Origin of the sequence: Enterococcus sp. DIV1726a (genome assembly GCF_051710985.1) — a bacterium.
In the GTDB taxonomy this organism is placed as follows: Bacteria; Bacillota; Bacilli; order Lactobacillales; family Enterococcaceae; genus Enterococcus_B; species Enterococcus_B hirae.
In genome coordinates this window covers 1618772-1676442 of record NZ_JBIOLS010000001.1, presented here as the reverse complement: position 1 = coordinate 1676442, position 57671 = coordinate 1618772, and the positions used below count along the sequence as shown (strand labels likewise).

Below are 57671 nucleotides of genomic sequence, written 5' to 3'. Positions count from 1 at the left end.
GAGAGGTTGGTTAGTAGATAGAGTTAATGTAGAAAATAGAATTGATATCTACCAGACGGCAAATGAAACTATTGAGCTAGAGTAAAAAACATTTCTCTGGAATATTCTATAATACTATTTTAGTTACGAATGTAATAGGAAAATTTTATTGCCTTAATTTGATAAACTTATTAAGCAAATGTTCACGAAAGAAGGTACAATAATGGAATCATATTTGAATTTAAACAGTAATGCATATTTTTATTCGTTAGAAAAAGCTTTGAGTAAGAGAGCAGTAACACAAATTGCTGGAGAAGTATCTCAAGGAAAAAAAGGAAATTTCAAATGTTCAACTAAGAGAAAAACAGTAGAAATAAATAATACGATATTAAATTACTCACTATTTATATTTGAATTAATAAAGAAACCAAACTTCCTTTTAACTAGTAGATATGAAGAAAAAAAATATGGTTATTTGTTGCTAATCGAATATGATAATTACCTTATAGTAAATTCTAAATATGCAAATGGATTAAAAAAAGTATTAGAAAATTATGCAGATCCTCTAGAATATGATAAAATTTCTAGATTTTTATTAAATGAAACTACAGAATATAAAAAGCTTTTGACGCAGAACACAAATATTTCTTCTTATGTTAGCTCAATAAGGAGACGAGCAGTCGAAGCAAACAATTTAGTTAATTCTTTTTCTCCAGTAAATGCTGGAAAACAATTAGTCAAATCGATGGCAATAAAGACTGAAGGAAAAAATTATTCCTTATCAATGGGAACATCGAAGATAAACGAAAAGCAGCCAAAAATAATGTTTTCAGATTTTTGTTTATGGGCAGTTCAAATAGTAGATAAACTGAAAAACTATAATCCGACGGAAAACTACTTAGAAAATTTTGCTCAACCAACTAATAAAGAACTTCTTTTACTTTTAAAACCAACGACAATCCTATTTAGTTTTGTAGATATTTTGGAAATAGTAAGTAAAGCAAATAAGGCTACTTATATTTCTAATTCTGGTAATGTAATTAATATAAAGTTAGAAAAATTTGTTAATATTTTTAAAGAAGACAAGAATAGTTCATTTTCATTAATACCTTCAGATGGCGAAGAAAATCTATATAAAATAAAAAATAATGTAGTAAATGATTTAGTAGTAAAAAAAAATAAAAAAAGTATGAAAATTCATTCAAAGAAATTGCAACGTATATTAATAGATATAAATGAGGAAAGCATTAATTTTTGTGATATATTGAATTTATATAGTCACTTTATTATAAATTTTGAAGATTTAAAATACGCTTATTCTGATAATGAACTTTTTTATGATCATCAAATGGAAAAAAACATGTCTTCTTTTCTGTCAATCTTTGAGCCGTATCCTAATTTAGAAAATATAGTCAGTGAAAAGGGGAAGACAAAGAAGGATGATGTTAATTTCCCACAAAAAACTTTATTTAATTTTATTGAAAATACTTTTTCAGAGGCAGAATATTTAATATGTGATGATCTTGGTAATGAAATCGCCGATTATATATCTTTTAGCGAAGATATAGATATCAATTTATATCATGCGAAAAGTGATTATAAAAAGAAATTTTCAGCTTCTTCTTTTCATATTGTAGTTAGCCAAGCACTAAAAAATTTAGGTGGTATTATAGATGTAAATAAAATGAATTTAAGTAATAAAAAGAAAGTTTGGGGCGGTAATTACGCAAACACAAAAATAAGTAGATTGCATACTAAATTGCCTCATAGAAATGTAGATACGGCTATTGAGGTTTTAAAAAAAAATAATACAAACCCACTTGTTACAAAAAGTGTTTGGTTGGTTGTGGATTTTATCTCAAAGAAAGAATTAGAGAAACAAATAAAAAATGGACCAGATAAAATAGCAATTCAACTAATTTGGTTACTTTCCTGTTTTGTTGCTGAATGTTCAGAAGTTGGTGTAAAACCTAGAATTGCCTGTAAGCCTTGAATGGATGCCTAAAATAGAATTAAAAAATGAAGAGTAATAGAATGATTTGGGAGGGGGATCTATATGACAAAATCCAAACAGGCACAACAACAAGAATTATTAAAAAAGATTCTACGAGAAATTAGATTTTTCAGATCGTTTTCGTAAATTGGATTATTTGCTGTTGAATTTGTATTACTTAAAGAACAATAAATATGATGAAAAAATTCAAAATGTAATTTTAAAAGTTTATACGCACTTACTTGAATTAAGAAATAAGCAAGTCTGAATAGTTATATTATAAATTTTGTTTGATTATGATTGAAATTAAAAAAACTATAGATATTTAGAGTAGATAAATAAGATATTCCTTACTTAAAAATTAAATTAGTTTTTTTTAGTTATCAGTAACTCTCGTCCATTTGTATAATAATATTTTTTTAAATAACCTATACGCTTCTTCTGAAGTATATCCTCCAGTAAATTCCAAATACTGGAGGATTCTTTTTCTAAGCGCTGATTTACTCATAAAAAAGTAGTTGGCTACTTCGTCAAAGTTTCTAAATTTTCTTAGTGCATAGGAAAGCGCTTGATCGTTCGCCATAAGAATACTGACGCCTATATTGGCTCTAAGTTCTTTTTCATAGTCTTCTGGTAAACAGGTGTCTTCTAAATTCATATCAAAAAATGCATGAGATTCTCCAAGATAGGGTATATCCCTATAGTAATGGATTATCTCATGCATTTTTGTAAAGTTTTGGCGTTCAAGCATTATATTTTGATTGGTGGTGATGATGATCTCACCATATACTTTCGTAATTGATCCAAGCATTTTCTTACTTAAATTATTTTGAATAGTAATAAATCACTTCATCTGGGCGTTCATTATAAATAAAGTAGAGAATTAAAAAAATTACTTAAAACAGGAAATGTCCAAACGTCGCTATATGTATTTGTAGATATCTTATTCTTTGCTGTTACTACTTTTTTTAATAAACAATGGGAATGGGAAATTTGCGGTAATTGATATTAAAGAGTAGGAAGAATACGAAAATTATAAAATAGCGAAACAAGTTTCTCAAGAATTAATGAAAGCGGAGCAAAGTGGTAGTGTGCAATAAAGAGATGGTGGAAGAGGTTGGATTATAGTTGATAGTTTTTCAAATTAGAGTGACAGATAGATTACAATATAATTCTTTATAAGATTGAGGTAGAAAAACAATTGTTGATTTTGAGAATTTACTCAAATCGAGAAGATCTTGTCAAAAAATGTCTGCTCTTTGTGGAAGGTTAAATGTAGAATGATGAAACAATTGAACAAAAGAGAAAGGATATGCTATAATGAACATGAAAAAAGGAACTGCGCTAACAGTTCCCTTTTGACAGCACCGTTTAAGACGGTGGCTCAGTTTAATAATAGTTACAAAAAATAACCGTTCAAACTGCCTAAGTTTAAATTGCGGTTATTTTTTGTCGTTTTTGTGATTGCTGATTGTCAGAACTAACGTTGCAAAAGCTATCGCAAACATTAGCGCTTCAAAAACAGACAAGCTTATTCCTTTCTAGGGATCAAGCCACAAATCAACATAGGCATCACCCCATTTCTATTGGGATTAGCCACCGCATAAACTTTACTGTCTCAACTATTATAGCATATAGACCTAGTTATTTCCTTGGAAATCCAAGCATAACTAGGTCTATTTTTTTTGCCTAAAATAAGAAACCAGGAGGAACTATGAATTTAAAAAAGATCAAGAAAAAGGAGAAAAAAGAGAAACGTCCGAAATTGAAAAAATTGTCACAACAAAAAGCGAATAAAGTGGTTTTTACTGGCGTTTGTTTGCTAGTGATTGGCTTCAACTATTGAAGTAATTCGAGCAAATGTTGTGACAACTAATTTTGATCAACTATCCAAACAGGTGGATCAATTAGCTAAGTACAAAAATAAAGAAGAAATCTAAGAAGAAGGTTTTATCAAATTATCTTTATAGATATGTAAACGGAAATTCCTATAGAAAATCCAGAAAATCGTTCATTGGCAGAATCAGATGAGCTAACTCTCGAACAAGAGCTATCACTAGATGAGAAAGAGGCGAAAGAGGAGTTTGATGAACCACAGAATCCTGAAGAGATGGATAATCTAAATGTGACCGTGGATAACTTGGAAGAACTTGCATTAACCCAAGCAGGAAAAGCTTATTTTGATCAAGAACAAGATCAAGAATTACTAACGAAGTATGTGCTACCTATGAATCGAATGGAACAATTAGAACCAGATTTTAGAAGTTTGGAAGAATCAGAAAAACTTTTATTTAGTTCAATCGCAGAACAAGAAAATGAGAAAGAGAACACAAAAAATTCCTTCAATTGATATATGCCCTGGTTTAAGCTATACTGTATATACGGTATAACTTAAGGAGGCATTTAAGATGGAAATCAAGGAAAGAAAAATTAGAAAAAGTGGAAATTCAATCGTTTTGACTTTGTCAAAAGAAGTATTGGAAAAAATTGGTGTAAAAGAAAATGATTTTGTTTATGTAGATGAAGAAAAGTTAATTGAAGCCATCAGTAAAAAAGAGCCAAAATCTTCACACGACTTAAAAATAGACCAATTGATTAATGATTCATTTCATGACTATGAACAGATGTACAAGGAGTTGGCAAACCATTGATCAACTACCTGACAGAAAAAGATATCATTAAAATGAATGTCCACTTAATCAGCTGGCAAACACCAGGTGAAATGACCGGTGTAAGAGATGCAAGTGCATTAGCTATGGCTGTAAACCAGCCGCGTCAGGAAATATTTGGTCAAGAGTTGTACGAAACGATTGAAGAAAAAGCAGCCATCTTAGGAATCAATCTTATAAAGAAACACCCCTTTCAAAATGCAAATAAACGTACCGCTTTTATGGCGATGGATGTCTTTTTACGGTTAAATCAGGTCAAAGTATCCTTTAAACAAAACGAAGCCATTGATTTTGTTGTCAAGATAGCTACGCATGATTCAGAAGATTTTGATCAATTAAAAAGAAGTGTTGTCGACACAATTAATGATCATATGATGAACTAAAAATTTATAATTAAGTGTTTTATAAAAAAGAAAGAAGATTGATGAGGAAAGCAGCCTTCTTTTTTTGCGTAACAGAGGTGAAAAATGAAAAAAATTGCGTATTTAATTATAGCTACTTCTTTTCTCATGTTATTTCCATTTCATTTATTCTAATAAACATGTAACTACGCATACTTTTCGCTACACACATATTTCTCTCTTGGCAGAAGCAGGCGTTCCAATTAAAGCGATCATGGAGCGAGTGGGTCATTCCAACATGAAAACAACTTTAGAGATTTATAACCAAGTAACCAATACAACCAAAGAAAAACTAGTCCAAGAAGTCGATTCTTGGATTTTTTAGTGGATTTGTTTGGAAAATACGGTTAGTATGCGTATATGAGAGGTTGTGAAAGCGATGGTTTGCTTCAAGAATTAAGAGCGAAAAATCGAAAATAGCTTTCCATATTTTTGAATTTTTTGAACTTAATTCCGCAGAAGCAATCGCTTGAACACCGTTTAAAGAAGGTCGAAAACAGGTACGACTTTTCGACGTAAGGAGAATTTAGTTTAATGAATGAAACAACCAATCTCGCAGAACAAAAGGTTTCTGCGTATATCCATATCCCGTTTTGTGAGCATATCTGTTATTACTGTGACTTTAATAAAGTATTTTTAGAAGGTCAACCCGTAGATGAATATGTCGAGATGCTTCTAAAAGAAATGGAAATCACACTTGAACAACATCCTGTAAAAGAATTAGAAACACTGTATGTTGGTGGTGGGACACCTACGTCTTTGACTGCAGTGCAATTGGATCGTTTGTTAGCAGGCGCTAGGGAAATATTGCCTTTTAAAGAAGGAAAAGAATTTACGGTTGAAGCGAATCCTGGAGACCTAACGAAAGAAAAGCTTCAGGTCATGAAAAATTATGGAGTGAATCGTTTATCAATGGGGGTGCAAACTTTTGATAATCGGTTGCTGAAAAAAATTGGGCGGAAACATACCGCAGAGGATGTTTACCAAACAATGCGTTTTTTAGAAGAAGAAAACTTTACGAATGTGAGTATTGATCTGATTTATGCGTTACCTGGACAAACGTTAGAGGGCTACCGAGAGACATTGAATCAAGCACTTGCACTTGATTTGCCCCATTATTCATTGTATTCATTGATTTTAGAAAATAAAACGATGTTTATGAATTGGGTGCGGCAAGGGCGTTTAGAACTGCCTGATCAAGAAACCGAAACGCGGATGTTTGAAGAAACCATACAAGCAATGGAAAAAAAGGGACGTCATCAATATGAGATCAGTAATTTTGGGTTGGAGGGGCATGAATCAAAACACAATTTGATGTACTGGAACAATGATCATTATTTCGGCTTTGGCGCAGGTGCAAGTGGATATCTTGGGAATAAACGATACCGTAATAAGGGACCGATTCAACATTATTTACGTCCATTAAGAGCAGGAGAACTCCCTGTTTTGGAAACTGAAGTACTTTTAAGAGAAAATCAAATCGAGGAAGAAATGTTTCTTGGGTTAAGGAAAAAGATAGGAATTTCCAAACAACATTTTTACGAACGTTATCAGCAAACAATCGAATCGCTTTATTCAAAGGTTTTGACAGATTTAGAAAAAGAAGGATTATTGGTCAATGAATCCGATCGAATTTATTTAACGCCAAAAGGAACTTTTCTAGGAAATGAAGTATTTGAACGTTTCTTGCTTGAAAAATAGTTTTGAGAGGTCAATAAAACCTTTAAATTTCTCTATAGATCGATTAAATAATGGAAGGTATTAAGAAACCTATTTATCTTTCGTGTTGATCTATCAATGTATTTATCAGAGAATGCCGCATTTAGCACTCGTTAAATGAGAGTGCTAAAAGTGGTGTTCTTTTTCTTGACACACTATGCGCTTCTTGCTATATTAGTAAGTGGGTTAGCACTTAGAAGATATGAGTGCTAATGAGAGGTGAAGAAGATGTTAACACAAAGACAAAGTGAGATTTTACGTCTGATCATCCAAAACTATACGAGTAGCGGTATACCCGTCGGCTCCAAAACCTTAATGGAAGATGGAGTCAAGGCGAGCTCAGCAACGATCCGTAATGACATGAAAGCCTTAGAAGACGCTGGGTTGTTACTTAAAACTCATTCTTCATCAGGAAGGATTCCTTCAGCATTAGGTTATCGGCATTATGTGGACCATTTGCTAAAACCTGCTCGTGTAACCAATGATGATCTGCAGCAGATTCGGCTGTCTTTAAGCAAAGAATTTCATGAAATTAACGAGATTATTCAACAATCTGCTGAGATTTTATCCGAGCTGACTAGTTACACAACCTTCTCGTTAGGCCCAGAAATTAAAGACCGCCGTTTGACTGGTTTTCGTATCGTTCCTTTAAATAGTCGTCAAGTGATTGCGATTGTAGTAACCGATAAAGGAAATGTAGAAAGCCAAGTTTTTACACTTCCTGAAAATCTAGGAAGCCAAGATTTAGAAAAAATTGTTCGCATTGTCAATGAACGATTGGTGGGAGATCCATTGATGACTGTCTATCATAAATTGCGGACAGAGATTCCAATGATTTTGCATAGATATTTTCAGACAACTGAAGGGATATCAAATCTTTTTGATACGATACTCGGACATGCGTTTGAAGACAAAATTTATGTAAGTGGACAAATGAATCTACTAGATTATGAACTCCACCAAGATCTGGAGCAATTCAAATCGATGTTTTCGTTTATGACAGATACTTATGAATTAACCCAAATGATCGTCCCAACGGATAGTAACATCCACATCAAAATTGGATCTGAATTAGGAAATGAGCTTTTACAAAATATGAGCATGATCCAAGCAAGTTACGAGATTGCTGGACACGGTCGAGGTACAATAGCCTTGTTGGGACCAACCAGTATGCCTTATTCAAAAATGCTGGGTCTGGTAGATGTCTATCGTCAAGAATTAGCGAACAAGCTTGCTGATTATTATCGATCAATTGATTTGACTGGATCTTAGCATGAAAACGAATCACTGACTGATTAACGAAAAGGAGTGTGTCTTGTGAAAGAAAAAAAAGAAGAGTTAGAAAAAGACGTAGCGGATATTCAAGAAGATACGGAAATCGATACGGAAGCGACGGAAGACTCAGGTGTCTCTGACGTAGAAGCTGAAGAATTTGAGCGTTTAAATTTAAAGGCTGAAATGGAAGAGTTGGAAGATAAATATTTACGTGCTCGAGCTGAGATTGCAAATATTGCAAATCGAAGTAAAAATGAGCGTGAACAATTACAAAAATATCGTTCACAAGATCTTGCTAAAAAATTATTACCTTCAATTGATAACTTAGAGCGTGCTTTGGCTACAGATGTGGCTGATGATCAGGGTGCAAGTTTGAAAAAAGGTGTCGAAATGGTACTAGAAAGCTTGAAACAAGCACTTAAAGAAGAAGGAATCGAAAAAATCCCAGCAAAAGGAGAGGCTTTTGATCCGAACCTCCATCAAGCTGTACAAACCGTGCCAGCGACTGAGGAACTTCCAGCTGACACAATCGTCGAAGTACTACAAGAAGGTTACAAATTACATGACCGCGTATTAAGACCAACAATGGTTATTGTTGCGCAATAATGTCATGATATAAAATTAACTAAGATAAGGAGACGTTAATTATGAGTAAAATTATCGGTATTGACTTAGGTACAACCAATTCAGCAGTAGCTGTTTTAGAAGGAAACGAAGCAAAAATTATTGCAAATCCAGAAGGTAACCGTACAACTCCTTCTGTTGTCTCATTTAAAAATGGGGAAATTCAAGTGGGTGAAGTTGCTAAACGTCAAGCAGTAACGAATCCAAATACGATTTCATCGATCAAACGCCATATCGGTGAACCAGGCTATAAAGTAGAAGTAGAAGGAAAATCATATACACCACAAGAAATCTCTGCAATGATCCTTCAATATATCAAAGGATTCGCTGAAGACTATCTAGGTGAAAAAGTTGAAAAAGCAGTTATTACTGTGCCTGCTTACTTCAATGATGCACAACGTCAAGCAACAAAAGATGCTGGTAAAATTGCTGGCTTAGAAGTTGAACGTATTGTAAATGAACCAACTGCTGCAGCGCTTGCTTATGGCTTGGATAAAACAGACCGCGATGAAAAAATCCTAGTATTTGACCTTGGTGGTGGTACGTTCGACGTATCTATCCTTGAATTAGGTGATGGCGTATTTGACGTACTATCAACAGCTGGAGATAACCATCTAGGTGGGGATGACTTCGATAACAAAATCATTGATCACATGGTAGCTGAGTTCAAAAAAGAAAACGGCATTGATTTATCACAAGATAAAATGGCATTGCAACGTTTGAAAGATGCTGCAGAAAAAGCGAAAAAAGATTTATCTGGAGTATCAAGCACACAAATCAGCTTACCGTTCATCACAGCTGGCGAAGCAGGTCCTCTTCACTTAGAAATGACATTGACTCGTGCGAAATTTGATGAATTAACCGCTGATTTAGTAGAGCGTACAAAAATTCCAGTACGACAAGCCTTGAAAGATGCTGGTTTATCACAATCTGAAATTGATGAAGTTATCTTAGTTGGTGGTTCAACACGTATTCCTGCAGTTGTTGAAGCAGTAAGAAAAGAAACTGGAAAAGAACCAAACAAATCTGTAAACCCAGATGAAGTAGTAGCGATGGGTGCTGCTATCCAAGGTGGGGTTATCACAGGTGATGTCAAAGACGTTGTGTTACTTGATGTTACTCCGTTATCATTAGGTATTGAAACAATGGGTGGCGTCTTTACTAAATTAATTGATCGAAACACAACGATCCCTACAAGTAAATCACAAGTGTTCTCAACGGCTGCAGATAATCAACCTGCTGTAGATATCCATGTCTTGCAAGGTGAACGTCCGATGGCTGCTGACAACAAAACGTTAGGAAGATTCCAATTAACAGATATTCCTGCAGCACCACGTGGTGTGCCACAAATCGAAGTTACTTTTGACATTGATAAAAATGGTATCGTGAATGTTTCTGCTAAAGACCTAGGTACACAAAAAGAACAAAAAATCACGATTAAATCTTCTTCAGGTCTAACTGATGATGAAATCGAACGCATGGTAAAAGATGCAGAAGCGAATGCAGAAGCAGATAAAGCACGTAAAGAAGAAGTGGATTTACGTAACGATATTGATGCTTTACTATTCTCAGTTGACAAAACACTAAAAGAATTAGAAGGTAAAGTTGACGCAGAAGAAGTGAAAAAAGCGGAAGAAGCTCGCGATGAATTGAAAGCTGCTGTTGAAGCAAACAATATCGAAGAAATGAAAACAAAACGTGATGCATTGAATGAAATCGTGCAAAATTTGACAGTTAAATTGTATGAACAAGCTGCGCAACAACAAGCACAAGAAAATCCAGAAGCAGCGCAAACAGGTGCAGATGATGTAGTAGACGCTGACTTTGAAGAAGTCGACGGAGACGACAAAAAATAATCTCATTAAATAATCGTTAGCTGTTTAGTAGAAATGACAAGTTTCAGTAGAGAAGGTTTTCCCCTTCTCTAGTTGGGACTGTTATCATACAATACAACCTTTTGAATACGTTGTTAAACAATATTAAGCAGGATCTAAAAGACGAGTGAATCGAAGTTTATACAACAATTTACTTTACCATTCGTTTTTAGTGTTAATGCTTGAAAGAAGGTTTAGCAAAAGAGATCAGCTCTAAGAAATAATCCGAAGAATGCGAAAATAGATTCTCATATTTTCGAGATTCTTCGGATTATTTTCCGATAGTGCTACATTTAGAGTGGTCTAAAAGGTTAGTAGGCGTTCACTTTCAAGAATGATGCGCAAAATAGAGACCTTATTGTTTGGAGATTTGATGTGCATGATTATGCCTGTTGAATAACAGAAGTCATAAGAACAATGGGAGAATTTCTTGGACAATAGCTGTTGCTTTGAGGTAGTTCGATCTGGTCATAAGATAAGATTTGAGGAACATTCTTTCTTCAATTTGGAAAACTTGACTTAGGTATGAGCCTTAAACTAGCTTCCTTTTTTAAATACTTGAAAGTAGCAGTTTTTGTTTTCGTAAAAGTATGATATGATAACAAGCGACGTGGAAATGATGAGAACCAATAGGAGGAAAGCCTATGGCAACAAAACGTGATTATTATGAAGTCTTAGGGCTCTCAAAAGGAGCTTCTGAAGATGAAATTAAAAAAGCTTATCGAAAGCTATCAAAAAAATATCATCCAGATATCAATAAAGAAGCTGATGCAGAAGAAAAATTCAAAGAAGTATCAGAAGCTTATGAAATTTTAAGTGACCCGCAAAAACGGGCAGCTTATGATCAATATGGACACGCTGGTACCGATCCAAACTATGGCGCTGGTGGAGCCGGTGGCGGCTTTGGTGGTTTTGGCGGCTTTTCAGGTGGCGGTTTTGGTGGCTTCGAAGATATCTTTGATTCATTCTTTGGCGGTGGCGGTCGTACGGTAGACCCTAATGCGCCAAGACAGGGTGCGGATTTACAGTATACGATCGATCTTTCTTTTGAAGAAGCGATTTTTGGCGTAGAAAAAGAAATCAAGTATAACCGAGAAGAAATTTGTCATACTTGCCATGGAAATGGTGCGAAACCTGGAACACAACCAACAACTTGTCATAAGTGTCATGGATCAGGGACAATCAATGTGGAACGTCAAACGCCACTTGGCCGTGTGATGAGTCGTCAAACTTGTGACGTTTGTCATGGTACTGGTAAAGAAATCAAAGATCCTTGTCCAACTTGTCATGGTTCTGGTCACGAAAAGAAAGCACATTCTGTTAAGGTGAATGTACCAGCGGGTGTAGAAGAAGGACAACAAATGCGTCTGGCTGGTCAAGGTGAAGCTGGAGAAAACGGCGGACCATTTGGTGATCTATATGTTGTATTCCGTGTGGAAGAAAGTGATATTTTCGATCGTGATGGTTCAGAGATCTATTACGAATTGCCATTGAGTTTTGTACAAGCTGCTTTAGGTGATGAAGTAAAAGTGCCAACCGTTCATGGAGATGTCAAACTTAAAATTCCGGCAGGTACGCAAACAGGAACGAATTTCCGTTTACGTGGCAAAGGAGCGCCTAAACTTCGTGGAGGAGCTACTGGGGATCAACATGTGAAAGTGAAGTTGATCACGCCGAAGAACTTAAATGAACAGCAACGTGAAGCATTGCGTGCTTTTGCTGAAGCTGGCGGCATCAAAGTAGAAGAACAACAAGAAGATGGCTTCTTTGATAAAGTGAAAGATGCCTTTGGCGGCAAGAAAAGAAAATAAAAGAAAAGCAAATCAATAAATTCAGCTAGCATCTCTGGCAGTTAGACCAACATCTAATTGCTGGAGAATCGCCAGCCTCTTATTGATTTGCTTTTTTTTATTTAGACAGGAGAAAGTGGCAAACAAATAATTAAAGCAGGGACGAAAGAAGAGGACAAAAAGGAATCAAGTGTTTTTTTGTCAATTTTATAAATGCCTTTAAAATAAAGACCGTTGCAAGGGATAGGCATCTTTTTGCAACGGTCTTTAACAATTTCATCATCTTAAGGTTAAATATCTAGTACTTTATCTAGGAAATCTTTTGTTCGTTCATTTTGTGGATTTTCAAAGATTTGTTGTGGTGTGCCATCTTCTAGGAAATTCCCTCCATCAATAAACATGACACGATTGGCAACTTCTTTAGCAAAGCCCATTTCGTGTGTAACGATAACCATCGTCATCCCTTGCTTAGCTAATTTTTTCATGACGTTCAAGACATCTCCGACCATTTCCGGGTCTAGTGCAGAAGTTGGTTCGTCGAAGAGCATGATATCAGGATTCATCGCTAGAGCACGAGCGATAGCGACCCGTTGCTTTTGTCCACCAGAAAGCATTTCTGGATACATGTCTTTTTTATCTTCTAGGCCGACGGTTTGTAGCAATTTGATTGCTTTCTTTTCAGCGGCTTCTTTTGATTCTTTTTTCAAATCCATTGGTGCTAATGTAATGTTTTCTAGCACTGAAAGATGTGGGAATAAATTAAAATGTTGGAATACCATTCCGATGTGTTGTCTTACCAAATTGATATCGGTGTTTTTGTCCATTAAGTGGGCCCCATCAATGATGATTTCGCCGTCTGAAGGCTCTTCTAAACGGTTTAAACAACGTAGGAAGGTACTTTTTCCTGAACCGGAAGGACCGATGATACAAACAACGTCACCTTCGTTGATTGAAACATTGATATCATTTAAAACGGTATTTTCACCGTATTTTTTTACAAGATGTTCAACTAGAATTTTTTCAGCCATCTTATTTCACCTTCTTTTCTAAAACTTTTGCTAATTTTGTCAGAATAGTAATGAGGATCAAATACATGATAGCAATAATTAGATAGACGTACGTACTTTGTGTCGTACGTGCAACGATAATTTTACCAGTTTGCAGTAACTCTACCACACCGATCGCTGAGATGATTGTTGTATCTTTCAATGAAATAACGAATTGGTTCACGAAAGATGGCAACATGATCTTGATTGCTTGTGGTAAGATGATTTTTTGCATGGTTCGATTATATGAAAGTCCTAAACTGCGAGAAGCTTCCATCTGACCAACTGGCACAGCTTTGATCCCACCACGAACGATTTCTGCGATATAAGCGCTGGCGTTCAAAGTTAGTGTGATAATCCCGGCAATGAAGTCGGGAATAGTAAATCCGACGATACCTGGTAATCCAAAGAAGATGAAGAATGCAAGAACCATCATTGGAATACCGCGGATGACATCGACATAAATACTTGCAATTGTTCGTAGGGCTCTGATTGGCGCTACGCTGAATAAACCAAAGATAACACCAACAACTAATGCCAAGGCGAATGAAATTAAAGTTAATAAGATCGTTTGCCATAAACCTTTTAGTAAAACTTTGTAGTTGTTTTGTAATAGACCAGTTAGTGTAGATTCATCTTTGCTGGCTTTAGTAGGCGTATTATCTGTTGAGATATATTTGTTGATGATTTTATCGTATTCGCCAGTTCGTTTTAATTCTTTTAGACCTTCGTTGAACATTTGTAATAGTTCAGGATTTTGGCCTTTTTTCACAGCAAAAGCGTATTTACCACCAGATTCTTTAGCAATCGGTGTTTCTAATTGTTGATTGTTTTTAATTGCATAGCCGATAACAGGGTAGTCGTCCATCATGGCGTCAATTGCGCCAACTCTTAATCCGTCATATAACTGATCTGCAGAATCGAAGTACTTGATGGTATAGCCGTACTGGTCTTCGTGGGCATTTAAAAAATCAGCACTTTCAGTTCCAACTTTGGCACCTACTGTTTTTCCTTTTAGGTCTTCATAGGACTTGATTGAATTGTCTCCTTTTTTGACAGCGATTTGAATCCCGCTTTCAAAATAAGGATCTGAGAAATCATAGCTTTTTTTTCGTTCATCGGTCACAGTCATTCCTGCGATCATTCCATCTGCTTGACCAGATTCTAACGCTTGTAGCGCAGCAGAGAAACCACGATAATCCATACGTAGGTTAAATCCTTGAAGTTTGGAGATTGCCTCCATTAATCCAACATCAATTCCCTCGTATTTGCCTTCAGCGTTTTGAAACTCGAAAGGTGCAAAAGCTGAATCGCTGGCAATGACATACGTCTCTTTCTTAGGTTCTATTTTTTGCATCGTCTCGCTCGTACTTGAGTCAGCAGTAGTTTTATCGTCAGCTTGTACAGGATTGCTAAGCGCAAATGTGACAAGTCCTGTCATTATGAAAATAATCGTATGAAGCAAATGCTTTTTTTTCATAATTAACCTCCTAAAATTTCAATAACTTTTCATATTTTCCTATTATATGCGAAAACTAATAATAGATACAAGCTGAGTTGCTGAAAAAAATAAAAAAAATGTCATTTTGTAACAATCTATGTTATAAAATGTAACATAATAAATGTAGAGAGGAATCTGACGTAAGATAAATAATTACTTAAGGGACATTATTGATATATAATTTTGCTGCCTAATTTACTACATAATACATGTATGAATTTATATAATATAGTAGAAAAGAAAAAACTCAAAAGTAGCGAAAGTATGTTCGGTGTGGTATAATAAATCAACAAGGAATGCCTTTGCTTTCCTTTTCTTTTTTGTGGTCGTAAAATGAAGAGGAAAGAATGAAAAGGAGGATGAAATATGATAGAAAGAGATACCTCCCGACACTTTGAGTTGGTGTCAAAATATCAACCAGCAGGAGATCAACCCGAAGCCATTACACAGTTAGTTGATGGGGTAGTTGGTGGAAAAAAAGCTCAGATACTTTTAGGAGCAACTGGTACAGGGAAGACGTACACCGTTTCGAATTTGATTGAAAAAGTGAATAAGCCAACATTGATTATTGCCCACAATAAAACATTAGCTGGACAATTATATGGGGAGTTCAAAGAATTTTTCCCCAATAATGCAGTTGAATATTTTGTATCTTATTACGATTATTATCAACCTGAAGCTTATGTCCCTTCAAGTGATACTTATATTGAAAAGGATTCTAGTGTCAATGATGAAATTGATAAATTACGACATTCGGCAACCAGTTCGTTATTAGAACGAAATGACGTGATCGTGATTGCTTCTGTTTCTTGCATCTTTGGTTTGGGTTCACCTTTTGAGTATCAAAAACAAGTCGTTTCAATTAGACAAGGAGCTGAGCTTGATCGTAATCAATTGATTCGTGATTTAGTTAGTATCCAATTTGAGCGCAACGATATTGATTTTCAACGTGGTCGTTTTCGAGTACGTGGGGACGTTGTGGAGATTTTCCCAGCCAGTCGGGATGAACGTGCGTTGCGTGTTGAATTTTTTGGGGATGAGGTCGAAAGGATTCGTGAAGTCAATGCGTTGACTGGTGAGGTCTTGGGAGAAACTGAGCATGTGGCGATATTTCCAGCGACTCACTTTGTTACAAATGATGAACACATGGAACATGCGGTTGCAAATATCAAAGCGGAACTGGAACAACGTTTGACAGTTTTGCGGAATGAGAATAAATTGTTAGAGGCTCAACGGCTAGAACAACGAACGAACTATGATATTGAAATGATGTTAGAGATGGGTTATACATCTGGAATCGAAAATTATTCGCGACACATGGATGGTCGAAAAGAAGGTGAGCCACCATACACATTACTTGATTTCTTTCCCGAAGATTCATTAATGATTATTGATGAATCGCATGTGACAATGCCGCAAATTCGGGGAATGTACAATGGTGACCGCGCAAGAAAACAGATGTTAGTCGATTATGGTTTTCGTTTACCATCGGCATTAGACAATCGTCCGTTACGATTAGAAGAGTTTGAAAAGCACGTGAATCAAATCGTTTATGTATCTGCTACGCCTGGTCCATATGAGTATGAACAAACGGATACAGTGATTCAACAGATCATCCGACCAACTGGGTTACTAGATCCAATCATCGAAGTGCGGCCGATCATGGGGCAAATTGATGATCTGGTAGGAGAAATCAATGAACGAGTTGAAAAAGATCAGCGCGTGTTTGTAACTACATTGACAAAGAAAATGTCTGAAGATTTGACTGATTATTTTAAAGAATTAGGAATCAAAGTCAAATATCTGCATAGTGATATCAAAACATTAGAACGTACCGAAATCATTCGTGATCTTCGTTTAGGTGAATTCGATGTACTTGTAGGAATCAACTTGTTACGTGAAGGACTTGATGTACCGGAAGTTTCGCTAGTAGCGATTTTGGATGCAGATAAAGAAGGCTTTTTACGGAGCGAACGTTCTTTAGTACAGACGATTGGACGTGCAGCACGGAATGCAGAAGGAAAAGTGATTATGTATGCGGACAAAGTGACTGATTCGATGCGCAAGGCTATCGATGAAACTGCTAGACGACGTAGTATCCAAGAACAATATAATCAAGAGCATGGTATCGTGCCGAAAACGATCATCAAAGAGATCCGTGATTTGATTTCCATCACGAAAGAATCCGAAGATGATGCAAAAGAAACGGTTCAAGTATCCTATGAAGAAATGACTAGAGAAGAAAAAGCTACATTATTAATGAAATTAGAAAAAGAAATGAAAGATGCTGCTAAAGCATTAGATTTCGAGACAGCCGCAAATGTACGGGATATGATTCTTGAACTAAAGGCGTCAGAGTAGGGGGATTATATGGCAAATGATAAAATAATTATCCATGGTGCAAGAGCCCACAATTTAAAAAACATCAATGTGACAATTCCGCGAGATAAATTTGTGGTGGTCACTGGATTATCTGGTTCTGGGAAAAGTTCGTTAGCATTCGATACATTATATGCAGAAGGACAAAGAAGATATGTCGAAAGTCTTTCTGCTTATGCACGGCAATTTTTAGGGCAAATGGATAAACCGGATGTTGATAGTATTGATGGGCTAAGTCCAGCAATTTCAATTGATCAAAAAACAACTAGTAAAAACCCTCGTTCAACAGTAGGAACTGTCACAGAAATCAATGATTATCTCCGATTGCTGTTTGCACGTGTGGGGCATCCTATCTGTCCGAATGATCACATTGAGATCACCAGCCAATCGATTGATCAAATGGCTGATAAAGTTTTAGAATTACCTGAACGAACTAAAATTCAAGTTCTTGCGCCGATCATTGTCAAGAAAAAAGGCCAACATAAAAAAGTTTTTGAACGTATTCAAAAAGAAGGATACGTACGTGTTCGAGTGGATGGAGAAATCTATGACTTAAGTGAAGTACCAGAATTAGAAAAAAATAAAAAGCATGATATCGCAATTGTCATAGACCGTGTCATCATAAAAGAAGGAATCCGTTCACGTTTGTTTGATTCAATCGAAGCTGCCTTGCGTTTAGCAGAAGGCTATGTTTTGATTGATGTCATCGGAGAAGAGGAAATGCTGTTTAGCGAGCATTACGCTTGTCCTTATTGTGGCTTTACTGTTGGTGAATTGGAACCAAGACTGTTTTCTTTCAATGCGCCATTTGGTGCTTGTCCTGATTGTGATGGTCTTGGTGTCAAATTAGAAGTGGACCAAGATTTAGTGATACCTGATCGTACGAAGACGTTGAGTCAAGGAGCGATCGTCCCTTGGAATCCAATCAGTTCACAATACTATCCACAGATGCTGGCTCAAGCCTGTGAAAGTTATGGGATTGATATGGAGACGCCTTTTGAAGAGTTGCCACTTGAACATCAAGAAATCGTGCTCAATGGGACAGACGAGCTGTTCCATTTCCACTATGAGAATGATTTCGGTGGTGTTCGTGATGTTGAAACAACTTTTGAAGGGGTATTGAAAAACATTAAGCGTCGGTATCATGATACAAACAGTGATTTCACAAGAGAGCAAATGAGACAATATATGACTGAATTGACTTGCCAAACTTGTCATGGGTATCGTTTGAATCCTCAAGCTTTATCCGTTCAAATCAATGGGACGAATATTGGACAAACGAACGAGTTGTCTATCCAAAAAGCGGTCAACTTCTTTTCAAATTTGACCCTTTCAGACCAAGAAAAAGTAATAGCTAAACCGATTTTAAAAGAAGTGAATGATCGACTTTCATTTTTAGAAAATGTTGGTCTCGATTATTTAACGCTGAGTCGTGCATCAGGAACTCTTTCAGGAGGAGAAGCACAGCGGATCCGTTTGGCCACTCAAATTGGCTCGAATCTCTCAGGGGTTCTTTATATTTTAGATGAGCCTTCTATCGGACTCCATCAAAGAGATAACGACCGTTTGATCGGTTCATTGAAGAAAATGCGTGATCTAGGGAACACCCTGGTTGTGGTCGAGCATGATGAAGATACGATGCGTGCGGCAGATTATTTGATTGATGTAGGCCCTGGTGCGGGGCATCAAGGAGGAGAAATCGTTTCAGCTGGCACGCCAGCGGAAGTTGCTGCTGATGAAGACTCTTTGACTGGACAATATCTATCCGGTAAAAAGAGTATTCCAGTTCCAACTAAACGCCGAAAAGGGAATGGAAAAGCCATCAAAATCACTGGGGCAACGGAAAATAATTTGAAAAATATTTCAGTGGAATTTCCTTTAGGTGAATTTGTTGCGGTGACTGGTGTGTCCGGTTCAGGTAAGAGTACATTGGTCAATAGTATCCTAAAACGAGCTCTTGCACAAAAAATCAATCGTAATTCAGCAAAACCTGGTAAATTCAAATCAATTTCCGGTTATGAAAGTATTGAAAAAATCATTGATATCGATCAAAGTCCGATTGGGCGCACACCACGAAGCAATCCTGCGACATATACTAGTGTATTTGATGATATCAGAGATTTATTTGCACAAACAAATGAAGCTAAAATGCGTGGGTATAAAAAAGGCCGTTTTAGTTTCAACGTTAAAGGTGGACGTTGTGAAGCCTGCCGTGGCGATGGAATTATTAAGATTGAAATGCACTTTCTACCTGATGTTTACGTTCCTTGTGAAGTTTGTCATGGGAAGCGATATAATTCTGAAACGCTAGAAGTTCATTATAAAGGAAAAAGTATTGCAGATATTTTAGAAATGACGGTTGAAGATGCCGTTGAATTTTTCCAACCAATCCCTAAGATTCATCGAAAACTTCAAACCATTGTCGATGTTGGTCTAGGCTACGTTACGATGGGGCAACCAGCTACAACATTATCTGGTGGGGAAGCACAGCGGATGAAACTCGCTAGTGAATTACACAAAATAGCGAATGGTAAGAACTTTTATATTTTGGATGAACCAACGACTGGTTTGCATACAGATGATATTGCCCGGCTACTTGATGTCTTGCAACGTTTAGTAGATGCAGGGAATACGGTATTAGTGATCGAGCATAACCTTGATGTTATTAAAACCGCTGATCATATTATTGATCTTGGACCAGAAGGCGGGGAAGGTGGCGGTACGATTTTAGCCACTGGTACACCTGAAGAAATCATTGAGGTGAAAGAGAGTTATACTGGTCGATACTTAAAAAAAATCATGAATGGTGAAAACCAACTGGATAGTTAAAAAAAAATTAAAATCAAGTATCTATTCTTGTTTTATTGACCAGTATAGACTAAAATACGAAACATGGTAGTTCTTTCTACACTAATTGGTATAGATAAAAACTTCCTATAAGTTCAATCCGTTCAAAAAAGAATTGAGCAATCGGAGGAGATTCCTTTGATTGCTTTTTTCTTTATGGTATGATATTCCTTGTGTAGTTGAAAAAGAAAACTAGAGATTATGAGTAAGTGAGAGATAATGATGAACAGTAATGTAAACGAAGAATTTATTCCTATTTTATTGGGTAGCGACATGAATGTCTATGGAATGGCACGTTCATTTCATGAAGCGTATGGCAAAGTTTGCCAGGCGTATGCATCAAATCAGTTGGCACCAACTCGCTATAGCAAAATTGTCAAAGTAGACGTAATTCCTGGTTTTGATAAAGATCCGGTCTTTATTGAGTCCATGTTACGTTTAGCAAAAGAGAAATATTCAGATCAAACGAAGAAGTATCTCTTGATTGCATGTGGAGATGGCTATGCAGAACTGATTTCTCAGCATAAAGAAGAACTCTCAAAGTATTTTATTTGTCCTTACATCGATTATTCGTTATTTAAACGTCTGATTAATAAGGTTAGTTTTTATGAAGTTTGCGAGGAATACCAGTTACCTTATCCCAAAACGTTGATTGTTAGAAAAGAAATGTTAGTTGATGGGCATTTGAATCAAGAGTTACCATTTGACTTTCCAGTGGCATTAAAGCCGGCAAACAGCGTAGAATACTTATCTGTCCAATTTGAAGGTCGAAAAAAAGCCTTTATTATCGATAATCGTGAAGAATTTGACTTGATCTTAGGTCGTATTTACGAAGCAGGTTATACAAGTGAAATGATCGTCCAAGATTTCATTCCTGGGGATGATAGTAATATGCGTGTGTTAAATGCTTATGTCGATGAAAACCATCAAGTAAGAATGATGTGTTTAGGTCACCCATTACTAGAAGATCCAACACCAGCTTCGATTGGTAATTATGTGGTGATCATGCCAGATTATAATGAAAAGATCTATCAAACGATTAAACGATTTTTAGAAGATATTTCCTATACTGGTTTTGCGAATTTTGATATGAAATACGATCCAAGAGATGGTGAATACAAACTTTTTGAAATCAACCTTCGTCAGGGAAGAAGCAGTTTCTTTGTCACTCTTAATGGCTTGAATTTAGCAAAATTTGTGACAGAAGACCGTGTATTTGAAGTTCCATTCACAGGGACTACCTATGGGACGAGCCAATCGGATCAAGCAAAATTATGGATGGGTGTACCTAACAAGGTCTTTTTAACTTATGCAAAAGCAAATGAAGACAAAAAAGTTGCAGAAAAAATGATTAAAGAAAATCGTTATGGAACGACTGTTTTTTATGAGAAAGATCGTTCGCTCAAACGCTGGTTATTGATGAAGTATATGTTTAGAAATTACATTCCTCGATTTAAAAAATACTTTCATGTGAAAGAAGGTTGATTCATGGAAAACTTTTTTAGTATTTTGGGCGGAATGGGAACGATGGCCACAGAGAGTTTTGTCCGTCTAATCAATCATCGAACCAAAGCCTCAAAAGATCAGGAATATTTAAATTATGTATTATTTAATCATGCGACAGTTCCTGATCGAACGGCTTATATTTTAGATAGGGAACAAGAAAGTCCAATGCCTCACCTACTAGATGATGTTGAAAAACAAAATTTACTCAAACCAAACTTTATCGTTTTAACGTGTAATACAGCTCATTATTTCTTTGATGAACTTCAAGCAGCCACTGAGATTCCGATTCTTCATATGCCACGAGAAGCGGCAAATGAGCTTGTCAGACAAAATACAACTGGTAAAGTAGCCATCCTAGGTACGGAAGGTAGCATGAAAGCTGGAATTTATGAAAAGGAAGTGAGACAGCTAGGCTTTGAGGCTGTCATTCCTGATGCTCAACTTCAGGCGAAAATCAACCATTTGATTTATCATGATATCAAAGAATCAGATTATTTAAACAAAGAACTATACTACGAAATTTTGGCAGAAGCGGTGGCGCGATTTGATTGCGAAAAAATTATTTTAGGCTGTACAGAATTATCGTTGATGCAAGAGTATGTAGGGGAAAATGAATATCCCGTCATTGACGCACAGTCAATCTTAGCTGATCAAACGATCGCCCGTGCCTTACAACACCGACAAGCTACCATATCAAGTTGAAAACTTTTATGAGCAAAGATTAGGGGCGGATACCTACAGTGGTATTTGTCCCTATTTTTATCGACAACTTCATTTTTAAGAATGTTTAACTGGTAATGATACGCCCGGAAGTGATATAATTTTAGGAAGAGATATGAGAGGGGGCCGTTTGATATGGCTGATAATTTACAACTAGTAATCATCACAGGGATGAGTGGCGCTGGGAAGACGGTCGCTATTCAAAGTTTTGAAGATATGGGGTATTTCTGTATTGATAATATGCCACCAAATCTAATTCCAAAGTTTTGGGAATTGATCAAAGAATCGGGTAAAGTGACGAAAATGGCATTAGTGGTAGACTTGCGTTCACGCTCGTTTTTTGAAGAAATCCAAAATATGTTAGTCGAAATTGAGAATACGGATTTTATCGATACGTCGATTTTATTTTTAGATGCATCCGATGAAGAATTAGTCGCACGATACAAGGAAACAAGACGTACCCATCCAATGGCAATGAACGGTTTAGTCACGGAAGGAATTCGTAAAGAACGTGCGATATTGAATGATCTAAAGATGCAGGCCTCGGTCATTATAGACACGACGACTTTAACACCACGTCAGTTAAGGGAAAAAATCAATCAAACGTTTAAGACCAAAGGCGATCAAGGCTTTCGAATCGAATTTGTTTCCTTTGGATTCAAATATGGCTTGCCAATTGATTCAGATATCGTGATGGATGTACGCTTTTTACCAAATCCCCACTATATTCCTGAATTAAGACCTTTGACAGGAAAAGATCAACCAGTTTATGACTATGTGATGTCATTTGATGAAACTGAGCTGTTTTATAATAAGTTTTTAGATTTATTACAGACGGTTTTACCAGGATATATCAAAGAAGGTAAAAGCAGCTTGACGATTGCTATTGGCTGTACCGGAGGGCAACACCGTTCAGTTGCGTTAACAGAACGTTTATCAGGTGCTTTGAAAGAAAATTATAAAGTCAATGTGACTCACCGTGACAAAGATAAACGGAAAGAGACGGTGAATCGCTCGTGAAGATGAAAACTTACCGTATAAGAAAGCCCAAAATCGTTGTCGTTGGGGGTGGCACAGGCTTACCGGTTATTTTAAAAAGCTTGCGTAACCAAGGGGCTGATATTACAGCAATCGTAACTGTCGCAGATGACGGGGGCAGTAGCGGTGCAATCAGAGAATCAATTGCGATGGCGCCCCCTGGCGATTTGAGGAATGTGTTGGTTTCATTGTCGGATATGCCACAATTTTATGAAGATATCTTTCAGTATCGTTTTAAAAAAGAAGATCAATTTTTAGCCAATCATACGATCGGTAATTTGATCATTGCCGCTGTCGCAGAAATGAGAGGAAGTACATACGAAGCAGTACAACTCCTATCTAAGATGATGCATGTGGACGGTCATATCTATCCTTCTTCTGAAACACCATTAACACTCCATGCAGTTTTTAAAGATGGTACTACTGCGGTGGGGGAATCAAAAATTGCGGTCGATCGAAAAACGATTGATCATGTCTATGTGCGAAATACCACGGATGATAGCGAAGCCAAACCAGCACGAAAAGTTGTTTCTGCCATTATGGAGGCAGATATGGTCGTTTTAGGACCGGGTAGTTTGTTTACTAGCATTTTACCTAATTTGGTCATCCAAGAAATTGGAGAAGCAGTAGCTAAAACAGAAGCCGAAGTGGTGTATATTTGTAATATCATGACACAAAAAGGTGAAACAGAACATTTTACAGATGCTGATCATATTCGGGTGTTGCATGAACATTTGAAACGACCATTTATTGATACTGTTTTAGTTAACACAGAAAAAGTACCAGCAGGTTATATGGATCCTGAAATTTACGATGAATACCTCGTACAAGTAACTCATGATTTTCATGGATTACGGAATGAAGGATGTCGAGTGATTTCGACTGACTTTTTAGAATTAAAAAATGGTGGTGTCTTCCATGATGGTGAAAAAGTTGTGGAAGAGCTATTTCGTTTGGTTTTTGGTTCCAAATATTAAACGATAGGTCACTAAGAGAAAGGAGGAGAATAGGGTGTCATTTGCGGCAGATGTCAAAAAAGAACTTACTGGACTTGAAGTTCACCGCGAACATGCAAAGGCGGAATTAGCTGCACTTTTGCGAATGAATGGATCTTTAGGGATTGTGAATCAACAATTTATCCTAAACGTTCAAACAGAAAATGCAGCTATCGCTAGACGGATCTATTCTCTTTTAAAAGATCATTATAATGTCCGAAGCGAGTTACTCGTTCGAAAAAAAATGAAATTGAAAAAGAATAATGTCTATATCGTTCGTTTGAAACAAGGAACGAAAAATGTACTGATGGATCTAGATATCATGGACGGAATGATGTTCAATGGGCATGTATCTGATGAAATTTTAGGAAATGCACAAAAAATGCGATCCTATCTAAGAGGAGCATTCATGGCGTCTGGTTCAGTCAATAACCCTGAAACTAGTCGTTACCATTTAGAAATTTTTTCCATTTATGAACAACATAATCAAGACATTTGTGATATGTTAAATTATTATGGTCTTCATGCTCGAACATTGGAACGTCGAAACGGCTATATTTCATATTTAAAAGGCGCAGAGAAAATTGCTGACTTTTTAACCTTAATTGGTGCGACGAATTCGATGTTGCGCTTTGAAGATGTCCGTATCGTACGTGATATGCGAAACTCAGTCAACCGACTTGTCAATTGTGAGACAGCCAATCTGAATAAAACGATTGATGCTGCAGCAAAACAAATCGAAAATATTGAATTGATTGAAAGTAGAGTTGGATTAACTGCACTACCAGAAAAATTGCAAGAAATTGCAGAATTGAGATTAAAGCACCCAGAAGTCAGTTTAAAAGAGCTAGGAGAAATGATTCCATCAGGAGCGATCTCTAAATCCGGAATCAATCATCGAATCAGAAAGATTAATGAATTTGCAGAAAAGTTGCGCGAAGAAGCAAGTTAAGTGAAAAAATTTTTAATTTTTTAATTAATGAAGATTTTGGGACAAGTATTTGTCTCAGAATCTTTTTTTATTATATTTCCAAAAAAAGTTCTAATCAGTGTCCTTTAATATGTTAAAAAGTAAGTAGCAAGTCCCATTGATAACGGTTATTGCTACTAAAAACAAAGGAGAATAGTGTCATGAAATATCTGAATAAAATACTGAGAGCCAAGGTCGTTCAAGGTTATGAACAAGGAAAAACAGATGAAGAAATTGCAGATAGCTTGAAGATATCCCGTAAAACAGTGGTTGAAATCAAATTGCTTGAAATCGCATGTAAACTAAGTCAAGGATTTACGGAACTTGAAATAGCTGAACGATTTCACAAGCCCGTTGAGGAAATTCACAGAAACAAACACAACTATATTCTAAGACGTTTTTCGGATTCCTCTAGTAATAATTCCATTTCTGAGATTCCACCTTCCTCTAGGATTGACTCCATTTCTCAGCAGATAGGTGGTACGAAGGCGTATGTTCTTGAAAAAATAATTATTCAAAAGCTGAAAAAAATGGAAAATATCGAGGATATTACTAAGAGTGTTTCTATTTCATTAGGAGAAACTAAAAAGATAATAGAAAATTATGCAATACGAAAAATCTGTGAGGAAGGATACACACTGGAAGAATTGAATAAAATGTTGTATCTTAATTTGGCTGAGAATCCACGAGTCCATAATATCTACCTTGAAGTTAAAAAGGAAAACGAATCAGGAGAAAAAGGAGTAGAAAGTAGGAGACAAAATGAAATAATTAATTTTTACAAAGAAAATAGAAAAGACAAGTTAGAAGAAATAACATCAAATGAATTAAATAAATATCTAATTAATTATATTGCTATCCAAAGAAAGAAAGGTAAAAATATTGAGGAAATTGCACAAGAGTTGAATAGAAGTCATAAAACAATTCGAATGATAATAGCGCAATTTATTATCAGTGAATCGAGTAAGGGAACCCCTAAACAACACATTTCTACCTATCTTTGGTTAACAACAGCTCAAATGAAAAAAAATGTATACAACTATCTTACAGTAGAGTTAAAGGCTAATACAATGCAACATATTGCTTGGTTAAACAGTTCTACGTTCGATCAGATTCAATTAATGTATATCGAAGGCGCACTTGAAATGAAAAAATCCATTCATAAGATGCGCCCCAATAAAGATAGTTCAAAAAAATTAGCGTTTCTAAAACGCCACAATAAGGAGGAAATGAAAAAAATACGAGTAGAGTTCATTCAAGGACTTGAAAATAAAATAAGTCATGAAGAACTTATCGAGCAACTAAAGATTAGTAGACCAACTGCTTATAGGATACTTAATTTAGAAATCGCACGTAGCATATACCAAGGTTTTTCGGTACCTCAGATAGCTGAAAGACTACATAAAAGTTCAAGTAGTATAATGGGAAAAAAACATGCATTTATCCAAAATAGTTTTAAAAGGCATAGTGATATCCCTCTCATTGCTGAGAATATTGGTTGTTCAGAAGATTATGTGATGGAAAAATTGGTCGTTCACAAGCTAAAAATAAAGGAAAACATAAAGAATATCTCTGAAAGCTTGAATATTTCGGTAGAAAAAACTAAAACGATAATAGAGGATTATGCAATAAAAAAGATTCATCAAGGATATACACGGGAAGAATTAAATAGTATATTACCTGTGAGTTTAGATGGATATCCGAGGATACTTGAGACTTTCAAAAAAGTTGAAAAAAATAATAAGTTAGAGGGAGAAAGTAAAAACACAAATACCTTATTATTAAAAACACAACCAGAAAGGGTACTTGAACAACTAAGCTTCGAAGAGCTTGTCAAGAAACTAAGAAAAGGGATAAAAATTGGTGATATTGCAACCGAATTGGACTGGACTTCGGAAATGGTGAGACATCGAATGGCTGAATTTATTATACAACATTCAATTAAGGGAATGTCTAAAGAAGAAATAGGTAACCAGCTTTGTTTAACTCAAACTGACATAAAAGTACTTCCATATCAATATATTAGAGATTATATAGCAATGTACCATCAAATTCAAAGAATTGCGGAAAGAAATGGCTGCACGTTGGCTCAAATTTATAAGATATATGTAGAGGGGGGAGTTGCAAAAGGAGTATCCATTAATGAAATTGCATGTACGCTAAAGATAAACGAAGAAGCCGTTCAAGAGATAGTGAATAAAATTCAGAACGAATCTCAACCAGAATTAAACAGCCCAGGACCACCTATCATTGAGAAAGCAATCTCTGAAGTTAAGAAAAATCTGATACAAGAAGGCACGATCCAACCACCAAAACCAATATCTATGGCTGAATCAACAAACCAGTTTCATCAAACCGACCCTGAACCAAATAGCTTAGATCTATTGAGTAAATCTATTATTAGTGAGTATAAAAAGAAAAAAAATATAAAAATGATTTCAGCTAAATATAATGTACCGCTAGAAGTGGTACAAAATATAATAAGCGAATACATAGTAAATAAAGGAAAGAAGGGGAGACGGATTAATGAGGTTGCGGCAGAGTTATATTTTTCTACCATTCATACAGGCGATGGACAAGTGTTATTTATCCATCAATCTGGAAAGGTCTCTGAAGTTAAGAAAAATCTGATACAAGAAGGCACGATCCAACCACCAAAACCAATATCTATGGCTGAATCAACAAACCAGTTTCATCAAATCTACACTAAATCGAATAGAATAGATCCATTGCGTGAAATCATTGTTAGTGAGTATAAGGAGAATCAAAATATAGGAGTAATTTCATATCAATATAATTTATCACCAGAAGAGGTCCAAGAAATAATATGTGATTACATCCGAAATGAAGAAAAGAAAGGGAGGACAGTTAACGAGATTGCGACAGAATTTTCTTTTTATTCCGTTCCTAATTCCGATGGAAAACTGCGGTTTATCCATAAAGATGAAGTGTTCTCTCTAGTTAAAAACAATCCGTTGTACCAAAGCACGAGTCACCAACCACTACAACCAATATCTATGGATGAATTAACCAGACGTTTTGATCAAATCGAGCTTAGATCAAATAGCTCAGACCAAGTGAAAGGAAAATATGAAAAGAGTCAAGAAATGAAATCGGAAGGAGAGAGGAGGAGAAGGAATTCAGAATCGAATCCTGGCGCCCTGGACCTAAGTCTGAAAAAAATACGGTTGGACTCGTCCATGGTTTCACAGCCAAGTCCATTAAATAAACAGTGGCCACAATTGAAAAATTTTTCATCGACTATTTCTCATGTCACTAAACAAGCGCAAGATATCAATAATGAGAGAAGACAACAGCATCTTGTTAATTCCCATGTTAAAGCTCGTTGATGAAGTTTTATTAATGAAAAAACTTAAAGAAAAATGGCGCACGGGCGAGTGATGTTTTTGAGTCACTCTTAACAGTTCAATAATGATTTGATCAGAAGTAACTCATACAGTTATCGGTAAGTTTCGCTAACATCAAAAGTATAGAGATCGGAAGATTTTGGGACAAGTATTCGTCTCAGAATCTTTTTTTATTATATTTCCAAAAAAAGTTCTACTCAGTGTCCTTTAGTATGTTAAAAAGTAAGTAGCAAGTCCCATTGATAACGGTTATTGCTACTAAAAACAAAGGAGAATAATTACTATGGAAAATAAGGTTAATAATAAAAGAAAGAAAAAACAAAAAAAAGATACAGAGAAACAAGAGATTCATATGAAACGCCTCCCTAAGGTTAGCCCAAAAAAACTAACGTTTCGGAAACGCCGCAATAAGGAGCAAATGAATAAAATCCATAGAGAGTTCATTCATGGACTTGAAAATAAAGTAAGTGTAAAAGAACTTACTAAGCGATTAAAGATTAGTAGACCAACTGCTTATAGGATACTTAATTTAGAAATCGCACGTAGCATATACCAAGGTTTTTCGGTACCTCAGATAGCTGAAAGACTACATAAAAGTTCAAATAGTATAATGGGAAGAAAACATGCATTCATCATAAATAATTTTCGAAGGAATGGTAATATCCGACTCATTCCTGAGATGATTGGTTGTTCAGAAGATTACGTGATAGAAAAATTAGTCGTTCACAAGCTTAAAAAAAAGGAAAATATACTGAAGATCTCTGAAAGCTTGGATATTTCTGTAGAAAAAACTAAAACGATAATAGAGGATTATGCAATAAGAAAAATTCATGATCAAGGGTATACAAGGGAAGAATTAAATAGAATATTACCTGTGAGTTTAGATGGATATCCAAGGATACTTGAGGTTTTCCAAAAAGTTGAAAAAAATAACAAATTAGTGGGAGATGCAAAAAAAAGCATTAAAAAAACAAATACCGTGTTGTTAAGAAAAAAAACAAAAAAGAGGGAAAGATTAAGTTTCGATGATCTTGTCAAGAAAAGAAAAACAGGTATGAAAATTGGGAAGATTGCAACCGAATTGGACAGGACTCCGGGAATGGTGAAACATCGAATGGCTAAATTTATTATAGATCATTCAATTAGGGGAATATCTAGACAAGAAATAAGTAACCAGCTTTGTTTAACTCAAACTGAAATAAAAACATTTCCATATCAGTATATTAAAAACAATATATTAAAGAACCAAAAAATTCAAGGAATTGCGGAAAGAAATGGCTGCACGTTGGCTCAAATTTATAAGATATATGTAGAGGGAGCAATTGAAAAAAATGTATCCATTAATGAAATTGCATGTACGCTAAAGATAAACGAAGAAGCCGTTCAAGAGATAGTGAATAAAATTCAGAACGAATCTCAACCAGAATTAAACAGCCCAGGACCACCTATCATTGAGAAAGCAATCTCTGAAGTTAAGAAAAATCTGATACAAGAAGGCACGATCCAACCACCAAAACCAATATCTATGGCTGAATCAACAAACCAGTTTCATCAAATCTACACTAAATCGAATAGAATAGATCCATTGCGTGAAATCATTGTTAGTGAGTATAAGGAGAATCAAAATATAGGAGTAATTTCATATCAATATAATTTATCACCAGAAGAGGTCCAAGAAATAATATGTGATTACATCCGAAATGAAGAAAAGAAAGGGAGGACAGTTAACGAGATTGCGACAGAATTTTCTTTTTATTCCGTTCCTAATTCCGATGGAAAACTGCGGTTTATCCATAAAGATGAAGTGTTATCTCTAGTTAAAAACAATCCGTTGTACCAAAGCACGAGTCACCAACCACCAAACCCAATATCTATGGATGAATTAACCAGCCGTTTTGATCAAATCGAGCTTAGATCAAATATCTCAGACCAAGTGAAAGGAAAATATGAAAAGAGTCAAGAAATGAGATCAGAAGGAGAGAGGAAGAGAAGGAATTCAGAATCGGATTCTGGCGCCCTGGACCTAAGTCTGAAAAAAGCACGGGTAGACTCACCCATATTGTCACAGCCAAAAAGTTTTTCATCGACTACAACTCGTGCCGTTGAAAAAGTACAAAATGTCATCGAACAGAAATGGCAACAGCATCTAAATAACCCACGTGTCCAAGCTAGTTTACGAAGCTTTGTCAACGAAAGGTCTTAGGATAGATAGATGGTGTATCAATCCGTTTTTTTATCTTTTTCTAAATTAAGATCTGGATAGTCGCTCAATCAAAAATGACCCAAGGACCTTAAAAATAGGCTAGGCTATTTTGAGGTTCTTTGGGTCTTGTTAGGGTCGGAACGATAGTGTCAATCCTGATCAATAATGATTACAAGTACATGTGATAGTCAGGATTATTACTCGTTAATGTAGTCAATTAGTTCTTCTTTTTTGATCGATTCATCAAAAATATGCTCTTCCAAAATAACAGTTGGAACAAAACGGATATTGGCAGCATTCGCCTCAGCTATAATTGCTTGAGAGGCAGGAGATTCTTCTAGGTAAGTTAGACCTAACTTATTTTGAGCATAATCTGCTACTTCTGCTAGACTAAGATTTTTCCAATCATCCTGCGAATCAAATACTTTTTTGATTTCTCGTAAAGCTACTTGACCGTCTGACGTATCAATATGATGATGCATCACATTCCCACGTTGCAAACTTTCTTTTTCTTTATCAAAAAGTTTGATCACCCGTTGCAAACGACCTTTACTTACAGCTTCTTCGAGTAATTCATAAGATTCGTTGAACCATTGACGGCAATAAGGGCAAGCCAGATTGATAAACTCTGCCATTTTCTTAGGAGCATCTAAGTTTCCATAATGAATGCCAGTTTCGGTATTTGTTTTATCTGCTTTAATGATAGATATATCCATGTATAATCACCTCTTAGATTCATTTTAAGCATTTTTCAGAAAAAAGACTAGTTTTTTGTTTAATAAAGCATGTATCTTCTCATGTGAGTACTTTTACAGAATAGGTAGGTTTTCAGGAGCTTTTGCGTTATAATAGGTGGGATATTTGAGAGAATTTGAACAAGGATGATGACAAATGCGAAAAATGAAAACAATGGACGGAAATACAGCTGCCGCTTATATTTCTTATGCTTTTACAGAATTAGCTGCAATCTATCCCATTACGCCCAGCTCAACGATGGCAGAATTAGTGGATCAATGGTCTGCTAGTGGGAAGAAAAATCTTTTTGGACAACCAGTTAAAGTGGTTGAAATGCAATCTGAAGCAGGAGCGGCTGGTGTTGTGCATGGTTCGCTCAAAACAGGAGCGCTGACAACGACTTATACAGCTTCTCAAGGATTGTTGTTGATGATACCCAATATGTATAAAATCGCTGGTGAATTACTACCAAGCGTATTTCATGTCGCAAGTCGTGCAGTCACGACGAATGCGTTAAATATCTTTGGGGATCATGGGGATGTCATGGCTGCTCGATCGACTGGATTTGCGATGCTTGCAGAAAGTAGTGTGCAAGAAGTTATGGACTTAGCACCCGTAGCACATTTGGCTTCGATTGAAGCAGAGCTGCCATTCTTGAATTTTTTTGATGGTTTTCGTACGAGCCATGAAATCCAAAAAATTGAAGTACTAGAATATGACGAGTTAGCATCGTTAATCAATCAAGAGAAACTTGCTGCGTTTAGAAACAGAGCGATGAACCCTAACCACCCAACTGTTAGTGGAACGAATCAAAATCCAGATATTCATTTTCAACAAAGAGAAACGATCAATTCGTATTACGAACAATTACCTCGCATCGTACAAAAATACATGCAAGCAATCAATGAATTACGTGGAACTTCCTATGATTTAGTCACTTATCATGGTGCTGCCGACGCGACAGAAGTCATCATTTCGATGGGATCGGTAGCGCAAACGATTGAGCAGACAGTCGATTATTTGAATAAAAATGGCCGGAAAGTCGGTTTCTTGAATATCCATCTTTATCGCCCATTCCCAATTGAAACATTGTTGCAAAAACTTCCTAAAACTACACAGTCAATTGCCGTATTAGATCGAAGCAAAGAACCAGGAGCTGGTGGGGAACCATTACTGCTAGATGTTCAAAGTGCACTTTATGATGCAACAATCTGTCCTAAAATAATTGGTGGGCGGTATGGGTTAGGATCAAAAGATGTGACACCAGATCAAATCATCAGCGTTTTTGACGAGTTGCAAAAAGATGAACAAATGAAAAAACGATTTACAATCGGGATAGTGGATGATGTTACCTATCATTCTTTGGCACCAAGACCAACATTGGATTTAACGGATGCTGAAACTTATCAAGCTAAGTTTTGGGGTTTTGGTTCTGACGGGACTGTCGGTGCAAATAAATCAGCTATTAAAATCATTGGTGATCATACAGACAAATACGCCCAAGGCTATTTTTACTATGATTCAAAAAAATCAGGTGGATTGACGATTTCCCATCTCCGTTTTGGAAACACGCCAATTCGTTCTACTTATTTAGTTGAACATGCTGATTTTGTCGCTTGTCATACGCCTGCTTACTTGCACAGCTATGATTTAGTTAAAGGGTTGAAAAAAGGTGGCACATTTTTATTGAATACTTTATGGACAGATGAGCAGTTAGAAACGCATCTGCCTATTCGTCTAAAAAAATATTTGGCAGAAAATGAGATTCAATTTTATACGATCAATGCGATGAAAATTGCTCAAGAAGTTGGATTAGGTCGTCGTATTAACACTGCCATGCAAACGGCTTTTTTCAAATTAGCAAACATTATTCCTATTGAAGAAGTGATTCCGCTCTTGAAAGAAGAAGTGCTTAAAAGCTATGGTCATAAATCAATGAAAATCGTAGAAAAAAATAACCAAGCGATTGATCATACCCTTGAACTTCTCCATAGAGTTGAAATCCCCAATCATTGGCGATCATTAGAACTACCTAGCAAAAAAGAAGAGACAACATCACGTTACGTAAAAGAGATTTTTACGCCGATCAATGCTCAAGAAGGAAATCAACTGTCAGTAGGTACTTTAGTAGCCAACCAGATGACAACTGGCGAGATGCCATTAGGAACAGCAGCGCTGGAAAAACGAGGTGTAGCCCTAGAAGTCCCTGAATGGATCAGTGACCGTTGTACGATGTGCAATGAGTGCGCATTTGTATGTCCGCACGCAGCCATCCGCCCATTCTTAGCTGATGAAGAAGAGCTGACTGAAGCGCCTGAAGGATTTATCGTTCGTGATATGAGAGGACCTGACGGGTTAAAATATCGTATCCAAGTTTCCGTGGAGGACTGTACAGGATGTGGATTATGTGTGGAGGCTTGTCCAGCCAAAGGAAAAGCGTTAGTGATGAAACCTTACGAGGAACAAAAAGAACAAGCGGTCAATTGGGCGTTTGCAATGACATTGAGACAGAAAGAAAACCCTATGAAAGGAAAAAATACGGTAATGGCTACCCAATTTAACCAACCGTTGCTTGAATTTTCAGGTGCCTGCTCGGGTTGCGGTGAAACGCCATATGTGAAACTTTTGACCCAAATGTTCGGAGACCGAATGATGATCGCTAATGCAACCGGCTGTTCTTCAATATGGGGAGGAGCTTCGCCAGCATCATCGTTCACAACGAATGCTTGTGGGCAAGGTCCAGCTTGGTCTAATTCCTTATTAGAAGATAATGCTGAATTTGGCTATGGTATGTTACTAGCTGCTCAAACCCGTCGTGAAGCTTTAGCGCAATCTGTTCGTGAAATCATGCCAAAAGTATCGAGTGCGCTTCGACTGTTGATGGAGGATTGGCTCAACCATTTATTCGATAGCGAAGGAACACAACAACGAGCAGCTAAACTTCAGGCTGCGATGGTAGCGGAAGTACAGCAAGTCCCAGAATTGGAATCCATTCTTGAGCACAAAGATATTTTTGTCAAAAACAGTCAATGGATTATTGGCGGAGATGGTTGGGCTTATGATATTGGCTTTGGTGGTATCGATCATGTATTGGCTAGTGGGGCAGATGTGAATATCCTAGTATTGGATAATGAAGTTTATTCTAATACTGGGGGGCAAACCTCTAAAGCAACGCCAACGTCAGCTATTGCAAAATTCTCCGCAAGTGGGAAATATGCGTCGAAGAAAGATTTAGGAATGATGGCAATGACTTATGGGAACGTCTATGTCGCTCAAATTGCTTCTGGTGCCAATCAAATGCAAACAATCAAGGCGTTTGAAGAAGCAGAGAAATACCCAGGGCCATCACTAATCATTGCGTATACGCCTTGTATCACCCATGGTCTGTTGGGTGGCATGAAAGAATCGATTAAAGAAGCCAAAGAAGCTGTTTCATCAGGCTATTGGTCCCTCTATCGTTATAATCCAAGTTTAATTGAAAAAGGGAAGGTTCCGATGATTTTGGATTACAAAAAACCAGACTTTTCAACAATGGGCGATTTTATGCGTAAGCAAGTCCGGTTTTCTTCACTAGAAAGGGCCAACCCTCAATTAGCTGAAAAATTGTTTGAAAAAACGGTTCTAGATGCAAAAACTCGTTTTTACAATTATGCTTCACTCACTGGACAGCTTGATAAAATTAAAGAAAAACTAGAACCGTCTGATCCAATTGTAAAAGAAGAGGAAGTCGAAACGAAAAAGAGAAAAAAAGAACGTAAGATCGATGATGAAGCAGCAGCCAGAAGAGCTGCTAAAAGAGCAGAACGCGCAGCACGTCGAAAATGATGTTTTGATGTTTCGTTCAGTGATCCAACAATCTCATTCGGTGAATGATAAGCAAACAATTTAAAGAGCGGAAAAATCGATCGAATAATTTATGTAATTTTCTTGAAAAAAGTAGCCAGAATCGTCTCATATTTCCAAACATATGATATACTTAAAGGGAAATCTCAAAAGAGAAGAGAGGCTTTTTATGTCATTTCAAATCGGGGAACTTTTTAATTTAGAGTATTGGCAACAAATGTTTTCCGGTGACTTATTTTCTCTGAATTTTTTGGTAAACATACTGGATATTTTAGTCGTATGGTATTTGGTTTACAAACTGATCCAGCTACTAAGAGGGACGAAAGCGATCCAATTGCTCAAAGGCGTTGCCATCTTTATCGTGATTCGAATTGCGGCTGAGTTGATTGGGCTACACACGCTGTCATGGCTGATGAATCAAGTCATAACTTATGGTGTGATTGCAGCAATCGTTATCTTCCAACCAGAGATTCGTCGTGGGTTAGAACATCTGGGAAGAAGTTCGTTATTCAAACAAACGAAAAGCGAACAGCAAGAAGACGAGAAGATGATCCTATCCTTTGATAAAGCTATTCAATATATGTCGAAACGTAAGATTGGTGCTCTGATTACGATCGAGCGTCATACTGGTTTGGATGAGTATATTGAGACAGGCATTGCATTGGATGCAGATATTACTGGTGAGTTACTCATTAATATCTTTATCCCCAATACGCCGCTGCATGACGGGGCAGTTATTGTCAAAAATGGAAAAATTGCAGTTGCCAGTGCCTATTTACCTTTATCAGAAAGTATGTTGATTCCAAAAGAATTTGGAACACGTCACCGAGCTGCTGTCGGTATTAGTGAGGTCAGCGATGCAATAACTATCGTGGTCTCGGAAGAAACAGGAGATGTAAGTATCACTTTAGACAATCAATTGATACCAGGGTTATCGCAAGAAGAGTATTTATCGATCTTACGAAAACAACTAATTGTAGAAGAAAAAAATAAAAACAAAAAGAATGGGCTTCAATCTTTCTTGGACGCAATGACTAAGGGAGGGGATCGGAAATGATCTCAAAAGAAAAGCGTACGAGTATTCTGTATGGGTTTGTTGCGTTATTGTTTAGTATCATTCTTTATTTCAATGCGAATGGTCAAACGATGCAAAACACATTATCTGGAAACGAGTCCTATTCGCAGACAGCTTCTGATGTTTCGATCCAACTTTTATATGATACCGATAAGTATTATATCCATGGTTACGAAAACACTACTACTGTCAAATTGGCTAGTGCGAATCGTATCCAGTTGATGGCTGAGGCAAATGAAGACACCCGTACCTTTAGGGTCACCGCAGACTTAGCACAGCTAGGTGAAGGAACCCACGAAGTGCCATTGAAAATCAAAAATCTAAGCAGCGCTGTCACCGCTAAGTTGCAACCGGAAACGATCACGGTTACAATTGAAAAGAAAGTGACCAAAGACTTTGAAGTTAAAGCTATTCTGCCAACAGAGACGACGCCTTCTGGTTATAATTTAACTGAAACAACTGTCGATCCAACGAAGGTCACGATCACCACTGGAGATAAGACTTTAGCGGAAATTCATCAAGTGGTTGCAAAAGTCAACCCGTCAATGATAACGGACGATGGTGTGAATAGCAATGTATCTGTACAAGCGTTAAATTCAGCTGGTGAGCCGTTGAGTATTGTTTCTGATCCAGTGCAAGTCAACGTCACGTCAGATGCAATCAAACCGAAAAAAACGGTTAGCCTATATGGTATTCAACAAGGGACAAAAGGCGAAGGAATTAAGAACTATAATTTCAAGTTTTCCGAATTAGAGGCTGAAGTCACAGGGACGACGGAACAACTTGCTCAAATAGGGGATAGTATCGCTGTGCCTATCGACATATCAGGAATTACTCATCGAACGACTAGGACGATTCAGATTCCTGTTGAACAAGGAATGAGCGTCTCGCCTAAATCGGTTAAAGTTGAGATAACACCAGTGCTGGAATCGACAACTAGTGATTCTTCAGTCGATAAAAATCAAAGTTCGACTAAAAGGAATGACTCAACAACGTCAACGACAAAGTCGACTACATCGAGCACGTCACTTTCTAGTGTCCAGACAGAAAGCAAGCAAACTTCTGAAAGTACAGATTCGAGTGAATCCACTATGCAAAGTACACAAGAGAGTCAAACGTATTCTTCGGAAAATTAAGTTAAAGGAGCAAATTTACAATTATGGGTAAATATTTTGGAACGGATGGTGTCCGTGGCGAAGCCAATAAAGAATTGACACCAGAATTAGCGTTTAAGTTAGGTAGATGTGGCGGATATGTATTAAGCCAACATGAAACAGAAGGGAAACGTCCACGGGTTTTAGTTGGGCGTGACACCAGAATCTCTGGGCAAATGCTAGAAGAAGCCTTAATTTCTGGTTTGTTATCAGTTGGTATTGAAGTATTTCAACTTGGCGTCATTTCCACACCAGGAGTTGCTTATTTAACAAGATTGCAAAAAGCCAATGCCGGCGTGATGATTTCTGCTTCACATAATCCTGCACAAGATAATGGAATCAAATTTTTTGGTGCTGATGGGTTTAAATTAGTGGATGAACAAGAATTAGAAATTGAAGCATTGCTTGATGCCGAAGTGGACGAATTGCCACGTCCTTCAGCAGAGGGATTAGGAACAGTAGAAGAATTTCCAGAAGGCTTATTAAAATATTCTCAATTCTTAGTGCAAACGATCAATGGGGATCTATCAGGCCTAACCGTTTGTGTCGATGCGGCAAATGGGGCGACAGCAACTTCTGTCAACCGTTTATTCGCAGACTTAGAAACAGATTTTTATACGATGGGTACCAGCCCTAATGGCTTAAATATTAACGATGGTGTTGGTTCAACACACCCTGAAAAGTTAGCTGAAATGGTTGTTGAAAAAGGCGCCGATGCCGGTTTAGCATTTGATGGTGATGGGGATCGAATTATTGCAGTGGATGAACTTGGGAACATCGTTGATGGTGATAAAATCATGTTCATTTGTGCGAAATACCTTTCAAAGAAAAATCGTTTGAAAAAAGATACGATCGTTACAACGGTCATGAGTAATTTAGGATTCCATAAAGCGGTGGAAGAAATTGGCTTGAAGGACGTAGTTACTCAGGTTGGTGACCGCTATGTTGTAGAAGAAATGCGAAAAAATGATTATAATTTTGGTGGAGAACAATCTGGTCATATGGTCTTCCTTGACTTTAATACTACAGGTGATGGAATGCTATCAGGAATCCAATTACTGAATATCATGAAGCAAACTGGGAAGAAATTATCCGAGTTAGCGAGCGAAGTGACGATCTACCCACAAAAATTAGTAAATATCCGAGTAAGCAACAAAAATGGTGCAATGGAAGTTCCAGCGATCAAAAAAGTGATTGAAGAAACTGAGGCTGAGATGGCTGGTGAAGGAAGAATTTTAGTTCGTCCTTCTGGAACTGAACCATTATTACGTGTCATGGCTGAAGCGCCAACGGATGAAAAAGTAGCATATTACGTGGATAAGATTGCTGCAGTTGTTCGAGAAGAGATCGGACTTGAAGAATAAGAACTAAAATTTTTCTCATTTTAATAGTAATCGACTGTTATTTACAAAAATGTTTTCTTGTTTTTGTGAATAACAGTTTTTTTGTCTGTAGGAAAACAAATTTGGGTTGCTGTCAAATGCTTGTTCCAAGATAACTACTTTTTTGTATAAAATTAGCGTTGGGTTTAGAATATTCTCCGTTAAAAGTTGTTATGATAGAACTTTAATTTCTAATTATACGAAAAAAAGGGGCTTTTTTTATCTCTGAATAGATTAAACTAACTTGCGAAACAACTAATTTAGAGGAGGTAAATATGAAAATTTTCAAAAAACTGATTCGATTGATGATGATTGTTTTTCTATTTGTAAAACCGGTCATTGTAGTAGCGGTTGATCCATCTTATGCACCCTCTTATCAACTAGCAGAAGAGGTGATTATAAAAAATGGTGAATTTAATGATGGGTTGAATCACTGGATCGTTTCCAATCCTGGAAGTAACAATCCTGCACTTGTGACAGATGAAAGTGGCAATCATTATGTAATGGCATCAAATGGAGAGAATATCCTGCAATATGTTCAGTTAAAACCGAAAACGACCTATCAATTCACTTATTATGTGATCGGAGACCCTTCGTTTCCAGCAATTGTGGAATTTGGCACGCTTAATCATGGGGAAGGGTTTATTTCGTTGAAGGATGAGAGACATTATAATGATGCTTGGAAACAACATGAATTTAGCTTTACGACTCCGGAAGGTGAAAATACATATATTATCCGTTTTGCGTCTAGTGGAAACGGGACAGCATATTTTGATAACGTTCAAGCCACTGCATTAGATTTGGAAGCTCCTACCAATCCTAAAAATCTGAAAGTCAACGACGTTTCAAGTGATAGTGTTAGCTTGTCTTGGGAAGCTGCAACAGACAACGTAGGCGTAATGGGTTATTTGGTTTATCGAGACAACCAACTGATTCAAACAGTCACTGATGCAGACCTCGCCTATACCGACAATGGATTAACGGAAGATACTACCTATACGTATGAAGTGAGAGCAGTTGATCAAGCGGGGAATGTATCAGTAGCGAGTAATGCAGTGACGGCTAGGACAAAACTGGCGAGTAGCAGCCCGCCTGCAGTGCCTTTGAATTTAAAAGTCACTAGTGTAACAACTGATAGTGTCAGCTTATCGTGGGAATCAGCGACAGATAGCATTGACGTAATCGGTTATATCATTTATCGAGACAATCAGTTAATTCAAGGAGTGATTGGTGCGGAGGAAGTAGCATACACGGATATAGGATTAATGGAAGATACGATGTATACATATCAAGTGAGAGCAGTTGATCAGGCAGGAAACATATCAGAAATGAGTAATACAGTAACAGCTAAGACAAAACCAACAGAAGAAATTCTTCCTCCCGCAGCTCCTTTGAACTTGCGAATCGATGATGTAACAACTAACAGTGTCAGCTTGTCATGGCAAGAAGCAATCGATAATGTTGATGTAGCTAGTTATAACGTTTATCGAGATGATCAGTTGGTTCAAACGCTAACTGGTACGGACTTAACCTACATAGATACAGGGTTGATGGAAGATACCACCTATACCTATATAGTCAAAGCTGTTGATCCATCAGGGAATCTATCAGAAGCAAGTAATGCGGTAACGGCTAGGACAAAATCAGCAGAAGATCTGACTCCTCCTACGGCTCCTTTGAATTTACGAATCGATGATGTAACAACTAACAGTGTCAGCTTGTCGTGGGAAGCAGCAATCGATGATGTGGGTGTCACTGGTTATCACGTCTATCGAGACGATCAGTTAGTCCAAACACTTTCTGGTACGGACTTAACTTACATAGACACAGGATTGATGGAGGCTACCACTTATACCTATAAAATCAGAGCGGTTGATCAAGCTGGTAATCTATCAGAAGCGAGTAATGCAGTGAAAGCAAGAACGAAAATGACAATGGAGGTAAGTCGCCCGTTGCCCCCTACTAAACTGAGATCAGCCCGTGTCACAGAACATGAAGTGGCTTTAATGTGGGACGCACCTGATGAATCAAAAGAAATCATGAGCTATCAAGTTTATCGAAACAATGTATTGGTAGGAGAAGTAGCGGGGGAAACCTCACTATATACTGATAAAGATTTACAGGAAAATACGAAATATTCTTATGTAGTTAAATCGAAAAACAAAGAAGGGAATCTCTCGGAAGAAAGTAATAAAATCATTGTGCAGACAAGCAAAAAACATGAGACGGTTCCTCCTTTAGAGGAAGAGATAGTAAAAGAATCAACGGAAAAACCACCTGTGGCAAAAGAAACCGAAACAATAAATAATGGAGCGATTAATAAAGGAAAAGAGGAAGCAAAAGTGAATAAGAATACTGCTAAAAAGGTGAGTAAACAGTTACCAGCTACGGGTAATAAAGTTAGTCCATTGCTACAACTACTGGGGCTAACCATAGTGAGTGCAACAATCCTGTTATCTTACAGGAGACAAAAAAAGAGCCATCAAGCAAAACAGCCCGGAACTAATGCTTAGCTCCTTTAGATGGGGGACTCGATGCAAAATAGGTTAAAACAATAAAAAGTCATTTTCGAACTGATTGATGACTACACAAAAAAGCCAAAAAGGCAATGAAAATTAAATTTCATTGTTTTTTGGCTTTTTTCATGGTGATACATGCTATATTTTTTTAACCTTTTTCCTATTCAACGGTCACTGATTTTGCCAAATTTCTCGGTTTATCAACATCAAGACCTCTTAGCAAGGTCGCATAGTAGGCAATCAATTGTGTAGGGATCACTGTGATTAATGAAGTGAGTAAAGGATGAACAACAGGCAATACTAATTGGTCATCTGGTCGATCTAAACCTTTTGTAGCCATAACCAAAGTTTTTGCTCCACGACTTTCCACTTCTTTTAGATTTCCTCTCGTGTGTGCACCTGTTATCTCTTCGCTGATCATCCCGATAACCGGTGTGTTCGTTTCAATCAGCGCGATCGTACCATGTTTTAATTCCCCAGCTGCGAAACCTTCTGCTTGGATATAACTGATTTCTTTTAACTTCAATGCAGCCTCTAAAGAGACAGCATAATCTGTTCCACGTCCAATATAAAAAGCGTTTCTTGCATCCATTAGATAGTCAGCTGCTAACTCCTGTAAGTAGTCCTTTTGAGAAATTAGTTCTTCCATGCCATTCGCTACGATACTAAGCTCGTGCGTTAGATCGAATTCTCTAGCTGAAGAAAGATTTTTTTCATGACCAATTCCTTTAGCAAGTGCAGCTAAAACAGCGATTTGAGCAGTATAAGCTTTTGTTGAAGCCACGGCGATTTCAGGTCCAGCATGTAGTAAAAGAGTGTAAGAAGCTTCCCTTGATAAAGTAGAGCCGGGTACATTAGTGATCGTCAATGATGGGTAATTCAATTCATTCATTTTCACGAGTACTTGTCGACTGTCTGCTGTTTCTCCACTTTGGCTTAAGAAAATAAAAAATGGTTTCTCTGAAAGTAAAGGCAAATTATAACCAAATTCACTTGCAAGGTGGACTTCCACAGGAATACGGGTTAATTGTTCTAAAATAGGTTTTCCAACTAAGCCAGCATGGTAACTCGTTCCACAAGCAACAATGTAGATACGGTCACTGTTTTTAGCTGTTTCTAAAAGTTGTTTGTCCATCAGTACTTCATTCTCATGGTTCACGTAAGTTTGGGCAATCTTTCGCATAACGATCGGTTGTTCATCGATTTCTTTCAACATGTAGTAAGGATAAGTGCCCTTTTCAATATCAGCTGCATCAATTTGTGCTTCAAAAGAAGTTCGTTCAACTGGTTGACCTGAGATCGTTTCGATTGAAATCTCATTTTTAGTGACGATCACTAATTCGCCATCTTCAATTTCAACAAATTCTTTCGTATAAGCCAGCATAGCCATTGCGTCGCTGGCGATAACATTGAATCCGTCTCCCAGACCAATTAAGAGAGGGCTTTTGTTTTTAGCGACAAAAATTTGATCTGGCAGAGTACGATCAATTAATGCGAAAGCATAAGAACCTTTGATTAATTGAAGTGTTTTGACAAAGGCAGATTTTGTATCCAGTCCTTCATTTGCAAAAAATTCAATAAGATGAGCAATGATCTCAGTATCCGTTTCCCCTGAAAATTGATCCGTTTCTAAATAATCATTTTTTAGTTCAGCAAAGTTTTCAATTACACCGTTATGGACAAGAACAAAACGTCCGCTTTGAGAAGTGTGAGGGTGCGCATTTTTTTGAGAAGGTTCGCCATGAGTTGCCCAACGAGTGTGACCGATTCCGATTGTTCCCGCTGTTTCGTTTGTTAGCTTATCCTTTAGGTTCTGAATTCTACCTTGTGCTTTGACCAAAAAATCATTTTCGTCATTCGCAACAAAGATTCCAGCCGAATCGTATCCCCGATATTCTAATTTTTCTAAACCATTGATCAATCCGGGTGTTACGTTTTCTAATCCAATCATTCCGACAATTCCACACATAAAAAACATCCTACTTTCTATAATATAATCATTATGAAAGTTTCCAGCTGCTGGAATCGATTTTTGTTCTATCTTCACAGATAGGTTTTGATCGATTCTATAGAGTGCAGTCCCTAGGGTCATCCGCCGAATATTTCGATAAACCCTTTCCTCGTCATCTGTAACTACAGACCAGGCGCTATTCCTTAAAATGATAATGGTATATCTAAACTCCTTTTTCGTATTTTTCTGGAAACTTCTTAAATGATAACGTTGTTGTGTGATGTTTGTCAATAAAAAAGAGAAAAAATAAAATTGGTCTATATGGTTGTGGCGGGAGGATCGAAATGAAGTTTTGACTATCATCTTTTTGCAGACTTCGGTACAATATGAGAGTAAGTAAAAGAAGGAGGATGAAAAATGGCATCAAATATCGCAGTCTTGACATTAGGCATGCTAAAAAAACAGTTGGCCGAACTTGAAAAAGTAAATACAGTGGATGATGAAACCAAAATCTTTTTAGATACTGGTTGGGATAGTATCCAAGAAATTGCGCCTGATGCGTTGACTATTGGAGAAGCGCAACAATTCGTAGTAGAAGATGAGTGGACAAAAGAGAAGTTCAATGGATTTACATTAGTCGAAAAAGCAGAAAAAATGAATGCAACTGGAGAAAAAGAAACAGTGATCGTTATCAAAAATTTATATTAAGCGAGGGAGAGTATGAATAAAAAGCGTTGGATAGCAGTGTTGATTGCGGCAGGCTTATTGGTTGTTTCGTTGGTATCATCTAGCCTGACGTCAAATTCAAAAGAAGAAAAGCAAATGAGTGGTTTGAATAGCTTATTATATGGCACTAATGAATTATCGCCCACGGTTCTGGAAGAAGGAGATAGTTCAGAAAAAATCGTAAAATTGACTGTTGATGGGACGATCACTAGTGATGGAACATCAGGTTTGTTTGCAACAGAAGGATACAATCACGCTAAGTTTATGGAGCAATTAAATGCTATAAAAGAAGATAAAACGATCAAAGGGATGATGTTAGAAGTCAATTCTCCTGGTGGTGGTGTTTATGAAAGTGCAGAAATAGCTAAGACAATCAGTGATATCCGAAATGAACGAAATATTCCAATGTATGTCAGTATGAAAAATACAGCTGCTAGTGGCGGATATTATATCTCAGCTCAAGCAGATAAAATCTATGCAACAGAGGAAACAGTCACTGGGTCCATTGGTGTCATCATGTCAGGTCTTAATTATTCTGGTCTTTTAGAAAAATTAGGGATCGAGGATACGACGGTAAAAAGTGGTGCATTGAAAGATATGGGTTCAAGTACTAGACCACAAACGCCAGAAGATCAAAAAGTCTTACAAACTTATATCGATAATGCCTACAATCGATTTGTCAAAGTAGTCAGTACTGGACGAAATCAATCAGAAGAAGAAGTCCGAAAAATTGCGGATGGTCGTATTTATGATGGCGAACAGGCGAAAGCAGTCGGATTAGTGGATGAAATTGGGTATCCACAAGACGCGTTAAAAGCGATGAGAAGTGAGCAACATTTAGAAAACGCTCAGTTAGTAGAATATGAAACGAATACTACTGGTTTTGCAAACACATGGTTCGGTTCGAAACTTGCTCAGCTTCAAGGCCTAAAAGCTTCTGAAACAAGTCAAATCTTGTCTTTCTTAGAAAATCAAGGAACCGTTCAATCACCAAAGGCAATGTATTATTACGGAGGTGAGTAAGCATGACGAAGCAACCAGAAGATTTATCTTCACATAACAAGGCAGATCGTCCTGCTGTGGGTCCAGATCCAGGCTTTTCTCAAAAAGTACTTCAATCTTTTAAAGAAAAACCACTATCTGAAAGTGAAATCAAAGTTAAGCAACAACAATGGCAACAGTATACCGAAGATAAAGAGGAAAAAATCAATGTAAATGACTTTCCTAAATATTTTTATGCAGGATTTTGGATAAGATTTTTCGCTTTTATTGTGGATCTGATTTGTATTGGCTCAATCACACGGTTGACCATTGGATTAGCGGCTAATTTAGACTGGTTAAAAGTATCCGATTCTTATTTAAGTATTTATGGTTTTGCTGCTTTGCTGATTTACCTTGGTTATTTTATTTTATTCACGAAATTAAACCATGGACAAACAATAGGAAAAATGATTTTTGGGATTCGTGTGATTTGCTTTAATGAATCAGATTTGAGTTGGACAACAGTGCTAGTGAGAGAAGGCGCTTGTCGGTTCATTTTGAAATTCCCATTACTTTTTGTTGGCTATTTACCGACAATCTTTAATCAAAGAAAACAGCATATTGGTGATTATTTTTCAAATACGAGTGTAGTCACGCTAAACCTAGTCAAAGCCTTTAATCAAGAAATTAATGCTTGATTCATTTTATTTTTTCAACATGGCAATCTAAAAAAGATTGTCATGTTTTTTTATGTTTGATACTATAGTTTTATTCATGATTTTACTGGCAAAGAGTCGAAGGGAGAACGAACATTGGAGCCGATTGATTTTCCTGATAAATACGAAAATCTTATGCGTCTAGCGCAACAAGCATTAGCTGATCATCAATATTTACAAGCAAAGACATTTTTACAACGAGCATTGGAGCTTAAAGGAACATTTGAGGCGAATCGTCTACTTGTCCTTTGCTTAGTTGAGCTAGATGAAAAAAAAGAAGCGCTGAATCAGGCGTTTCCTTATGAAAATGACTACCTGACAGATGAAAAAGTGGCAGCTTTTTATTTTGATCTGCTGATCCAAACAAAAGATTATCTTTATGCTCGCAAGTTAATTGCCAGCTATGATTTTTCTGATTTATTTGAGCAACTCATGGTAGAGAAGATCCAACAAGCAGAAAATTTCACGAGTCAAAATGACCGTCAAAAAATACGTAAGATTCATCTTAGTGTTGAAAAAATGCCGACAATGCCACCTGCAGAACAACTTTTGGTTGTGTCTGAGATTGAAGAGTTGCCTTATCATGAATTGGTACAAACAATCAAAAAAATGATTATCTTACCAGAGATCCACTTATTAGTGCGAGCGAAAATGTTAGAGTCACTCGTGCAAGTGAAGAAACACCAGCCAGTTGTTTATTTAACGATGGATCAGACGTTTATAGAAGTCATACCTGCAACATTACCAAAACCAGAAAAGCAGAAGGCTTATGAACAGTTAATGCGATTAGCAGAAGCTTATGAAGATCAAGATGCCTATCTTAGTACAGTGCTAAAAGAAGAATTTATGATGCAATCCGCTCTTCTTTATCCTGTTTATGATACATATGTCGGTGATCCCCAAAAATGGTTTGCTGATACACTTAGCATGTATGATCCAAACTATAATAATAGACAAACAGAAGCAGAGGAAGCAGATTTCCTAGAAAAAAGAGGAAATATTTTAAGGGAAATGCTACTCTTTCAAAGTGACCGTTGACACTTATCAGATAAAAAAGTCATGAAAAACGTGGATTCTAACCATTCAATATGTTTACAATTTGAAAGGGTTAGTGTACTATTTAAGGGTATGCATGAAACGTTTTTGATGTATAAAATGAATTTTCTAAACTCGGAGGGAACTAAATGACTGCAACATTTGAAAAAAAAGGCACAAACGATGGTGTTTTAAAATTTACGATTGCGCAAGATGAAATTCAAAAAGGATTGACAGCTGCGTTTAATAAAGTTAAAGGAAACTTGAACGTACCAGGGTTCCGTAAAGGGAAAGTTTCACGCCAAGTATTCAACCGTATGTACGGAGAAGAAGCTCTTTATGAAGACGCATTGAATGCTGTCTTACCTGAAAGCTATGAAGCAGCAGTTAAAGAAGCAGGTATCGAACCTGTATCACAACCTCAAATCGATGTTGAAAGCATGGAAAAAGGGCAAGATTGGGTGATCACTGCTGAAGTAACAGTTAAACCTGAAGTGAAATTAGGTCAATATAAAGATTTAGTTGTTGAAAAACAAGACCGTGAAGTTACTGAAGCGGATGTGGAAGAACGTATCAAACGTGAACAAGAAGCTCAAGCAGAATTAGTAATCAAAGAAGATGCTCCAGCAGAAAATGGCGATACTGTAGTGATTGACTTTGAAGGCTTTGTTGATGGCGAAGCATTCGATGGCGGAAAAGGTGAAAACTATTCACTAGAACTAGGCTCTGGTTCATTCATTCCTGGCTTTGAAGATCAATTGATCGGTAAAAAATCAGGTGAAAGCTTAGATGTAACAGTTACTTTCCCAGAAGACTATCAAGCAGAAGACCTTGCTGGTAAAGAAGCAGTGTTCAAAGTAACGGTTCATGAAGTAAAAGCTAAAGAAGTACCTGAATTAGATGACGAATTTGCAAAAGATGTAGATGATGAAGTTTCTACATTAGCAGAATTGAAAGAAAAATATCTAAAAGAATTGACAGAAGCAAAAGAAAAAGAAGCAGAAGACGCAAAAGATGAAGCTGCAATCCGCTTAGCTGTTGAAAATGCAGAAATCGTTGATCTGCCACACGTGATGGTTCACGATGAAGTACACCGTTCAATGGATGAATTTTTGAACAACATGCAACGTCAAGGAATCTCTCCTGACATGTACTACCAATTAACTGGTTCTACAGAAGAAGACTTGCACAAACAATTTGAAGGCGAAGCAGAAGTACGCACAAAAACAAATCTTGTAATCGAAGCTATTGCTAAAGCAGAAGGACTAGCAGCAACAGAAGAAGAAATCAACGCTGAAATCCAAGAATTATCTGAGACATACAACATGCCAATCGAACAAATCAAACGAGTGTTAACAGAAGATATGTTGGAACATGATGTGACAATGAAAAAAGCAATCGATTTGATTACTGGAACTGCTACTGAAGCAAAATAATCATCTTTTATTGCATTTTATCAAAGAGGAAACTGAGAGGTTTCCTCTTTTTGCATATTTTCGATTTTTGGTTCTTGTTTAGTGCTTTTGCTTTTTTTTGAATTATGGTATGATAGTAAAAGACTGTAAAGTCTGTGATAGTTTCTTGCATTTATGATGCAAGTTAAGGGGTGAAGACCATGTATGATAATCCAAGTGGCAATGAGACCGTACGTTGTTCTTTTTGCGGGAAAACACAAGAAGAAGTAAAAAAAATCGTGGCTGGTCCAGGGGTCTACATCTGTAATGAATGTATTGACCTATGCAAAGAAATCATTGATGAAGAATTTTATGAAGAAGCGGTACGTGAATTCACAGAAGTACCAAAACCATTAGAAATTTTGGAAGTCTTAAATAATTATGTGATTGGTCAAGATCGTGCAAAACGTTCATTAGCTGTAGCAGTATACAATCACTATAAGCGTGTTAATCAACAATCCCAAGAAGATGCAGATGATGTTGAACTGCAAAAAAGTAATATCTGCCTGATCGGTCCTACTGGATCAGGGAAAACTTTCTTGGCACAAACATTAGCTAAAACGTTAAATGTACCTTTTGCGATCGCTGATGCAACCAGTTTAACTGAAGCTGGTTATGTTGGGGAAGACGTCGAAAACATCCTATTGAAATTATTGCAATCAGCTGATTACAATGTGGAACGAGCTGAAAAAGGGATCATCTACATTGACGAAATCGATAAAATTGCTCGTAAAAGCGAAAATGTTTCAATTACTCGAGATGTTTCAGGCGAAGGTGTCCAACAAGCCTTATTGAAGATTTTAGAAGGAACAGTTGCCAGCGTTCCTCCTCAAGGCGGTCGGAAGCATCCTCATCAAGAATTTATCCAAATCGATACGACAAATGTTTTGTTTATCGTAGGTGGTGCGTTTGATGGGATTGAAACAATTGTTAAAAATCGTCTAGGAGAAAAGACAATCGGTTTCGGGACTAAAAATCAAAAATTAGCAGATGGCGCAAGTGTCATGCAAGAAATCATTCCAGAAGATCTATTGAAATTTGGTTTGATTCCTGAATTTATTGGTCGTTTACCAGTAATGGCAGCACTTGAAAAATTAACGACAGAAGATCTTGTGCGTATTTTGACAGAGCCAAAGAATGCTTTGGTCAAACAATACCAAAAATTACTTGCTTTGGATAATACGGAATTAGAATTTGAACCAGAGGCATTAACAGCAATCGCTGAAAAAGCAATTGCCCGAAATACTGGGGCACGTGGACTACGTTCGATCATCGAAGAAATCATGATGGATATTATGTTTGACATCCCATCTAATGAGAATATCGAAAAAGTGATCATTACGAAAGAAGCTGCTGAATTAACAGGAGAACCGACTGTCGTTTATAAAGATTCTGAGAAAAAAGCGGGATAAAAGCAGATAGAAGCTGGAGTGCTGTCGTGAAAGTTAGTTATTGCTTTTGCGGCAGCTTTGTCTTTTTATCGAAACTATTGATTAATGATTAAGACATTCTATTGACAGCAGGCGATTCAACGTTGTGATTACTCAAAATCGACAAATAGGGAAGATGACTTTCGTTTATGTAAAAACGTACTTTCCGCAATCAACTGCAGTTTTTCGATCGTTGAATCTTAGAATGAAATCAAAAAACCTCAAAACATGAGAAGCTGTTTCGAGATTTTTTTCTTTAAAGAACGAATCAATTCATGCTTCTCGCAACCTGTTACACGGCGTTTAAGAAGCGACTCTTCGTTTATCAGAGATTGTTTAATAAAGTGATATTAAACAATCTTCTCTCATCTCGATAGAGTTCATTTCTTCTTCAACGACCTTTTTTAGGAGAGATTTTATGAAAGTACATCAAGCAGAAATAGTGATTAGTGCAGTTGCACCAAAACAATACCCAGAATCTGATTTACCAGAAATTGCTTTAGCAGGGCGTTCAAATGTCGGAAAGTCTTCTTTTATCAATACGTTGATTGACCGAAAGAATTTAGCTCGCACTTCGGGAAAACCAGGTAAGACCCAAACATTGAATTTTTATTTGATTGAAAATGCGTTACACTTTGTCGATGTCCCTGGTTATGGTTATGCCAAAGTATCAAAGACTGAACGTGCAAAATGGGGTAAAATGATCGAAACATATATTACGACCAGAGAGCAGTTGCGAGCAGTCGTTTCTTTAGTCGATTTACGTCACAAACCTTCCCAAGAGGATATCCAGATGTATGAATTTTTGAAATATTACGATATTCCAGTGATTGTTGTAGCGACTAAAGCGGATAAGATACCACGAGGAAAATGGAACAAGCATGAAAGTGAAATCAAAAAAGCGTTGGATTTTGATAATAATGATCAGTTTATTTTATTTTCTTCTGTCACGAAGCAAGGAAAAGAAGAAGCTTGGCAGGCAATTGAAGAAGCAATTTCAGAATAAAAAACTAGTAGCAGACGAAGGACTCAAAGAGGAGAACATTCGCTTGCTACTAGTTTTTTTCTATTTTTTTGTCTGTTCTTTTTTTTCGTCATTTTTTGGTTTCAAAAAGCGATCGATTTCTTCTTTTGAAGCAACTGTTTTTTCTGGATCAACAGCAAAGGATTCAAATAATTTATCAAGATTATCTGTACGTTCAAATTTAAGCCCCAAATTATTCACCTCTTTGATTATTTGTTTCTATTCTACCATGGATAGTTACTAAAATAATTGGAAGTCGTTAAATTTTAGTTTTTTCTTATGCTTGGTTATAATTTAATTATAAAATAATTTGAAAGGAGTGAGAGCGTAGTGGAAGAACAACAATTATTAATGACGATTCAATTAACCGATTTGAATCAAAGTCAAAGAGAAAATGAATTGGAAGATTGGTTCTTTTTTATTCGGATGATGTTTAGTCCCTCATTTTTTCAGACTTCTCGTCAGACAGCACGAATATTTGAATGGACAACCTTTAAAAAGGAAGCAATGCAGGAATCTCAGTTCGCATTTGGTTGGCTGACTGTAAAAAATGAAACGAATGAGTGTCGTTTTCATTTTGATGGTCAACAATTGATCATTAAGAATATTTTGGAGAAGAATATTTTCTTACAACATGAATCGGTGATCAGAGATTATATCCAGCTTAAAATGGATAAAAATGGCGTATTTGCTTACTTACGTTCATACAATGAATTTAAGTATCATAATATTAAAGAAATTGAAGAACGGTTGAAGTTTGAAACACAAGAAGCTATTGATAAGTTGCCAAAGATGAGAGAACGATCGGGAGCGGTTGTGATTGATTGTAATCAATTGCCTGGTTACGATCTATCTCATGAGGGATTATGTTTTACTTCTTGTTGGGAAATGTATTACAGCTCTTACTACTATCGCATCATTCCGAAACAAGTATTTTTAGATGTCCAACAAGTGGAATTTGTAAAAGAGAAACAAAATGGTGTGATCTGTATTCAATTATATCGTGACCCTTTCAAATGGGCCGAGGAAACGAATCGACATTTTCAGACCTATTATCGCGACCAATTGGGATTTGATCATCTTTCTTGGGACAATGGTGTTGGGCTTTTGAAAGCCCCGTACATTGAGTATGCTTATACCGATCAAAGTATTCAATCTGTTCAATACCAAAATGAAAGAATGCAACCGACTCAGAAAAAGGATGCGACGTTCTTCGTTACTCGAAGTTATAATTTTGTCAATGATGAATACCACGAAAAGCGAGTAAGAGGGCGGTTGAATACACAAGCTTATTTTCCTTGGGTAGATGAGCAGCGGGCACAGATGATGTTTTACAAAGTGATTGATCCCCGTATTTCTTTAGATGATGGGATCGAAGCTTATTGCTACTATATAAGAGAATACTTAGAGATCGCAGTTGACGATGAAAAATATCAAGAATATTTAGTTACTTTACGATTATACGTACCTACTGAAAATTTGACACAGCTCCCATTAAATGAAATTCGCGAAAAACTATCAGATATTCAGTTTAAGCGAATAAGAAAAAGACGAGGACGTTTAAGCTTTGACGTGAAAAAAGGTGTAAATCATCTTAGAGTAGAAATCTATGATTATCCCAAGTTAAACAAATTTGCGACATTACAAAAAATTTGAGGTGAGCACATGGATAAACACTTATATTATCGGGTCATGTTACCTACAGCATTTGTAGCTTTTTTGATGTTCTTTCTTCCCAACATCCCTGTACGATCAATTTTGGGCTTTATCATTATGTTCATTGGATTAGGAAGGTACTATTATTTAGTGCATAGAAAATAAAGCATATAAAAGGTTGTGGAAGAATCGTACAGCGAATACCGTTCGTACTTCTTTACAACCAATCAAGAGTCTGGACCAGTTGAAAGTTCAGACTCTTTTTTGAATGTTTTAGATTGTCTGTGAATGTTTTTGAATGATTTTTATTGATTAATAAAAAGAATTATGCTACTATATGTCGTGAGGTGATCGTGGAAATGCTTACAGAAGAGCGCAGACAAAAAATACTACACTTGTTAGAACAAAATAAAATAGTGAAATCTCAAGATTTAGTAACACTTCTAAACGCTTCTGAATCAACGATTAGACGTGATTTGCAAGAGTTGGAGAATGATGGTCTGTTAGAAAGAATCCATGGTGGCGCGAAAAAAGGGCAACTTTTAGGGTTTGAACAGAATATGAGTGAAAAAACGCTCAAAAACGTTCAAGAAAAACAAACAATCGCTCGATTAGCAGCTCAATTAATCAATGACGATGACGTTATTTATTTAGATGCTGGGTCCACGACGTTAGAAATGATCCCATATTTGCAAGAGAAAAAGGTAACGGTAGTAACTAATTCAGTGAAACATGCAGCTAGTTTGGTTGATTTGCAACTTCCCACCATCATATTAGGTGGCCAAGTTAAATTATCAACAAATGCTGTACTAGGAAATAGTACAATCAGCCAGTTAAAAAATTTCTATTTTAATAAAGTGTTTATGGGAATGAACGGTGTTGACTTGAACCGTGGATTTACAACGCCAGATCCGGAAGAAGCAGCCGTGAAACGTCTAGCAATGGCAAATGCGGAAGAAAGTTTCGTCCTGATTGATCATTCTAAGTTCAACAAGCTTAGTTTCACTTCTGTGGCACCTTTAGAAGCAGCTACGATCGTAACCGAACGTTGTCCATTGGAATTTGTTACCGATTATCGGGAACGGACAACTATCAAGGAGGCAGCTATACAATGATTTATACAGTAACATTAAATCCGTCGATTGACTTTATCGTACGTGTCGATGGGTTAAAAATCGGGGAATTGAATCGAATGAAAGAAGACTTTAAAGTTCCTGGCGGAAAAGGGATCAATGTTTCTCGAATCTTGAAAAGAATTGACTCTGATTCGACAGCCCTTGGTTTTTTAGGAGGCTTTACAGGAAACTTTATCGCAGAGTGGTTGGAAAAAGAAACAATCCAAACTTCTTTTACAACAGTTCAATCAGATACTCGGATCAATATCAAATTAAAATCTGATTCTGAAACGGAGATCAATGGTTTAGGCCCAACGATCTCAGATGAAGAAATCCAATCATTCAAGCAAGCGCTAAGTGTTGTGAACAAAGGGGACATCGTTGTCTTATCTGGTAGTACTCCTGCCAGCTTAAGAAAAGGGTTCTATCAAGAATTGATTGAGATCATTCGTGAAAAAGAAGCAGACTTTGTGATTGATACAACTGGGGATGATCTAAAAAATTCTCTTGCTAAAAGACCATTGTTGATCAAACCTAATAACCATGAATTAGCCGAATTATATCAGACACACTTTGATCGTGTGGAAGAGATTTTGCCATATGGTAAGAAACTATTAGCTGAAGGGGCACAAAATGTCTTGATATCAATGGCGGGAGATGGTGCCTTGTTATTTACTAATGAAGGTGCTTACCGATCAAACGTATTAGTTCGCCCGTTAAAAAACTCGGTTGGTGCAGGAGATTCAATGATTGCTGGATTTATTGGTGCTTATAGCAAAAATCAAGATCCAGTGGAAGCATTTAAATGGGGAGTCGCTTGTGGAAGTGCGACAGCATTTTCTGATGATTTAGCTTCTAGAGCATTGATTGATGAACTGTTACCAGAAGTTGAGATAACAAAAATAGATTCGTTTTCAGGAGGATTATCATGAATATCAAAGATTTAATGATCAAAGATGCAATGATCATGGACCTACAAGCAACTGATAAAAAAGGCGCAATTGATGAAATGGTCCAAAAAATGTTTGCTGCCGGAAGAATCTCAGATATTGAAACCTATAAAGAGGGGATTTTAGCACGAGAAGCGCAAACTTCTACCGGACTAGGTGACGGCATTGCGATGCCTCATGCAAAAAATGCAGCAGTAAAAGAAGCAACCGTACTATTTGCTAAAAGTAACAAAGGGGTCGATTATGAGGCATTAGATGGTCAGCCGACTTACCTATTCTTTATGATCGCAGCTCCAGAAGGCGCAAATGATACACACTTACAAGCGTTAGCTGCTTTATCCCGCCTTTTAGTGGATCCAGATTTTGTTGCAAAATTAAAAGAAGCAGATTCACCAGAAGCTGTACAAGAATTATTCCAAACAGCGGAAGATCAAAAAGCTGCGGAAGAAAAAGCAGAACAGGCAAAACAAGCTGAAGCTGCAACCGTTGATCCTAAGAGCAAGTTTGTTATTGCAGTAACCGCTTGTCCAACAGGAATCGCCCACACTTATATGGCGGAAGATGCTTTGAAGAAAAAAGCGAAAGAAATGGGCGTAGAGATCAAAGTTGAAACAAACGGATCAGAAGGCGTTAAAAACTTATTGACAGCTGAAGACATCGCTCGTGCGGATGGTGTAATCGTAGCTGCAGATAAAAAAGTTGCCATGGATCGTTTTGACGGGAAAGAACTTGTCAATCGTCCGGTTAGCGACGGGATTCGTAAGCCAGAAGAACTGATCAATCTTGCTTTAAGCGGTACTGCACCAGTTTATCATGGACAAGGGAAAGATACTGGTTCTGATGAAGGAAGTGCAGAAGGAACCGTCGGTCAACGAATCTATAAAGATTTGATGAATGGTGTTTCTCATATGCTGCCGTTTGTTATTGGCGGTGGGATTGCGATTGCTCTTTCTTTCATGGTAGACCAATTTATGGGTGTACCACAAGATCAGCTTGCAAACCTTGGGAATTATAATCAAATTGCCAGCTGGTTCAACCAAATCGGTCAAGCTGCTTTTGGTTTCATGTTACCAGTTCTTGCTGGATTTATTGCTTCAAGTATCGGGGATCGCCCTGGTTTGATTGTTGGTTTTGCTGCTGGTGCATTAGCTAATACTGGCGGTGCAGGCTTCTTAGGGGCTTTGATCGGCGGTTTCTTAGCTGGATATGTCATTGTGTTCTTGCGTAAACTCTTCAAGAAATTACCTAAATCATTAGACGGAATCAAAACGATTCTCTTTTATCCCGTGTTTGGGTTGTTGATTACCGGTTTCTTGATGTTGTTGGTTAATGTACCGATGAAAGCAATCAATGATGCATTAAACGGATTTTTAACAAGCATGAGCGGTTCAAACGCTGCGTTACTTGGAGCTTTACTTGCAGGAATGATGGCTGCTGACTTAGGTGGACCAATTAATAAAGCGGCTTATGTTTTCGGTACAGCTACGCTAGCAACAACTGTTGCGACTGGCGGTAGTGTCGTGATGGCTTCTGTTATGGCTGGTGGGATGGTTCCACCATTAGCAATTTTTGTTGCTACTCGTTTATTCAAAAATAAATTTAGTAAAACAGATCAAGATGCTGGTCTAACGAATATTGTGATGGGCTTGTCCTTTGTAACAGAAGGATCGATCCCATTTGCAGCAGCTGATCCGATCCGCGCCATTCCAAGTTTCATTATTGGCTCTGCTTTAACAGGTGGTTTAGTTGGTGCTTTCGGTATCAAATTACTTGCTCCTCATGGTGGGATTTTCGTTGTATTCTTGTTAAGTCATCCAGTCTTGTACTTAGCATTCATCGCTATTGGTGCAATCGTTTCTGGTGTGATTTATGGTTTACTAAGAAAATCACCAACAGTAACAACAGCATAATTTTCAATTTATAAATATGAGACCTTCTTACGGAATTTAACAATAATTTTCGTAAGAAGGTTTTTTTGTGAGATTAAATGCAAATTTTTTGAAAATTAAAAAATGGAAAGCGAAATTGATCAATAGATGCATAAATATAGGATTTGTGATTAGAAATTAGTTATTTATTGACGGATATAAATGTGTATAGTATCATTTTTTTGTAATCTAATGTTAATCAAAAGCGCTTTTATATAAAAAAAGAATGGTTATAGAGGAGGGGAATATGAAAAAAAGTACAAAATGGGTTGTTTTATCGCTTTTTATTCTTTGTGCTAGTATTGTCCCAGTCAATGACTTTGATGCACAAGAAAATTCTGAAAATAGTGTAAATCTCCATGACAATGTGCAAACGAGCACAAGTGATGAGTACTCCGTTTCCTTTGAGACAACTACGGAAGAATCCCATGAAGATGTCAATAATCAAATCACCGAAGCATCAACAAGCAGCGAAGAAACAAAACAAGTGTTAGCAGAAAACGCTGAACTGTCCGACGAAATTGGTGCAATTAGTCCTTTGGTTGGAGAAGGATCATTAGAAAGTCCTTATACTGCAGCAACAGCAGATGAATTAATTAGGGTAATGAGTGAGATCAATAATGATTCAGGTTCGGGAACCTATTATGTTGCTTTGACAGCAGACATCGTGTATACAGATGCGGATGTTTTTGAGTTTTATAAAAATGTCGAGATCGATGGTCAAAATCATCATATGCTATATACCAACGCTTCCAACTCAACCGCTTCGAATACTGGCTATCGAGTGAAGATTAGTGGATTAAGAATCAAATTGAAAAACATGAATTTTGGAAGCGCGACACTAACTGATGAAAATGGCGTTATCTATGGCAACCAATCTTACTACGGGATCTTAGGGGCTGGAAGTTTATCTGTCCTCTCATTTGACGCGGTTTTTGAAAACGTCAATTATTATGGCAAGACCGGGGCGCAACCACTTCTAGCTTGGCATACAGAATCCACCTTCACCTTTGAGGGGAAAAATGAATTTGTCAGTGAAGCAGGAGCAAACAGCGAAGAGTTCATGGAAGGAAACAACATTACATTTGCGAAAGATTCGA

Annotated in this window: 43 protein-coding genes and 1 pseudogene (2 of these 44 running past the window's edge); 38 read left to right on the top strand and 6 right to left on the bottom strand. The window is 36.9% G+C overall.

Annotated elements, in window-relative coordinates; translation table 11 throughout:
• On the top strand, positions 1–85 hold the final stretch of the coding sequence (locus IGJ27_RS07465) for a S8 family peptidase (protein WP_178305882.1). 2144 nt of this gene lie to the left of the window's left edge; 85 of the gene's 2229 nt are visible here — the last part of the coding sequence; its start codon lies beyond the left edge, outside the window; it ends in the stop codon at positions 83–85.
• Positions 86–202: 117 nt separating this feature from the next.
• Positions 203–1972: a hypothetical protein gene (locus IGJ27_RS07460; protein WP_178305883.1), complete on the top strand. Its 1770-nt coding sequence runs from the start codon at positions 203–205 to the stop codon at positions 1970–1972.
• A 376-nt stretch (positions 1973–2348) separates the two neighbouring features.
• Here IGJ27_RS07460 and IGJ27_RS07455 read toward each other — a convergent pair whose 3' ends face one another.
• Positions 2349–2783 carry an ImmA/IrrE family metallo-endopeptidase gene (locus IGJ27_RS07455; protein WP_256733948.1) on the bottom strand — a complete coding sequence of 145 codons (435 nt, stop codon included), beginning with the start codon at positions 2781–2783 and terminating at the stop codon, positions 2349–2351.
• Positions 2784–3686: 903 nt separating this feature from the next.
• On the opposite strand from IGJ27_RS07455, the gene IGJ27_RS07450 reads away from it, so the two are divergent.
• The 10 genes and pseudogenes from IGJ27_RS07450 to dnaJ all read left to right on the top strand — a co-directional run bounded on the left by IGJ27_RS07450 (position 3687) and on the right by dnaJ (position 12345).
• A complete protein-coding gene (locus tag IGJ27_RS07450) occupies positions 3687–3818 on the top strand; it encodes a hypothetical protein (RefSeq protein WP_256733949.1) in 132 nt (43 codons plus the stop codon).
• Positions 3819–3986: 168 nt separating this feature from the next.
• Entirely contained in the window at positions 3987–4322 is a 336-nt protein-coding gene (locus IGJ27_RS07445; protein WP_053766767.1) for a hypothetical protein, read from the top strand.
• A 58-nt stretch (positions 4323–4380) separates the two neighbouring features.
• Positions 4381–4623 (top strand): hypothetical protein, encoded by a 243-nt coding sequence (locus IGJ27_RS07440; RefSeq protein WP_010718931.1) that lies wholly within the window; start codon positions 4381–4383, stop codon positions 4621–4623.
• Positions 4623–5024: a type II toxin-antitoxin system death-on-curing family toxin gene (locus IGJ27_RS07435; RefSeq protein WP_053766865.1), complete on the top strand. Its 402-nt coding sequence runs from the start codon at positions 4623–4625 to the stop codon at positions 5022–5024. The genes IGJ27_RS07440 and IGJ27_RS07435 overlap by 1 nt, the downstream gene beginning before the upstream one ends.
• A 154-nt stretch (positions 5025–5178) precedes the next feature.
• A pseudogene (locus IGJ27_RS07430) lies at positions 5179–5367 on the top strand (tyrosine-type recombinase/integrase); the annotation flags it as partial.
• Positions 5368–5576: 209 nt separating this feature from the next.
• A complete protein-coding gene (hemW, locus tag IGJ27_RS07425; protein WP_178305884.1) occupies positions 5577–6743 on the top strand; it encodes a radical SAM family heme chaperone HemW in 1167 nt (388 codons plus the stop codon).
• A 246-nt stretch (positions 6744–6989) separates the two neighbouring features.
• Positions 6990–8033, top strand: coding sequence for a heat-inducible transcriptional repressor HrcA (hrcA, locus tag IGJ27_RS07420; protein WP_010718939.1), 1044 nt, complete (start codon positions 6990–6992; stop codon positions 8031–8033).
• 45 nt (positions 8034–8078) lie between these two features.
• Entirely contained in the window at positions 8079–8642 is a 564-nt protein-coding gene (grpE, locus tag IGJ27_RS07415; RefSeq protein WP_010718940.1) for a nucleotide exchange factor GrpE, read from the top strand.
• A gap of 41 nt (positions 8643–8683) precedes the next feature.
• Positions 8684–10516, top strand: coding sequence for a molecular chaperone DnaK (gene dnaK, locus IGJ27_RS07410; protein WP_010718941.1), 1833 nt, complete (start codon positions 8684–8686; stop codon positions 10514–10516).
• A 662-nt stretch (positions 10517–11178) separates the two neighbouring features.
• Complete coding sequence (gene dnaJ, locus IGJ27_RS07405; RefSeq protein WP_010718942.1) at positions 11179–12345, top strand: molecular chaperone DnaJ; 1167 nt, start codon at positions 11179–11181, stop codon at positions 12343–12345.
• A gap of 269 nt (positions 12346–12614) precedes the next feature.
• On the opposite strand, the gene IGJ27_RS07400 is transcribed toward dnaJ, so the two are convergent.
• Both IGJ27_RS07400 and IGJ27_RS07395 read right to left on the bottom strand, forming a co-directional pair.
• The gene (locus IGJ27_RS07400) at positions 12615–13352 is read right to left on the bottom strand and encodes an amino acid ABC transporter ATP-binding protein (RefSeq protein WP_010718943.1); all 738 of its coding nucleotides are present in this window, start codon (positions 13350–13352) and stop codon (positions 12615–12617) included.
• Between the two features lies 1 nt (position 13353).
• Complete coding sequence (locus IGJ27_RS07395; protein WP_010737741.1) at positions 13354–14850, bottom strand: amino acid ABC transporter substrate-binding protein/permease; 1497 nt, start codon at positions 14848–14850, stop codon at positions 13354–13356.
• Between the two features lie 387 nt (positions 14851–15237).
• Here IGJ27_RS07395 and uvrB point away from each other — a divergent pair, with 387 nt between their 5' ends.
• The 9 genes from uvrB (at position 15238) to IGJ27_RS07350 (ending at position 30897) form a co-directional block, all read left to right on the top strand.
• A complete protein-coding gene (gene uvrB, locus IGJ27_RS07390; RefSeq protein WP_034698271.1) occupies positions 15238–17232 on the top strand; it encodes an excinuclease ABC subunit UvrB in 1995 nt (664 codons plus the stop codon).
• A 9-nt stretch (positions 17233–17241) separates the two neighbouring features.
• Positions 17242–20079 (top strand): excinuclease ABC subunit UvrA, encoded by a 2838-nt coding sequence (gene uvrA, locus IGJ27_RS07385; RefSeq protein WP_178305886.1) that lies wholly within the window; start codon positions 17242–17244, stop codon positions 20077–20079.
• Positions 20080–20316: 237 nt separating this feature from the next.
• Positions 20317–21582 (top strand): D-aspartate ligase, encoded by a 1266-nt coding sequence (locus IGJ27_RS07380; protein WP_053766769.1) that lies wholly within the window; start codon positions 20317–20319, stop codon positions 21580–21582.
• Between the two features lie 3 nt (positions 21583–21585).
• Complete coding sequence (locus tag IGJ27_RS07375) at positions 21586–22305, top strand: amino acid racemase (protein WP_178305887.1); 720 nt, start codon at positions 21586–21588, stop codon at positions 22303–22305.
• Between the two features lie 153 nt (positions 22306–22458).
• Positions 22459–23343, top strand: coding sequence for an RNase adapter RapZ (rapZ, locus tag IGJ27_RS07370; protein ID WP_010718949.1), 885 nt, complete (start codon positions 22459–22461; stop codon positions 23341–23343).
• The gene (locus IGJ27_RS07365) at positions 23340–24338 is read left to right on the top strand and encodes a gluconeogenesis factor YvcK family protein (RefSeq protein WP_010718950.1); all 999 of its coding nucleotides are present in this window, start codon (positions 23340–23342) and stop codon (positions 24336–24338) included. Before rapZ ends, IGJ27_RS07365 begins: the two co-directional genes overlap by 4 nt.
• Positions 24339–24372: 34 nt before the next feature.
• On the top strand, positions 24373–25308 hold the full coding sequence (gene whiA / locus IGJ27_RS07360; RefSeq protein ID WP_010718951.1) for a DNA-binding protein WhiA: 936 nt from the start codon (positions 24373–24375) through the stop codon (positions 25306–25308).
• A 179-nt stretch (positions 25309–25487) separates the two neighbouring features.
• Complete coding sequence (locus IGJ27_RS07355) at positions 25488–28676, top strand: hypothetical protein (protein ID WP_178305888.1); 3189 nt, start codon at positions 25488–25490, stop codon at positions 28674–28676.
• A 301-nt stretch (positions 28677–28977) separates the two neighbouring features.
• Positions 28978–30897, top strand: coding sequence for a hypothetical protein (locus tag IGJ27_RS07350; RefSeq protein ID WP_438791699.1), 1920 nt, complete (start codon positions 28978–28980; stop codon positions 30895–30897).
• Between the two features lie 197 nt (positions 30898–31094).
• Here IGJ27_RS07350 and IGJ27_RS07345 read toward each other — a convergent pair whose 3' ends face one another.
• Positions 31095–31613, bottom strand: a complete 519-nt coding sequence (locus IGJ27_RS07345; protein WP_178305891.1) for a thioredoxin domain-containing protein — start codon at positions 31611–31613, stop codon at positions 31095–31097.
• Between the two features lie 175 nt (positions 31614–31788).
• Here IGJ27_RS07345 and nifJ point away from each other — a divergent pair, with 175 nt between their 5' ends.
• The 5 genes from nifJ (at position 31789) to IGJ27_RS07320 (ending at position 41599) form a co-directional block, all read left to right on the top strand.
• Positions 31789–35457, top strand: a complete 3669-nt coding sequence (gene nifJ / locus IGJ27_RS07340; protein WP_178305892.1) for a pyruvate:ferredoxin (flavodoxin) oxidoreductase — start codon at positions 31789–31791, stop codon at positions 35455–35457.
• Between the two features lie 187 nt (positions 35458–35644).
• Entirely contained in the window at positions 35645–36532 is an 888-nt protein-coding gene (gene cdaA / locus IGJ27_RS07335; RefSeq protein WP_010737735.1) for a diadenylate cyclase CdaA, read from the top strand.
• Entirely contained in the window at positions 36529–37686 is a 1158-nt protein-coding gene (locus IGJ27_RS07330; protein ID WP_178305893.1) for a CdaR family protein, read from the top strand. Before cdaA ends, IGJ27_RS07330 begins: the two co-directional genes overlap by 4 nt.
• 23 nt (positions 37687–37709) lie before the next feature.
• Positions 37710–39068 (top strand): phosphoglucosamine mutase, encoded by a 1359-nt coding sequence (gene glmM / locus IGJ27_RS07325; protein WP_010718960.1) that lies wholly within the window; start codon positions 37710–37712, stop codon positions 39066–39068.
• A 293-nt stretch (positions 39069–39361) separates the two neighbouring features.
• The gene (locus tag IGJ27_RS07320) at positions 39362–41599 is read left to right on the top strand and encodes a fibronectin type III domain-containing protein (protein ID WP_178305894.1); all 2238 of its coding nucleotides are present in this window, start codon (positions 39362–39364) and stop codon (positions 41597–41599) included.
• A gap of 166 nt (positions 41600–41765) precedes the next feature.
• Here IGJ27_RS07320 and glmS read toward each other — a convergent pair whose 3' ends face one another.
• Positions 41766–43574, bottom strand: a complete 1809-nt coding sequence (glmS, locus tag IGJ27_RS07315) for a glutamine--fructose-6-phosphate transaminase (isomerizing) (RefSeq protein ID WP_178305895.1) — start codon at positions 43572–43574, stop codon at positions 41766–41768.
• Positions 43575–43973: 399 nt separating this feature from the next.
• Here glmS and IGJ27_RS07310 point away from each other — a divergent pair, with 399 nt between their 5' ends.
• From IGJ27_RS07310 to yihA, 7 genes are all read left to right on the top strand, one after another.
• Entirely contained in the window at positions 43974–44264 is a 291-nt protein-coding gene (locus IGJ27_RS07310) for a hypothetical protein (RefSeq protein WP_010737730.1), read from the top strand.
• Between the two features lie 12 nt (positions 44265–44276).
• Positions 44277–45305, top strand: a complete 1029-nt coding sequence (gene sppA / locus IGJ27_RS07305; RefSeq protein WP_010718964.1) for a signal peptide peptidase SppA — start codon at positions 44277–44279, stop codon at positions 45303–45305.
• Positions 45306–45307: 2 nt separating this feature from the next.
• Positions 45308–45961 carry an RDD family protein gene (locus IGJ27_RS07300; RefSeq protein ID WP_178286119.1) on the top strand — a complete coding sequence of 218 codons (654 nt, stop codon included), beginning with the start codon at positions 45308–45310 and terminating at the stop codon, positions 45959–45961.
• A gap of 114 nt (positions 45962–46075) precedes the next feature.
• On the top strand, positions 46076–47017 hold the full coding sequence (locus tag IGJ27_RS07295) for a hypothetical protein (RefSeq protein WP_010737728.1): 942 nt from the start codon (positions 46076–46078) through the stop codon (positions 47015–47017).
• 146 nt (positions 47018–47163) lie between these two features.
• Complete coding sequence (gene tig / locus IGJ27_RS07290) at positions 47164–48450, top strand: trigger factor (RefSeq protein WP_010718967.1); 1287 nt, start codon at positions 47164–47166, stop codon at positions 48448–48450.
• A 179-nt stretch (positions 48451–48629) separates the two neighbouring features.
• Complete coding sequence (gene clpX / locus IGJ27_RS07285) at positions 48630–49880, top strand: ATP-dependent Clp protease ATP-binding subunit ClpX (RefSeq protein WP_178305896.1); 1251 nt, start codon at positions 48630–48632, stop codon at positions 49878–49880.
• A 436-nt stretch (positions 49881–50316) separates the two neighbouring features.
• Entirely contained in the window at positions 50317–50904 is a 588-nt protein-coding gene (yihA, locus tag IGJ27_RS07280) for a ribosome biogenesis GTP-binding protein YihA/YsxC (RefSeq protein WP_010718969.1), read from the top strand.
• Between the two features lie 60 nt (positions 50905–50964).
• Here yihA and IGJ27_RS07275 read toward each other — a convergent pair whose 3' ends face one another.
• On the bottom strand, positions 50965–51114 hold the full coding sequence (locus tag IGJ27_RS07275; protein WP_010737727.1) for an SPJ_0845 family protein: 150 nt from the start codon (positions 51112–51114) through the stop codon (positions 50965–50967).
• A 159-nt stretch (positions 51115–51273) separates the two neighbouring features.
• Here IGJ27_RS07275 and IGJ27_RS07270 point away from each other — a divergent pair, with 159 nt between their 5' ends.
• From IGJ27_RS07270 to IGJ27_RS07250, 5 genes are all read left to right on the top strand, one after another.
• On the top strand, positions 51274–52578 hold the full coding sequence (locus IGJ27_RS07270) for a hypothetical protein (RefSeq protein ID WP_178287267.1): 1305 nt from the start codon (positions 51274–51276) through the stop codon (positions 52576–52578).
• 359 nt (positions 52579–52937) lie between these two features.
• On the top strand, positions 52938–53693 hold the full coding sequence (locus IGJ27_RS07265) for a DeoR/GlpR family DNA-binding transcription regulator (RefSeq protein ID WP_010718973.1): 756 nt from the start codon (positions 52938–52940) through the stop codon (positions 53691–53693).
• Entirely contained in the window at positions 53690–54625 is a 936-nt protein-coding gene (gene pfkB / locus IGJ27_RS07260) for a 1-phosphofructokinase (RefSeq protein ID WP_010718974.1), read from the top strand. The genes IGJ27_RS07265 and pfkB overlap by 4 nt, the downstream gene beginning before the upstream one ends.
• A complete protein-coding gene (locus tag IGJ27_RS07255; RefSeq protein ID WP_178305897.1) occupies positions 54622–56553 on the top strand; it encodes a PTS fructose transporter subunit IIABC in 1932 nt (643 codons plus the stop codon). The genes pfkB and IGJ27_RS07255 overlap by 4 nt, the downstream gene beginning before the upstream one ends.
• A gap of 265 nt (positions 56554–56818) precedes the next feature.
• A protein-coding gene (locus tag IGJ27_RS07250) for a hypothetical protein (protein WP_178305898.1) crosses the window boundary here: on the top strand, positions 56819–57671 show its beginning. The gene runs 1343 nt beyond the window's last position; 853 of the gene's 2196 nt are visible here — the first part of the coding sequence; its start codon is at positions 56819–56821; its stop codon lies beyond the right edge, outside the window.

Coding starts and splice junctions, on each gene's coding strand:
- IGJ27_RS07460 (WP_178305883.1), top strand. CDS start 203: ATGGAATCATATTTGAATTTAAACAGTAATGCATATTTTTATTCGTTA.
- IGJ27_RS07455 (WP_256733948.1), bottom strand. CDS start 2,783: ATGCTTGGATCAATTACGAAAGTATATGGTGAGATCATCATCACCACC.
- IGJ27_RS07450 (WP_256733949.1), top strand. CDS start 3,687: ATGAATTTAAAAAAGATCAAGAAAAAGGAGAAAAAAGAGAAACGTCCG.
- IGJ27_RS07440 (WP_010718931.1), top strand. CDS start 4,381: ATGGAAATCAAGGAAAGAAAAATTAGAAAAAGTGGAAATTCAATCGTT.
- hemW (WP_178305884.1), top strand. CDS start 5,577: ATGAATGAAACAACCAATCTCGCAGAACAAAAGGTTTCTGCGTATATC.
- hrcA (WP_010718939.1), top strand. CDS start 6,990: ATGTTAACACAAAGACAAAGTGAGATTTTACGTCTGATCATCCAAAAC.
- dnaK (WP_010718941.1), top strand. CDS start 8,684: ATGAGTAAAATTATCGGTATTGACTTAGGTACAACCAATTCAGCAGTA.
- dnaJ (WP_010718942.1), top strand. CDS start 11,179: ATGGCAACAAAACGTGATTATTATGAAGTCTTAGGGCTCTCAAAAGGA.
- IGJ27_RS07400 (WP_010718943.1), bottom strand. CDS start 13,352: ATGGCTGAAAAAATTCTAGTTGAACATCTTGTAAAAAAATACGGTGAA.
- IGJ27_RS07395 (WP_010737741.1), bottom strand. CDS start 14,850: ATGAAAAAAAAGCATTTGCTTCATACGATTATTTTCATAATGACAGGA.
- uvrB (WP_034698271.1), top strand. CDS start 15,238: ATGATAGAAAGAGATACCTCCCGACACTTTGAGTTGGTGTCAAAATAT.
- uvrA (WP_178305886.1), top strand. CDS start 17,242: ATGGCAAATGATAAAATAATTATCCATGGTGCAAGAGCCCACAATTTA.
- IGJ27_RS07380 (WP_053766769.1), top strand. CDS start 20,317: ATGATGAACAGTAATGTAAACGAAGAATTTATTCCTATTTTATTGGGT.
- IGJ27_RS07375 (WP_178305887.1), top strand. CDS start 21,586: ATGGAAAACTTTTTTAGTATTTTGGGCGGAATGGGAACGATGGCCACA.
- rapZ (WP_010718949.1), top strand. CDS start 22,459: ATGGCTGATAATTTACAACTAGTAATCATCACAGGGATGAGTGGCGCT.
- IGJ27_RS07355 (WP_178305888.1), top strand. CDS start 25,488: ATGAAATATCTGAATAAAATACTGAGAGCCAAGGTCGTTCAAGGTTAT.
- IGJ27_RS07350 (WP_438791699.1), top strand. CDS start 28,978: ATGGAAAATAAGGTTAATAATAAAAGAAAGAAAAAACAAAAAAAAGAT.
- IGJ27_RS07345 (WP_178305891.1), bottom strand. CDS start 31,613: ATGGATATATCTATCATTAAAGCAGATAAAACAAATACCGAAACTGGC.
- nifJ (WP_178305892.1), top strand. CDS start 31,789: ATGCGAAAAATGAAAACAATGGACGGAAATACAGCTGCCGCTTATATT.
- cdaA (WP_010737735.1), top strand. CDS start 35,645: ATGTCATTTCAAATCGGGGAACTTTTTAATTTAGAGTATTGGCAACAA.
- IGJ27_RS07330 (WP_178305893.1), top strand. CDS start 36,529: ATGATCTCAAAAGAAAAGCGTACGAGTATTCTGTATGGGTTTGTTGCG.
- glmM (WP_010718960.1), top strand. CDS start 37,710: ATGGGTAAATATTTTGGAACGGATGGTGTCCGTGGCGAAGCCAATAAA.
- IGJ27_RS07320 (WP_178305894.1), top strand. CDS start 39,362: ATGAAAATTTTCAAAAAACTGATTCGATTGATGATGATTGTTTTTCTA.
- glmS (WP_178305895.1), bottom strand. CDS start 43,574: ATGTGTGGAATTGTCGGAATGATTGGATTAGAAAACGTAACACCCGGA.
- IGJ27_RS07310 (WP_010737730.1), top strand. CDS start 43,974: ATGGCATCAAATATCGCAGTCTTGACATTAGGCATGCTAAAAAAACAG.
- sppA (WP_010718964.1), top strand. CDS start 44,277: ATGAATAAAAAGCGTTGGATAGCAGTGTTGATTGCGGCAGGCTTATTG.
- IGJ27_RS07300 (WP_178286119.1), top strand. CDS start 45,308: ATGACGAAGCAACCAGAAGATTTATCTTCACATAACAAGGCAGATCGT.
- tig (WP_010718967.1), top strand. CDS start 47,164: ATGACTGCAACATTTGAAAAAAAAGGCACAAACGATGGTGTTTTAAAA.
- clpX (WP_178305896.1), top strand. CDS start 48,630: ATGTATGATAATCCAAGTGGCAATGAGACCGTACGTTGTTCTTTTTGC.
- yihA (WP_010718969.1), top strand. CDS start 50,317: ATGAAAGTACATCAAGCAGAAATAGTGATTAGTGCAGTTGCACCAAAA.
- IGJ27_RS07270 (WP_178287267.1), top strand. CDS start 51,274: ATGACGATTCAATTAACCGATTTGAATCAAAGTCAAAGAGAAAATGAA.
- IGJ27_RS07265 (WP_010718973.1), top strand. CDS start 52,938: ATGCTTACAGAAGAGCGCAGACAAAAAATACTACACTTGTTAGAACAA.
- pfkB (WP_010718974.1), top strand. CDS start 53,690: ATGATTTATACAGTAACATTAAATCCGTCGATTGACTTTATCGTACGT.
- IGJ27_RS07255 (WP_178305897.1), top strand. CDS start 54,622: ATGAATATCAAAGATTTAATGATCAAAGATGCAATGATCATGGACCTA.